The organism is Streptomyces sp. NPDC052496 (assembly GCF_040679095.1).
In the GTDB taxonomy this organism is placed as follows: Bacteria; Actinomycetota; Actinomycetes; order Streptomycetales; family Streptomycetaceae; genus Streptomyces.
Genome location: NZ_JBFAUH010000029.1, coordinates 1 through 56,789, shown reverse-complemented (window position 1 = coordinate 56,789; position 56,789 = coordinate 1). Strand labels below are relative to the sequence as shown.

The following is a 56,789-nucleotide window of genomic DNA, read 5'->3' as shown; positions in this document are numbered from 1 at the left end:
GAGATGTGGGGGGACGTGCTGGGCACCTGGCCAGAAGGTGATGGCGCGTGGTGATTATGTGGAGGGTGTGAAGAACTGGCCGGTGTTACTGGCGAGTTGAATGTAAGTCTGCCAGTAGCCGTTGGCAAGGTTGAGGACCGAAGGAACCACAGGAGACGCAAAAGAGACGTGCCGGCCCGGCCCGGCCGCGGGGCGTACCGCGGGCGGCTCGGCTCCGGGGCGCGTACGGCCTACACGTACCGCACCCGCAGCTCCTTCACCCCGTTGAGCCAGGCCGACCGCAGCCGGCGCGGGGTGCCCGCGAGGGCGATGTCCGGCAGCGTGTCGGCGATGGCCTGGAAGATCAGGTCGATCTCCAGGACGGCGAGCGACTTGCCGAGGCAGAAGTGCGGGCCGCCGCCGCCGAATCCCAGGTGGGGGTTGGGATCGCGGGTGATGTCGAACGTCCCGGGGTTCTCGAAGACCTCCGGGTCGTGGTTGGCGGAGGCGTAGAAGAGACCCACCCGCTGGCCCTTCTCGATCCGCGCGTCGCCCAGGGTGGTGTCCTGGGTGGCGGTGCGCTGGAAGGAGACGATGGGCGTGGCCCAGCGCACGATCTCCTCGGCGGCGGTGCCGGGCCGCTCCCGTTTGTACAGGTCCCACTGCTCGGGGTGGGTCAGGAACGCGTGCATCCCGTGGGTGATCGCGTTACGCGTCGTCTCGTTGCCCGCGACGGCCAGCAGGAGGACGAAGAACCCGAACTCGTCGGAGGCGAGGTTGCCCTCGTCCTCCGCCGCGACGAGCCGGCTGACGATGTCCTGCGCCGGGCACTCCTTGCGGGCCGCGGCCAGGCCCATCGCGTACGAGATCAGCTCGGCCGCCGCGGTGGCGCCGACCTCCTCGGTGATGGCCAGCTCGGGGTCGTCGTACGCGATCATCTTGTTCGACCAGTCGAAGATGCGGGCCCGGTCGTCCTGGGGGATGCCGATCAGTTCGGCGATGGCCTGGAGCGGGAGTTCGCAGGCGATGTCGGTGACGAAGTCGCCGTACTCCTGGTGCCGGGCGTCGGCGACGATGGCCCGCGCCCGGTCGCGCAGGGCGTCTTCGAGGGCGCGGACGGCGCGGGGGGTGAAGCCGCGCTGGACGATCTGGCGGACCCGGGTGTGCTCCGGCGGGTCCATGTTCAGCATGATCAGCTTCTGTACGTCGATCTTGTCGCGGGTCATGGCCGCGTTGAAGCGGATGATCGAGGTGTTCAGGCTCGCCGAGAAGACCTCCGGCCGGGTGGAGACCTCCTTGACGTCCTCGTGGCGGGTCACCGCCCAGTACCCGTCGTCGCCGAAGCCGGCGACGCCGTGCGGCTGGGCGTTCCACCAGACGGGCGCGGTGCGCCGCAGCTGGGCGAACTCGGGCAGCGGTACGCGGTCGTGGTAGACGTCGGGGTCGGTGAAGTCGAACCCGTCGGGCAGCGCGGGGCAGGGCATCTCGGCGACTCCAGCTCTGGTCCGGCCCGGTGCCGGTCGTAGGGGCCTGGCGGCTCGTCGTCGTGCGGTGCCGACCGGTCGTCCTGACGGGCCGTCAGCTCATGGCGGTGAAGGTAGTAACGAGTTCTATAAGTGGCAAGGGGGCGCGGGCCGTCGAACGCCGCCTCCGTAGGGCCGTTGAGGGCGGAAGGCCCGTGCAGCACCCTTGCGCCCCCGGGCGCGGCTCAAAGAGACTGGCCGAGGAACTAGAACGCGTACCAGTTCCGTCGTCGGGGGTGCCGGGACGTCCTGCGGGACGTGAGGAGAGGACGAGTCAGTCATGGCCGCGGAACCCGTCATCGTGGAAGCCGTACGCACCCCCATCGGCAAGCGCGGCGGCGCGCTCGCCAACCTCCACCCCGCCTACCTCCTCGGCGAGACCTACCGCGAACTGCTCGACCGTACCGGCATCCAGCCGGACTGTGTGGAACAGATCGTCGGCGGCACCGTCACCCACGCCGGCGAGCAGTCCATGAACCCGGCGCGCACCGCCTGGCTGACGATGGGCCTGCCGTACGAGACCGCTGCCACTACCGTGGACTGCCAGTGCGGCTCGTCCCAGCAGGCCAACCACATGGTCGCCAACATGGTCGCGGGCGGTGTCATCGACATCGGCATCGGATGCGGCGTGGAGGCGATGTCCCGGGTGCCGCTCGGCAGCGGCTCCAAGCACGGGCCCGGCAAACCCTGGCCGGACGAGTGGAACGTGGACCTGCCCAACCAGTTCGAGGCCGCCGAACGCATCGCCCGCAACCGGGGGCTGACCCGCGAGGACGTCGACGCGCTGGGGCTGCGCTCGCAGGAGCGGGCCGCGGCGGCCTGGGCCGAGGAGCGCTTCAAGCGCGAGACGTTCGCGGTGCAGGTGCCGACCACGGAGGAGGAACAGGCCGCCGGGCAGGGCATGTGGCGGCTCGTGGACCGCGACGAAGGATTACGCGACACGAGCATGGCGGCGCTCGCCGGGCTCAAACCGGTCATGCCGACCGCGGTGCACACGGCGGGCAACTGCTCGCAGATCTCCGACGGCGCGTGCGCGGTGATGTGGGCGTCCAAGCGGATGGCCCGCGCGCTGAAACTGCGGCCGCGCGCCCGGATCGTCGCGCAGGCGCTGGTCGGCGCCGACCCGCACTACCACCTCGACGGGCCCGTCGACGCGACGCGAGCCGTGCTGGGCAAGGCCGGGATGTCGCTCCAGGACATCGACCTGGTCGAGATCAACGAGGCGTTCGCGTCCGTCGTGCTGTCCTGGGCCCGCGTCTTCGACCAGGACCTGGACAAGGTCAACGTGAACGGCGGAGCCATCGCCCTGGGCCACCCGGTCGGCGCCACGGGCGCCCGCCTGATCACCACGGCGCTGCACGAACTGGAACGCACGGACAAGGAGTTCGCGCTGATCACGATGTGCGCGGGCGGTGGACTGGCGACGGGGACGATCATTCAGCGGCTGTGAGGGGCGGGCGCGCGGAAGCGGCCGGCACCGGGGGTGCCGACCGCTTCGGGGGAGGTGCTGCCGCTCAGTGGCTCAGTACCAGTTGTGGGACTGCCAGAACTTCCAGGCGTCGCAGGGGCTGCCGTACGTGGAGTTCATGTAGTCCAGGCCCCACTTGATCTGGGTCTCCGGGTTGGTCTTCCAGTCCGGGCCCGCCGAGGCCATCTTCGAGCCCGGCTGCGCCTGTACCAGGCCGTAGGCGCCGCTGGACGGGTTGGTGGCGGTCGGATCCCAGCCGCTCTCCCGCTCGACGATGTTGCTGAAGCACTGGTACTGCGCCTGGTCCGGGATCAGCTTGTGCGCCGCGGCCTTGGCGTCGCTCGCGCTCGCGGCGGACGGTGCCTGCGCGGGGGCGGCGGCCTGGGCCGGCGTGGCGCCGAAGGCGGCGGCCGAGGCACCCAGGGCGACGGCACCGGCGGCGACGACGGCCTTCTTGTGGGCGGCAAGACGGGTGATCGTGGACGGGGTGACGCTCACGGGAGGAGAAACCTTCCGACGGGTGCAAGGGGCGCCGCCGAGGCTGCGGCCAGGGGGGAAGAAGCACGCTGCGCTCGGCGACGACATCCACCCTGGGAAGTGGTCGGGGGGCTTGGCAATACCCGTACGTACTAGTGGATCTCGCACCCTGGGTGGAAGGTCCCGCCTGTTCCGGCCCGAGGGGGAGGGGATCGACGAGGGTGCGGGGTCTACGAAGGGCGGTCGTACCGGGGCGGAAGTCCTGTGGGTGGGGTCACAGGGACAGGGCAGTGAGTAAGGGTCACAGTGGAGGTTCAGGGATTACGGCCCGGGTCCGGTCCGAACGTCGCCGGGGCGTCGAAGGCCGCGCGGCGCGTGGCGCGGCGCAGGGCCTTGAGGAGGGTGCCGCCGAGGGTGAGTGTGAGGACGACCGTGACCAGGGCCCGGGGCAGGTCCCAGCCCAGTGAGGTGGCCAGGCAGTAGGCCACGAAGCGCGCCAGGTTGTCGGGCAGCGGATCGCCCGGCACGAAGGAGACGCCGGTGGCCATGCCGCCGATGTAGGGCCAGCCCTGGAGGTTCATGAGCAGGCCGTACAGGACGGCGGAGACCGCGCCGTACGCCGCGAGCACGGCCAGTTCGCGGCGGCCGCGCAGCCGGTCAGGACCCGGCAGCAGGCCCGCGCCCGTCGCCACCCACCCCATCGACAGCATCTGGAACGGCAGCCACGGCCCCACGCCGCCCGTGAGCAGCGCGGAGGCGAACATCGACACCGAGCCGAGCACGAACCCGAAGCCCGGCCCCAGCACCCGCCCGGCCAGCACCATCAGGAAGAACATCGGCTCGATGCCGGCGGTGCCCGCGCCCAGCGGACGCATCGCCGCGCCCGCGGCGGCCAGTACGCCGAGCATGGCGATGGCCTTCGCGTCCAGACCGGGCGCGCCGCCCGCCGCCGAGGGCGCCGAGGTGTCGGCGATCGTGGCCATGACGACGGCGAGCAGCAGCGGCAGCAGCCCCGCGAACAGCCACGGCGCGTCCTTGGAGTGCGCCAGGCCGGAGGCGGAGTCGGCCAGCAGCGGCCAGCCGAAGGCCATCACGCCGATGACGGTGATCAGGGCGAGCGCGGCGACGGCCCGCGGGCCCAGCCGTACGGCCCGCGCCTGCCGGTCCGGCGGCGCGGCGGGGGGCGAGGGCGGGGAGGACGGCGAGGGGAGCGTACGGGTCATGCCGTGGCCTCCAGGGCGTGTGCGACCTGCGGCACGGTGAGCCACGGCAGCGGCGCGAGCACCTTGGAGACCTGCGGCGCGAAGGCGGGCGAGGAGACGACCACCTCGGCGGTCGGACCGTCCGCGACGACCTCGCCGTCCGCGAGGATGACGACGCGGTGCGCCAGCTCCGCGGCCAGCTCCACGTCGTGGGTGGCCAGGACGATCGCATGGCCCTCGGCGGCCAGCCCGCGCAGCAGCGCCACGAGACGGCCCTTGGCCGCGTAGTCCAGGCCGCGGGTCGGCTCGTCGAGCAGCAGCAGCGGCGGGCGGGCGGTCAGGACGACGGCCAGCGCGAGGGCGAGCCGCTGCCCCTCGGAGAGGTCGCGCGGGTGGGTGCCGTCCTGCACGTCGGGGAGGAGCCGGGTGACCAGGTCACGGCAGGTGCCCGGGGCGGCGTCCGCGTCGTGGTCGGCGGCGGCGCACTCGGCGGCGACGGTGTCCGCGTACAGCAGGTCGCGCGGCTCCTGCGGTACGAGGCCGACGTGCCGCAGCAGCGTACGCGGCGCGGTGCGGTGCGGAACCGCGCCGCCGACGCGCACCGAGCCCGCCGCGGGCTCGTGCATGCCGACGAGGGTGGTGAGCAGGGTGGACTTGCCCGCGCCGTTGCGGCCCATGAGGGCGACCGTCTCACCGGCGCGTACGGTCAGGCCGACGCGGTGCAGGGCGTCGGTCCGGCCGCGCCGTACGGAGAGGCCCACGGCCTCGGCGGCGGGCTGGGCGCCGGAGGCGGCCGGAAGCGGTGTGGGCTCCGGCGCGGACGCCGCGCCCGTCCCCGTACCGGCACCACCGCCACGCGCGTCGCTCCCGGTACGGCTGTCGCGGCGGCGCCACCAGCCCGAACGCTTACGGGGAGCGGTCGCCGCTCCGGCATCCCCGGCACCACCGGCATCCACGGGTGCCACAGCACCCGAGGACCCCCCGGCACCCGAGGACCCCCCGGCACCCGTGCCCCCCGGCTCCACCCCCGCCAGCCGCTCCCGCAGCGATGTCGCCTTGCGGCGGGCGTCGCGTACGGACAGCGGCAGCGGTGACCAGTGGGCGAGCCGGCCCAGGGCCACCACCGGCGGGTGGACGGGGGAGACGGCCATGATGTCGGCGGGCGCGCCGACGACCGGGGGCGCGCCGGGCGCGGGCAGCAGGATGACCTGGTCCGCGTACTGCACGACGCGCTCCAGCCGGTGTTCCGCCAGCAGGACCGTCGTGCCGAGGTCGTGCACCAGGCGTTGCAGCACGGCGAGCACCTCTTCGGCGGCGGCCGGGTCGAGGGCGGACGTCGGCTCGTCCAGGACCAGCGCCTTGGGGTGGGTGGTGAGCACCGAGCCGATGGCGACGCGCTGCTGCTGGCCGCCGGAGAGCGTGGTGATGGCGCGGTCGCGCAGGTCGGCGAGGCCGAGGAGGTCCAGGGTCTCCTCGACGCGGCGCCGCATGACGTCCGGGGCCAGGCCCAGCGACTCCATGCCGTAGGCGAGTTCGTCCTCGACGGTGTCGGTGACGAAGTGGGCGAGCGGGTCCTGGCCGACGGTGCCGACCACGTCGGCCAGTTCGCGCGGCTTGTGGGTGCGGGTGTCGCGGCCGGCCACGGTGACGCGGCCGCGCAGGGTGCCGCCGGTGAAGTGCGGTACGAGGCCGCACACGGCGTTCAGGACGGTGGACTTGCCGACGCCGGACGGGCCGACGAGCAGGCACAGTTCGCCCTCCGGGACGGTCAGGTCGACGCCCTGGACGGCGGGTTCCGCCGCGTCCCCGTAGGTGACCGACACCTGGTCGAAGCGGATCACTGGTCGGACTCCTTCGGGTGCGGCGGCAGTGGCGCGACGAACGCCGGGAGCAGGCCCACCAGGACGCCGGCCGCGGGCCACAGCGGGAGGACGGGGGCGGTGAGCGGGACGGCGGGCGGGTGCAGGGCGGCCGGGTCGGCGGAGTTCGCCCAGATCATCAGGGCGGCCACCGCGATGCCGGAGCCCGACACGAGCCAGGCGCGCACGCCCCAGCGGTCGGGACGGTAGCGGCTGCGTACGGACCGGCGGCCGCCCAGCCACAGCCCGCCGAGGGCCGCGACGAGCCCGGCGGCCAGCACCGGCAGGCCGTACGCCGCCCCCGTGTCGGCCAGCAGCCCGTACGTACCGGCGCAGACGCCGAGCAGGCCGCCGAGGGTGAGCGCGGTGGTGGTGTGCCGTACGGCGGGCGGTACCTGCGCCGTACGGCCGTAGCCGCGCGCGTCCATCGCCGCCGCCAGCGACACCGAACGCTCCAGCGCGCCCTCCAGGACCGGCAGCCCGACCTGGAGCAGCGCCTTGACGCCGCGGTCCGGGCGGCCGCGCAGTCGGCGCGCGGCGCGCAGCCGCTGTACGTCGGCGACGAGGTTGGGGGCGAAGGTCATCGCGACCACGACCGCGACGCCCGCCTCGTACAGGGCGCCCGGCAGCGACTTCAGCAACCGCGCCGGGCTGGCCAGCGCGTTGGCGGCGCCGACGCAGATCAGCAGGGTGCCCAGCTTCAGCCCGTCGTAGAACGCGAACAGCATGCCTTCCGCGGTGACCCGGCCGCCGATACGCACCCCGCGCGCCCACTCGGGCAGCGGCACTTCCGGCAGCGTGACCAGGGTGTGCGTCCCCGGGATCGGCGAGCCGAGGAAGAACGCGAAGACCAGCCGGATGCCGATGACCAGCAGCCCGAGCTTGAGGAACGCGCCGTACGAGCGGGCCCACGGCGCGTCCGTGCGGCGCGCCGCGACGACGTACCCGGCGACACCGACCAGCAGACCCAGCAGCAGCGGATTGGTCGTCCGGGACGCCGCGGTGGCCAGGCCCAGCGCCCACAGCCACCAGGCGCCCGCGTGCAGCGCGGTGGAGCGGGTGGCGCGGGGGACGCGGGCGCTCACCGGCGGCGCCGGCGGGCCTGCCACCCGGCCGCCGCGCCCAGGACGGCCACGACGGCGAGGCCACCGATCAGTCCGGCGGAGGGGCCGCCCGCGTCGTCGTCCGCCTCCTCGCCCGAGGCGGAGGCGCCGTCGGAAGCCCCGGGCTCCGGTGAACCGGAGCCGCTCCCGGCCCCCGGCCCCGCCTTCTCCGCGCACCCCGCCTTCGGATATCCGGCGATGGCGCACAGCAGCGCGTTCGTGTCGTACCGCAGCGGCCCCGCGACGGCGGCCAGCGCGTCACCGACCGTCCCGTCCTCGGGCAGCCGCGCGCACTCCGTACGGACCGGCGGCGGATTCTCCCCGGCCGGTGCCTCCGCCTTCGTGCCGAAGTCGAGGACCAGGCCGACGCGCTTCCTGCCGTCCTGGGCGGGGGTCGTGCCGCAGATCGCGTCGAAGTCCGCGGCACGGCGCGGCTTGCCGGCCGCCTTCGAGTCGGCGCCGACGGTGAAGCGGAAGCCCGCCACGGCGCCGTCCCGGGGGCGGCTGGTGGCCGGGCCCTCGGTCGCGTACGACCAGCCGCCGTCCCCGGAGGCCGGGGCGCCGGCGGCGGGCCCGTCCCAGAACGACCAGTAGCGGTACTCCTGCGCCTGGGCGGGCGCCGCGCCCAGGCCGGTGACCGTACCGGCCAGGGCCAGGGCGCCGAGGAGGCGCGCGGAGCGGGAGCGGGGCAGCGGCGGGCGTCGCATCAGAGGCCGTTCTTCTTCCGGCGGCCGCTGATCAGGAACCCGATGCCCACGCACGCGACGAACACGACGCCGAAGACCCACCACGCGCCGGAGCCCTGCTCGTCCTGGTCCTTGGCGTCCTTCTCGGGCGCGGCGGACGGCGCGGAGCTGCCGGCCGGCTTGGGGCCGGTGGCGTTCAGCTGCGCGACCAGGTCGGCGCCGCCGAAGGCGCGCGGGTCGGCGCCCGCGGCGTGCGCGGCCAGCACCAGCTGCGCGTACGCGGCCGGTCCGGCCTCCTTGGCCCAGTTCGCGGAGTTCTTCTGAAGCCACTGCAACGGCTTTTGCGCGGCGGCACCGTGCCCGCCCGCGGCGAGTGCCACGACGGCATCGGCGGTGTTGCCGACGTCCGGCTGGTCCCCGGCGCCGGGCATCGCGGACTTCAGGTGCTGCCCGCCCGCGCCGAGCTGCGCGACCAGGTAGGCCGCGCCGCCTTCGGAGGCCTGCTGCGGGTTCCGCTTCGGGTCCTCGCCCCCGGCGCACTTCAGGGGCTCGACCGGCTCGTCGACGTCCTTGCCCGCCGGGTCCACCACGAAGCCCTTGCCCAGCCCGCCGAGCACGGCGGCGGCCGTGGCGTCCGCGTTCGGGGCCAGCTTGCCGTCCTTGGGCTGGAAGGCGAACGCGCCGCGCTCCCCCTCCTTCGCGTCACAGCCCAGCTGGAAGGAGACCAGCGCGTCGTACGGGGACTTGTCGCCCTTCTTGACGGACTCCGGCTTCTGACCCGCGGCCTGGAGCGCGCCGATCACCACGGAGGTGGAGTTGGCGTCGCTGGGCGAGCCGCTCATCGAGGGCCAGCCGCCGTCGTCGTTCTGTACCGACTTCAGCCACTTCACGGCCTTCTGTACGGCGTCGTCGTGCCCGCCGAGCGCGGCCAGCGCCTGGACCGCGGCACCCGTCTGGTTGGTGTCCCGCATCGTCTTGTCGTCGCAGGCCTTCGCCGGTTCGGCGCGGTACGCGCTGAAGGCGCCGTCCGCGCACTGCTGTCCGGCGAGCCAGTCGACGCCCGCCACCGACGGACGCACCCCGACGGTGCGCTGCGCGAGGAGGGCGAGCGACTGCCGCCACACGCCGTCGTACTGCGGGTCCTTGGTGCCGTACAGCCCGTCGGGCAGCTTCGACGCCTTGGCGGCGGGCGCGGGGGAGTCGGCGGCCGCCACCGGGGCACCGGCCGCGCACAGCACGGCGGCCCCGGCCAGCGCCGCGGCGGCGCGCCGCGCCAGGGCGGCGAGGGTGGGGGCCGTGGAAGCCCTGGGGGCCGGGGAAGCCTGGGAAGCCGTGGTGGCCATCGGGTCGGTGCCTCTCGGGTCAGTTCGCTGCGGTGGGTCCGCGGTGGGCCGGTGTGGGTGCTGCGGTGGGTGCGCAGCCGCACTCGGACGCCCCGCCGCCCGCCGGTCGGTGACCGGCCGCGGTGGCACCGGGCTCAGCTCCGCATACCTCGACGGTGCCGCGCACCGGCCGTCCGCGCGAGGAGGCGCGGCCTGCCGGTGGCGGGAGCCTTGGTCGTGCCCCAGCGGGTGCTCCGGCTCACCGGGCGTACGGGGCCCGGCGCGGACGGCCGGTGCGCGGGATCTTCTCACGGTCCCGGCGGCGGCCGGTGCGGCGGTGCCGTACGTCCCGGATCACGGTTGCGGGTCAGCGCCGGATTTCCACCGGCTTCCCCCGATCGGGCACAGGATGAAATTGTCTCGCACACCTTAACCGGCGGGCCGGGGGAGACCCGGGCACGGGCCCGCCACCCGGCGCTCCCCCCGCTCCGCCTGCCGCCCGCTCCTCACACCGCCCGGTACGTCACCGGCTCCGGCCCCGGCACCGCCTCCGCCAGCCCCAGCCGCACCAGCCGCCGCAGATGCGCCTCCGCCTCCGAGACGGCGATGTTCCGCGACCCGTACGGAATCCGCTCCCACGGCCGGTTCCACTCCATGGCCTCGGCGAGCTGCCACGGCGTGCGGGGCACGGCCAGCAGCGCGCGCAGGCCGGCCAGCCGCTCCTCGTGGTGGGCGAGGAGCTCGCGTACCCGGCCGGGCGCGTCGGCGAAGGCGTGCTGGTGGGCGGGGAGCACCTCGGCGGGCGCGAGCCGGGCGACGCGTTCCAGGGAGGCCAGGTAGTCACCGAGGGGGTCGGTGACCGCCGTGTCGCCCGGGTCCTCGTACAGCCCGATGTGCGGGCTGATGCCCGGCAGCAGGTGGTCGCCGGAGAAGAGCCGGCCGTGGCCGGGCCGCCGCGCCGGATGCTCCTCCTCCAGGTGCAGGCACACGTGGCCGGGCGTGTGGCCGGGTGTCCAGACGGCGCGCAGCCTGCGGCCGGGCAGGTCGAGGAGCGCGTCGGGGGTGATCTCCCGGTCGGGCAGCGCGGCGCGCAGCCCGGGGAGCTCGCGCACCTGTCCGCGGGCGCGGGCCAGGCGCAGCGGTGCCAGGTGACTGTCGGGTGCCCCGGCCGCGGTCAGCTTGGCGATCAGGTAGTCCAGCCACCGGCCGGGTTCGGCCTCGCGGGTGCGGCGTACGACGGCGGTGTCCGCGGCGTGCATGGCGAGCCACGCGCCGGACGCCTCCCGTACGCGGGCGGAGAGGCCGTGGTGGTCGGGGTGGTGGTGGGTGAGGAGGACGCCGTACAGGTCGGTGACCTCGAAGCCGCAGGCGGCGATCCCGGCGGTCAGGGTGTCCCAGGCGTCCGGGTCGTCCCACCCGGTGTCCACCAGGACCGGGCCGCGGCCGGTCTCCAGGAGGTGGACGAGGGTGTGGCCGAGCGGGTTGTCCGGTATGGGGACGGCGATCGACCACACGCCGCCCCGGTGGTCGGTCACCCGGGGTCCGCCCGCCGCCGTTCCGGTCCGGGCCGCTGCCGTCATCCGCCGCACCTCCGCCTCCGCGCGGACGCGCCGCGCCCCCGTACCGAGCATTGCCCAGCATAACTAGAACTGGTATCAGTCCTGATGCGGCGTCAGAAAATCTGCGTACCGCTCCAGGTGCGTGATCACCCACCGGTCGACCCGCAGGAGGCGGCAGCCATGAGCGCACTCGTCGAGTACGAACAGCTCTACATAGGCGGCGAGTTCGCCGACCCGGCCGGCGGCGGCACCATCGAGGTGGTCTCGCCGCACACCGAGCAGGTCGTCGGCCGGGTGCCGCACGCCTCGCGCACCGACGTGGACCGGGCCGTCTCCGCGGCCCGCGCCTCCTTCGACTCCGGGGTGTGGGCGGACGCGCCGCTCACCGAACGGATCGCGGTGGTCACGCGCATCAAGGACGCCTTCGCCGCGCGCAGCGAGGAGATCGCCAGGGTCATCAGCACCGAGAACGGCACCCCGTACACCTCGGGTGTGATGGTGCAGGCGCTGGCCTCCGTGCTGGCGTGGGACGCGGCGCTCACCGTCGCCCGGGACTTCCCGTTCGAGGAGCGCCGGGCCGGTGTGCTCGGGCCGCTGCTGGTGCGGCGCGAGCCGGCCGGTGTGGTGGCGGCCGTGGTGCCGTGGAACGTGCCGCAGTTCACCGCGGCGGCCAAGCTGGCGCCGGCGCTGCTGGCCGGGTGCTCGGTGGTGCTCAAGGTGTCGCCCGAGACACCGCTGGACGCCTATCTGCTCGCGGACATCGCGAGCGGGGCCGGGCTGCCCCCGGGGGTGCTGTCCATCCTCCCGGCGGACCGCGAGGTGAGCGAGTACCTGGTCGGGCACCCGGACGTGGACAAGGTGGCGTTCACCGGGTCGGTCGCGGCGGGCAAGCGCGTCATGGAGGTCGCGGCGTGCAACCTGACGCGGGTGACGCTGGAACTGGGCGGCAAGTCGGCCGCCGTCATCCTGCCGGACGCCGACCTGGACGCGGCGGTGGCGGGCATCGTGCCGTACGCGTACCTGGTCAACGGGCAGGCGTGCATCGCGCAGTCGCGCATCCTGGCGCCGCGCGAGCGCTACGACGAGGTCGCCGAACGCCTCGCCGCCGCCGCGTCCGCCCTGCGCGTGGGTGATCCGCTGGACCCGGCCACCGAGGTCGGTCCGCTGGTCACCCGGCGCCAGCAGCAGCGTTCGCTGGACTACGTCGCGCTCGGGCAGCGCGAGGGCGCCAAGATCCTGACCGGCGGCGGGCGGCCGGAGGGGCTGGAGACCGGCTGGTACGTCGAGCCGACCCTGTTCGGCGAGGTGTCCAGCGCCATGCGCATCGCCCGCGAGGAGATCTTCGGTCCGGTGATCTGCCTGCTGCCGTACGAGGGCGAGGAGGAGGCCGTCCGGATCGCCAACGACTCCGACTACGGGCTGTCCGGCTCGGTGTGGACCGCGGACACCGAGCACGGCATCGACGTGGCGCGGCGGGTGCGCACCGGCACGTACTCCGTGAACACCTTCAGCATCGACATGCTCGGCCCGTTCGGCGGCTACAAGAACTCCGGCATCGGGCGGGAGTTCGGGCCCGAGGGCTTCGGGGAGTACCTGGAGCACAAGATGATTCACCTGCCGGCGGAAGGGTGAGGGGAGGACCGCGTGAACGGCACGAGCGGCAAGGACGAGCGGGCCGGGGCGCCCGGCCGCTGGCACGTCGAGGTCGACCGGAGCGTGTGCATCGGCTCCGGCCTGTGCGTGGCCACCGCCCCCGACGGCTTCGAGCTGGACACGGCGCGCCAGTCGCACCCCGTACATCCCGAGTGCGACGCGTGCGACGACGTGCTGGCGGCGGCCGAGGGCTGCCCCGTCGAGGCGATCACCGTACGGCTCGCCGCCACGGGAGAGGTGGTCTTCCCGCCGGAGGAGTGAGCGGCTTCCGGCCACCGGGGGCGGCGCGCCCTCCCTCTGGGCGGTACGGGTGCGAGGCCCGCGCCCACCGGTACGTACCGTCAGTAACCCGTGAACTTCTCACGGTCACCTCGTGACATCTGGGACTGTTAACGGCCCGCGGCGGCGTGGAAATCTCGATGCCACGCCGCCGAGGGGGGAGACGATGGACAAGCGGTACGAGGTGTACTGTCTCGCCGACAGAATCTTCTACGAGACACCGGACCGTCTGTCCGCCGGGAACGGAACCGCGTCCGGCAGTGGCCCTCTCTACGAAGCGGCCCAGCGCGCAGTCCCCGAAGGGTGGCGGTGTTTCCTCTCCGGGGACTGGCTCCACGTGAACCCCGTCGACGCCGACGGACAGCCGCGGCCCGAACTGCCCGCGCAGGGCTGGAAGATCCACGTCTCCGCCTGTACGGAGAACGCCGAGAAGACCGCCTCCCAGGTGTGGGACTACTGCGTCGACCGGCTGATCCCGTTCAAGTTCGTGCCCGGGCCGCGCCCGATGCACATGCGCAACTCCAAGTACGCCGACCGCGGCGGGAGCGGCAAGTTCGCCACCATCTACCCGTCGGACGAGCGGCAGCTGCACACCGTGCTGCGCGAGCTGGGCGCGCTGCTGGACGGCCAGGCCGGCCCGTACATCCTCACCGACCTGCGGTGGCAGAACGGGCCGCTGTACGTACGCTACGGCGGCTTCGCGCGGCGCTTCTGCGTCGACGAGCACGGCAGCCTCGTCGGGGCGATCGAGAACCCCGAGGGCAAGCTGGTGCCCGACCGGCGCGAGCCGCGCTTCCAGCCGCCGGAGTGGGTGACGCTGCCGGACTTCCTGGCCCCGCAGCTCGCCGCCCGCAACTCCACCACCGTCACTGACCTGCCGTACCAGATCGAGTCGGCACTGCACTTCTCCAACGGCGGCGGCGTCTACCTGGGGCGCGACCGGCGCACCGGCGACAAGGTGGTGCTCAAGGAGGCGCGTCCGCACGCCGGCCTGGCCGCCGACGGCGCCGACGCGGTGACCCGCCTGGAGCGTGAACGGGCCGCCCTGGAGAAGCTGTCCGGGAGCGGCGTGGCGCCGGAGGTGCGGGACTGGTTCCTCCTGGACGACCACCGCTTCCTGGTCATGGACTTCCTGGAGGGGCGCACCCTCAACGCCTTCTTCGCCGAGCGGCACCCGCTGACGACGGCCTCCCCGAGCCCGCAGCGGCTCGCCGAGTACACCCGCTGGGCGCTGGACGTCCACGCGGCGGTCGAGGAAGCGGTCGCCGTCCTGCACCGCCACGGCGTCGTCTTCAACGACCTGCACATGTTCAACATCATGGTCGATTTCGACGAACGCGGCGTACGGCTGCTGGACTTCGAGGCGGCGGCGGTGGACGGCGCGAAGCTGCGCCAGACCCTGGCCCACCCGGGCTTCATGGCGCCGGCCGACCGGTCCGGCGCCGACGTGGACCGCTACGCGCTGGCCTGCCTGCGGATCGCCCTGTTCCTGCCGATGACCTCGCTGCTGGTGATCGACCGGGACAAGGCCGCGCACCTCGCCGAGGTCGTGGCGCACGAATTCCCGGACGTACCCGCGGAATTCCTGGCCGGGGCGGTCGAGGTGATCCAGGGGCCGCCGGACGCGACCACCGCGGACGACGGGACGAAGCCCGCGCCCCAGAAGCGGCGCACCGGACCCGCGCCCTACCTCCCGGCCGAGCCCGCCGACTGGCCGCACAGCCGCGACTCGATCGTCCGCGGCATCCTCGCCTCGGCCACCCCCGAACGCACCGACCGGCTCTTCCCCGGCGACATCGCCCAGTTCTCGGACGGCGGCGGCCTGGGGATCGCGCACGGCGCCGCCGGCGTGCTGCACGCGCTCGCCGAGACCGGCGCCGGGCGGTACGAGGAAGGCGAGGAGTGGCTGCTCCGGCAGACGGCCCCGCCCCCGCCCGGCTCCCCGCTGGGGTTCTACGACGGGCTGTCCGGCGTCGCCTGGGTGCTGGACCGGCTGGGCCACCAGGACCGCGCCACGGACCTGCTGGAACAGGTCCTCGCCGAGAAGTGGCACCGCCTCGCCCCCGACCTGAACGGCGGCCTGGCCGGCCTCGGCCTGGCACTCGACGACCTGGCCCGCACCCGCGGCGAACGGGAACTGCGCGAACGCGCCCTGGAGGCCGCCGGACACGCCGCCGACCGGCTCGACGCCTGCGGCAAGCGGGCCGGCCTGCTGCGCGGCGCCACCGGACCCGCGCTGCTGTTCCTGCGGCTGTACGAGTCCACCGGCGACCCCGGGCTGCTCGACCTCGCGGCCGAGGCGCTCCGTCGCGACCTGGCGCGCTGCGTACGGGACAAGGACGGCGCGCTGGTCGTGGACGAGGGCTGGCGGACCATGCCGTACCTCGGCGGCGGCAGCGTCGGCATCGCCACGGTCCTCGACGAGTACCTCAGGCACCGCGCGGACGAGGAGTTCGAGCAGGCGCGCACCGCCGTCCTGCCCGCCGCGATGTCCCGCTTCTACGTACAGCCCGGACTCTTCCGCGGCCGTGCCGGATGCGTTTTGCACCTCGCGCGGACCACCACGCCGGCTCCCGACCTCGACGGTGCGCTGGCCGCCCAGATCTCCTACCTGAGCTGGTACGCCATGCCCTACCAGAAGCACCTGGCCTTCCCCGGCGATCAGATGATGCGGCTGTCGATGGACCTGGCCACCGGGTCCGCGGGCTGCCTCCTGGGCCTGGGCGCGGCGCTGCACGACCGGCCCGTCCACCTGCCCTTCCTCCCGCCGCCGCCCTCCTCGGAGCACCGGCGGCCCTGAAGCCGGCTCCGGTCTGCGTGCCGGAGCCGAACACCGGGCGACGCGGGGCGACCCGCCCGTCCGGAACCGCAGCAACACCAAGCAACACCGAGCAATACAGCAACACCTGCACAACCACGTCCCCATAAGTGAAAGGAAAGTGTCATGGCACTTCTCGACCTGCAGGCGATGGACGCTCCCGAGCACGGCGGCGGTGGCGGCAGCACCATCAGCCTGACGCTCTGCGCGAGCCAGGCCAGCGTTCTCCTGTGTCTCTGACAGGACGACGCGCCTACCGGAATGCCTGAACCGGTAGACCTGATCCGGGAGTTGTGATCCGGACGTGCGTGCGGCCCCTGCGCGGGCCGCACGCACACCCCCGTGGGAGAGCCCGTGACCGTCACCCCCGCCGACCGGCTGCTGGGCGGCGCCCTGCGCCACAGCGCCCCGCGCGCCACCGCGCTGCTGCTGCTCACCGTCGCGTCCGCCGGCCTCGGCCTGGCCCTCCCCGGCGCCCTCGGCCACACCCTCGACCTGCTGCTCGACCACCGGCCCGCCGGCCGCTGGCTCGCCGCCTGCGCGGCGCTGACCGGCCTGATCGTCCTGCTGGACGCGCTCGACGGGCTGCTCACCGGCACCACCGACGCCCGCGGCACCGCCTGGATACGGCGCCGCCTGACCCGCCATCTCCTCGCCGCCGGGCCGCGCGCCACCGAGCGGTACGGCACCGGCGACCTGGTCACCCGCGTCGTCGGCAACGCCGCGCACGCCGGCACCGCGCCCTCCGCCCTGGCGGCCTCGCTCGCCGCCGTCGTCACCCCGGTCGGCGCGCTCGTCGCCCTCGCGTACGTGGACGTGTGGACCGCCGCCGTCTTCCTCCTCGGCATGCCCCTGCTGGCCCTGCTGCTGCGCACCTTCGCGCGGGCCACCGGCGACTGCGTCGTGCGCTACCAGGAGGACCAGGGCGAACTGGCGCGCCGGCTCGTCGAGGCGGTCGGCGGCGCCCGCACCATCGCCGCCGCCGGTACCCGGCGGCGCGAGACCGCCCGCATCCTCGCCCCGCTGCCCGGCCTCGCCCGGCACGGCCACCGCACGTGGCGCGTCCTGGGGCGGTCCACGGCCCAGGGCGCGATGCTCGTACCGCTGCTCCAGATCGCCGTGCTGTGCGTGGCCGGTGTGCGGCTGGCGCAGGGCGAGCTGAGCGTCGGCGGGCTGCTCGCCGCGTCCCGGTACGCGGCGCTGGCCACCGGGATCGGCCAGATCGTCGGGCAGCTGAACACCCTCGTGCACGCCCGCGCCGCCGCCGGGCGCATCGCGGAGGCCCTGGAGGTCCCGGCCCTGCGCTACGGCAGGCGGCAGCTGAGCGCGGGCGACGGCACGCTGAAGCTGCACGGCGTCACCGTGCGGCGCGGCGACCGCACCGTACTGCGCGGCCTGGACCTGACCGTGCCCGGCGGCACGTCGGTGGCCGTCGTCGGCCGCTCCGGCACCGGCAAGTCCGTCCTGGCCGCGGTCGCCGGACGGCTGGCCGACCCGGACTCCGGCATGATCACCCTCGACGACGTGCCGCTGCGCGACCTGACGCACGACGCCCTGCGCCGCGCGGTCGGGTACGCCTTCGAGCGTCCGGCGGTCCTCGGCGCGACCCTCCGCGACACGCTCGCGCTGGGCTCGTACACCCCCGGGCAGTCCGCACTGGAGTCCGCCGCCGAGGCCGCCTGCGCGGCCCCCTTCATCCACCGCCTGCCCGACGGCTACACGACCCGGTGCGCGGACGCGCCGCTGTCCGGCGGCGAGACCCAGCGCCTGGGCCTGGCCCGCGCCTTCGCGCACGCCGAGCGGCTGCTCGTCCTCGACGACGCCACCTCCAGCCTGGACACCGTCACCGAACTGCACGTCACCCGCGCCCTGCTGCGCGACGTGAAGGCCGCCACCCGCATCGTCGTCGCCCACCGCGCCGCCACCGCCGCCCGCGCCGACCTGGTGGCGTGGCTCGACGACGGGCGCATTCGCGCTCTTGCGCCGCACGCCGAGCTGTGGCAGCTGCCCGAGTACCAGGCACTGTTCGCCACGGCCCCGAAGGAGACCGCGCATGCCTGAAGCCGTTCCGGACGGGCGGCACGGGACCGTTCCCGGGGAGCCGCTGCGGCGTTCCGGGCCGCGCTTCCTCAAGCGGCGGCGCCGCGTGCTGGGCCGCCTCGCGGGCTGGTCGCTGGCCGAGTCCGCGCAGACCTTCCTGTTCGGTTTTGCGCTGGCCCGCGCGCTGGACGACGGGTTCCTGCACGGCGCCCCGGCCGTCGGCATCGGCTGGCTGGCCGCCGCCGCGGTCTGCGTGGGCGCCGGCGCGTACGGGACCGCGCGGGTCTACGAAGCCGTGGCCGACCTGGTGGAACCGCTGCGCGACAGCCTGGTGCGCAAGGTCGTGCGCCGCGCCCTGTACGCGCCCGACGGCGCCGCGGTCTCCCGGCTCACCCACCAGGTGGAGATCGCCCGCGACACCTTCGCCGGGCTGGTGCTGGTGTCCCGCTCGTTCGTCTTCGTCACCGCCGGCGCGCTGATCGGGCTGTGCTCGCTCGCCCCCGTACTCCTGCTGCTCGTCCTGCCGCCGCTGCTGCTCGGACTGGCGCTGTTCGCCTGGGCGCTGCGGCCGATGGCCCGCCGCCAGGAGACGTTCCTCGCGGCGGACGAGGCGATCGCCGAGGAGACGGGCGCGGCGGTCGGCGGGCTGCGCGACATCACCGCGGCCGGGGCGGAGCGGACCGTGGCGGGCACGGCGGACGAGCGCTTCGACGCCGAACTGCGGGCGTCGGTCTCGCTGGCCCGGTGGAGCACGACCCGGGAGCTCGCGCTGGGCATCAGCGGCCGGCTGCCGGTCGTCCTGCTGCTGGTCGGCGCGCCCTGGCTGCTCGGGCGCGGGGTGACGCCCGGCGCGCTGGTGGGCGCGCTCGCGTACCTCACGCAGTCGCTGCTGCCCGCGCTGCAGAGCCTGATGCACGGGCTCGGCACGTCCGGCACCCGCCTCGGTGTGGTGCTGCGCCGTCTCACCGCCGAACCGGTCACCGGACCGGACGGCGGCGGGCCGCACCGTACGCCCCGCAAGGGGACCGCCGTCGAACTCAGCGGGGTGACCTTCGCGTACGGCCCGCACGCCGACCCGGTCTTCCGTGACCTGGACCTGACCGTGCCGGACGGCGGGCACCTGGCCGTCGTCGGCCCCAGCGGCATCGGCAAGTCCACCCTGGCCGGGCTGGTCGCGGGCCTGCTGGAGCCCGGCAGCGGCGAGGTCCGGCGGCCCGCCGTCGCGGACCGGGTGCTGGTCCCGCAGGAGGCGTACGTCTTCTCCGGGACCGTACGGGAGAACGTGCGCTACCTGTGCCCGGACGGCGGGGGCGGACCGGACGACCACGATGGCCACGACGGCCCGGACGGCCACGACGGCCCGGACGCCGAGCTGCTGGCCGCCGCCGAGGCGATCGGCGCCGGCGTGCTGCTGGCGCGGCTGGGCGGGCCGGACGGCACGCTCGTACCGGCGCAGCTGTCCGCCGGGGAACGCCAGCTGGTCGCCCTGGTCCGCGCCTACCTGTCACCCGCGCCGCTGATCGTCCTCGACGAGGCGACCTGCCACCTCGACCCGGCGGCCGAGGCCCGGGCGGAACGCGCCTTCGCGGCCCGGCCCGGCACGCTGATCGTCGTCGCGCACCGCATCAGCTCGGCGCTGCGGGCCGACCGGGTGCTGGTGATGGACGGCACGCACGCCCGCACGGGCCGGCACGGTGAACTGCTGCTGCGGTCCGCGCTGTACCGCGAGCTGACGGGCGGATGGGCACACGAGGACGCGGGGAGCGCCGCCGCCCCGCCGCTACAGCCAGCCCTCCCCGCGCGAGATGCGGATGGCGTCGACGCGGTTGCGGGCCCCCGTCTTGCGGGTGATGGCGGACATGTAGTTGCGTACGGTCCCGGTCGACAGATGCAGGACGCCGGCGATCTCGGAGACCGAGGAGCCCTCGGCGGCCAGTGACAGCACGCTCAGCTCGCGGCGGGTCAGCGGGATGTCAGCGGCTTGCAGGAAGCCGAAACCGAGCGAGCCGTCGATGAACCGTTTCCCCGCGGCCACCTGCCGTATCCCGGTGGTCAGCTGCACCGGCGAGGCTTCCTTGTCGACGTATCCGAGGGCCTCCGCCTCGAAGGCCCGGCGCAGCGGGCCGGGCCGGTGTGCCGAGCCCAGCACCAGCAGAGCCGGTGATTTCCCCGGGCCTTTCCCTTTCGCGAGTCTGGATAACTTGCGCAATATGCCTTGCCCGGTGGGCTCCGGGCTCTCCGCGTCCACCACGCAGACGTCGGGGCGCAATGCGCGCACCCGTTCCGTCGCGTCCCTGGTGGTGGCGGCGGATACGTCGATGTCGTTCTCCCGGTCGAGCACTTCTGTCAATGCCCATCGGAACAGACAGATGTCGTGCACGAGTAGTACCCGGATCACTGCAGTCCCCCTCCAGACCCCCGTGTACCGGCACGGTTGCGAGTACCCGGAATTCATACCGGCAATGCCGCTGTCATGGACCCGAAGAATTGGCCAAGCGGGGGCGTGGGGGCGCGCGTTGGGGTGGTGTGCGCCCTGAATGCGCCGCGTTAGGGGTTACCCGTTCGTAGCCTTTACACCGGGCGCGGCGGTGGTGCGGCGCGGCCGATGACGTCAGGCGTGGCGCGGCGGCGCGGTGAGGTCGATGAGCCGGCAGACCGTCTCGATGTCGATCTTCACCTGGGCGATCGAGGCCCGCCCGGAGAGCCAGGTGATCAGCGCCGAGTGCCAGGTGTGCTCGATGACCCGGACGGCGGACAGCTGCTCCGGCGTCGGCGCGCCGTCCAGCCCCATCGCGTCCAGGATGATCGCCGTGGTGAGCCGGGAGACGGTGTCCACCTCCGGGCTCACCGACCGGTCGGCGAACGTCAGGGCGCGCACCATGGCGTCCGCCAGCTGTGGCTCGCGCTGGAGCGCCCGGAAGGCCCGCATCAGCGTCTGCGCCACCCGCGCGCCCGGCTCCCGCTCCGTCGGCGGGCGCTTGCGCAGCGTCTCGTGCATGTGCTGCAACTGGTCCTGCATGGTCGCCACGAGCAGGTGCACTTTGGACGGGAAGTAGCGGTAGAGCGTGCCGAGCGCGACGTCGGACGACTCGGCGACCTCGCGCATCTGCACGGCGTCGAACCCGCCCCGGCCGGCCAGCCGGGCGCTCGCGTGCAGGATGCGGCGCCGGCGGGCCTCCTGACGGGCGGTCAGGGGCGGACTGGCGGGGAGCGCCGCACCGGCCGCTGTGGAGTCCGTAGTCATATGTCCCATTCCGTGACAGTCCGTCCGCGGTGCGGCACGTACCGGTCAAGCGATCGGCACAGCATGGCAGGGGCGCGGGTGGTGGCGCGAATCACCTGGTGCGGCTCTTTCCGCCGGGTTTCCGGCCGGTAGATTCGAAGCTCCTTGAACTGATCAGTAGCCCGCCGGCCGCCCCGGCCCGCGGGAGCCGCGGAACCGGCCGCCGGCCGGCCGCGGCCGAACCGTACTGAAACTTGTTCTAGATTAGCGCCAGCGGTTACGCTCCGGCGAAAGTCCAGCGAGAAGGGGGCCGAGAGTGTCCGCCGAGGCCGTCCAGGCAGCCGCGCCGCACCCCGCCGAGGCCCCCGCCGCCTCCTCAGGGCCGGACGGTGACCGCCCCCTGCGCATCGCCCTGCTCACCTACAAGGGCAACCCCTTCTGCGGCGGCCAGGGCGTCTACGTCCGCCACCTCTCCCGCGAACTGGCCCGCCTCGGCCACACCGTCGAGGTGATCGGCGCCCAGCCGTACCCGGTCCTCGACGAGGTGGACACCTCCGGGACGGGAGCCGGGGGCAAGGTCACCCTCACCGAGCTGCCCAGCCTCGACCTCTACCGGCAGCCCGACCCGTTCCGCACGCCCCGGCGCGGCGAGTACCGGGACTGGATCGACGCCGTCGAGGTCGGCACGATGTGGACCGGCGGCTTCCCCGAGCCGCTGACCTTCTCGCTGCGCGCCCGCCGCCACCTCGCCGCCCGCCGCGGCGACTTCGACGTCGTGCACGACAACCAGACCCTCGGCTACGGCCTGCTCGGCGACCTCGGCGCACCCCTGGTCACCACCATCCACCACCCCATCACCGTCGACCGGCAGCTCGACCTGGACGCCGCGGAGGGCTGGAAGCGCCGCGCCTCGGTGCGCCGCTGGTACGGCTTCACCCGGATGCAGAAGCGCGTCGCCCGCCGCCTGCCGTCGGTGCTGACCGTCTCCGGCTCCTCCCGCCAGGAGATCGTGGACCACCTCGGCGTACGGGACGGCCGCATCCACGTCGTGCACATCGGCGCCGACACCGACCTCTTCTCGCCGGACCCGTCGGTCCCCGAGATCCCCGGCCGCATCGTCACCACCTCCAGCGCGGACGTGCCCCTCAAGGGCCTGGTCCACCTCGTCGAAGCCCTGGCCAAGGTCCGTACCGGCAACCCGCGGGCCCATCTGGTGGTCGTCGGCAAGCGCGCCGACGACGGCCCGGTGGCCGCCGCGATCGAGCGCCACGGTCTCGGCGGCGCCGTCGAGTTCGTCAAGGGCATCAGCGACGCCGAACTCGTCGACCTGGTCCGCGGCGCCCAGATCGCCTGCGTGCCCTCCCTCTACGAGGGCTTCTCGCTGCCCGCGGCCGAAGCCATGGCCACCGGTACGCCGCTGCTGGCCACCACCGGCGGCGCCATCCCCGAGGTCTCCGGGCCGGACGGCGAGACCTGCCTGTCCGTGCCGCCGGGCGACGCGGACGCGCTGGCCGCCGGACTGACCCGGCTGCTGGACGACGACGCCCTGCGCCGCCGCCTCGGCGCCGCCGGCCGCGAACGCGTCCTCGCCCGCTTCACCTGGCGCCAGGCCGCCATCGGCACCGCCGAACGCTACCGGGAGGCCATCGCCGTGCAGTCCCGGGGCGGGCGCACCGCCCGCGGGCCCGCGCCCGCCACCGCACCGTCCCCGGCCGGCCGCGCCTGATGCGCCCCGGCCGGGCACCGACCCGCACCACCGTGACCACCGCCATGACCCGCCGCCGTCGGCCGTAGCTGCCGCGGACCCCCAGGACGAAAGCAGAGAGCCCTTGCTGACCGTCGACTTTTCCCGATTCCCGCTGGCGCAGGGCGACCGCGTCCTGGACCTGGGCTGCGGCGCGGGCCGGCACGCCTTCGAGTGCTACCGGCGCGGCGCGCAGGTCGTGGCGCTCGACCAGAACGCCGAGGAGATCCGCGAGGTCGCCAAGTGGTTCGCCGCGATGAAGGAGGCCGGCGAGGCCCCGGCGGGCGCCACCGCCACCGCCATGGAGGGCGACGCGCTGGCCCTGCCCTTCCCCGACGAGAGCTTCGACGTCGTCATCATCTCCGAGGTCATGGAGCACATCCCCGACGACAAGGGGGTGCTCGCCGAGATGGTGCGGGTGCTGCGGCCCGGCGGGCGGATCGCGGTGACCGTGCCGCGCTACGGCCCGGAGAAGGTCTGCTGGGCGCTCAGCGACGCGTACCACGAGGTCGAGGGCGGCCACATCCGCATCTACAAGGCCGACGAACTCCTCGGCAAGATGCGTGAGGCGGGCCTGAAGCCGTACGGCACCCACCACGCGCACGGGCTGCACAGCCCCTACTGGTGGCTCAAGTGCGCCTTCGGCGTCGACAACGACCAGGCGCTGCCGGTCAAGGCGTACCACAAGCTGCTGGTCTGGGACATCATGAAGAAGCCGCTGGCCACGCGGATGGCCGAGCAGCTGCTCAACCCGGTCATCGGCAAGAGCTTCGTCGCGTACGCCACCAAGCCGCACCTGCCGGAGCGGGCCGCCGCCTCCGCCACCGGGACCGCCGCCGAGGCCGCCAAGTGACCACACCAGGACGTACCGAACGCCTGGTCCTGCCCGGAGTGCTGACGGCCGAACAGGCGGCCCGCACGGTCACCGGCATCCTGGCGACCCAGCGCGAGGACGGCGCGATCCCCTGGTTCCGCGGCCACCACCTCGACCCGTGGGACCACACCGAGGCCGCCATGGCCCTGGACGCGGCCGGCGAGCACGAGCGCGCCGAGGCCGCGTACGCCTGGCTGGCCCGGCACCAGAACCCGGACGGCTCCTGGTACGCGGCGTACGCCGACGGGGACGCCGCGGCGCCCACCGACCGCGGCCGGGAGACCAACTTCTGCGCGTACCTCGCCGTCGGCGTCTGGCACCACTACCTGTCCACCGGCGACGACACCTTCGTGGACCGCATGTGGCCCGCGGTCTACGCGGCCGTCGAATTCGTCCTCGACCTCCAGCAGCCCGGCGGCGAGATCGGCTGGAAGCGCGAGGACGACGGCACGCCCGTCACCGACGCCCTGCTGACCGGCTCCTCCTCCGTCTACCAGGCGCTGCGCTGCGCGCTCGCCATCGCCGAACAGCGTGAGGAGCCCCAGCCCGACTGGGAACTGGCCCTCGGGCGGCTCGGCCACGCCATCCAGCACCACCCCGAGCGCTTCCTGGACAAGGCGCGCTACTCGATGGACTGGTACTACCCGGTCCTCGGCGGTGCCCTGCGCGGCACCGCCGCCAAGGAGCGCATCGAATCCGCCTGGGAGGACTTCGTCGTCCCCGGCCTCGGTGTCCGCTGCGTCCTGCCCAACCCGTGGGTCACCGGCGGCGAGAGCGCCGAACTGGCCCTCGCCCTCTGGGCGATGGGCGAGTCCGACCGCGCCGTACAGATCCTCAAGTGGGTCCAGCACCTGCGCGCCGACAACGGCATGTACTGGACCGGTTACGTCTTCGACGACGACGCGGTCTGGCCCGAGGAGCAGACCTCCTGGACGGCGGGCTCCATGCTGCTCGCCGTGGCCGCGCTGGGAGGGGACGAGGCGACCACGGCGGTCTTCGGCGGCGAACGCCTGCCGACGGGGCTGGACCCGGACTGCTGCCGCTGACGGAACCCCGGGGCGCCGCCCCGGGGCCGCCGTTCCCTCACTGCTCGATACGCCGGATACGAGCCGCCAGCGCGTGCCCCACGACCAGGTACACGATCGCGGGCAGCCCGTAGTTCAGCAGCGTCCGCAGCCAGTCGGCGTCGAAGGTGAACAGGTCATACGACCAGCCCGCCAGCCACCGCGCCGCGCCCTGGACGAAGTGCACCAGGTCGTTGGCGCGGTTCGCGTCGAGCAGGTACATCGCGATCCACAGGCCGAGGATGACGGCCATGACGTCCGCGACGACGGTGACGGCCGTGGCCGCGTGACTGCTTCCGTACCGGTGTCTCCTGGACATGGGGTCCGGGTAGCCGCATGAGCCCGCCATAAACAACAGCCCCCTGCTCACGGCCCGTTCACGGGTAAACCCGGAGGCGGGCCGCTCGGGGCACCCATTACTGTGCCCCCTATGACGACCTTGAACGGCATATTCGACCACGACCGTTACTGCGCGGAAGTCCTCGCCGAGGGCGACCGGTTCCGGCAAGCCGTACGCGGCGCCGACCTCAAGACGCCCGTACCGACCTGTCCGGAATGGACCTTGGAAGACCTCGTACGCCACGTCGGCGGCGCGTACCGCTGGGCGGACCGGACCGTACGCACCCGGGCCACCGAGATGGTGCCCTTCGACGCGGTCCCGGACAGCCAGGGCCCGCCGGCCGACGACCCCGCGGCCCTGGACGCCTGGCTGGCCGAAGGCGCACGCCTGGCCGCCGAGGCGATGCGCGAAGCGGGCCCCGACGCCCCGATCTGGTCCTGGGCACCCGGACAGAACTCCGCCTTCTGGCCCCGGCGGATGGTCCACGAGACGGTCATCCACCGGGCGGACGCGGTCGCCGCCACGGGCGGCGACTTCCCCCTCGACCCCGAGCTCGCCGCCGACACCATCGAGGAGTGGACGCAGCTGATCTGCCTGATCAGCGCCATCCGCCCCGACCACGAGCTGCGCGGCTTCATGAACACCGGCCGCACCCTCCACCTGCACGCGACCGACACCCCGCCGCACGTCCCCGCCGACTGGCTCCTCGACTTCACCGCCGCCACCCCCACCTACCACCACACCCCCGACCACCCCACCGTCACCCTCCAGGCCCCCACCGCCGACCTCCTCCGCGTCTACTACCGCCGCCTTCCCCTCGACACACCGGGCGTCGAGGTCACCGGCGACCGCACGTTCCTGGAGGAGTGGCTGGCGGCGGCTACGTTCGCCTGAGTCGCGGGGAGGGGACCGCTGAGTTCGGGCCCGCCTCAGCCGTTCAGTTCCGCCAGTGCCCGCAGTGTCTGCACGTCGGGGGCCGTGACGAGGAGGTCGGTCACCGGGCCCCGGCGCCAGGCGGTGAGGCGGTCGGCGAGGCGGGGGCGGGGGCCGATGAGGGAGATGGCGTCGGCGAAAGTGTCGGGGACGGCGCGGACGGCTTCGTCGCGGCGGCCCTGGAGGAAGAGGTCCTGGACGCGGTGGGCCGCTTCCTCGTGGCCCATGCGGGCCATCAGGTCGGCGTGGAAGTTGCGGGAGGCGTGGCCCATGCCGCCGATGTAGAAGGCGAGCATGGCCTTGACGGGGAGCAGGCCCTCGGTGACGTCGTCGCAGAGCTGGGCGCGGGCCATGGGGGCGACGAGGAAGCCTTCGGGGGCGTCGGCGAGGGCTGACTCGTACGCGTCGGTGCGGTAGGGGGACCAGTAGAGCGGGAGCCAGCCGTCGGCGATGCGGGTGGTCTGCGCGATGTTCCTGGGGCCCTCGGCGCCGAGGAGGACGGGGAGGCCGGGGCGGCGGGGGTGGGTGATGGGCTTGAGGGGTTTGCCGAGGCCGGTGCTGTCGGGGCCGCGGTAGGGGAGCGGGTGGAAGCGGCCGTCGAGGGTCACCGGGGCTTCCCTGCGCAGCACCTGGCGCACGATGTCCACGTACTCGCGGGTGGCGGTGAGCGGGCTCGCCGGGAACGGGCGGCCGTACCAGCCCTCGACCACCTGCGGCCCCGACAGCCCGAGTCCGAGCAGCATCCGGCCGCCGGAGAGGTGGTCCAGGGTGAGGGCCTGCATCGCGGTGGCGGTGGGGGTGCGGGCGGCCATCTGGGCGATGGCGGTGCCCAGTTTGATCCGGGTGGTGTGGGCGGCGATCCAGGTGAGGGCGGTGAAAGCGTCGGAGCCCCAGGCTTCCGCGGTCCACACGGAGTCGTAGCCCAGCCGTTCGGCCTCCTGGGCGAGTTCGACGTGCCGGGGGTCGGGGCCGCGGCCCCAGTAGCCGAGTGCCAGGCCGAGTCGCATGAGGAGGGCCTCCGTCGGGGGCGGTCCGGGGGTTCGCCGTGGGTGGCTGAGGCTGATGCCGCGTCAGGTGAGGTGATGTCGTGTCAGGTGGGTTTGGGCAGCGTAGGAGGTGGGGGGAGGGAAGGGAAGGGCGGGAAGGGGGAGGGTGGGTACGGCGAGGGCCCCTCGCCCGGGGTGGGGAGGGGCCCTGCGGTGGAGGCGGCGGGCGGTGTCAGCCGCGCTGGATGCCGGTCGTGTCCTGGAGGACGCCGCGGCGCCCGTCCTGCGTCTGCGCGATGAGGGCCTGGCCGCGCTGGTCCACGGCCAGGTACCACGTACCGGGGGCCAGTTCGGCGATCGGCGTGGGCGTGCCGTCCTCGCCGTACAGCGGACGCGCCACCGGCACCGCGAACCAGAACGGCGCGAAGTCCGCGGCGGGCGCAGGCTGCTGCGCGGCGGCCGGCGACGGCTGCTGCCCGCCGTACGACTGCGGGCCGGGCTGACCGCCCTGCCCCGGCTGCGGCTGTCCCTGGCCGGGCTGCTGGGCGCCCGGGTAGCCGTACCCGCCCTGGCCGGGCTGCTGCTGGTGGGCGCCGGGGTAGCCGTACCCCTGGCCCGGGGCCGCACCGTACGGGGACGGGGTCTGCGGCCGCGGGGCCGGGACCAGGCCGGCCTTCAGGGCCGGTACCAGCGGCGTGGCCACGGCCGCGCCGGCCAGGATGAGCGCGGCGATCAGGCCGAGGATCAGGCCGGCGCCCGCGCTGCCGCTGTTGACGGTCGTCCAGAAGGCGAACCAGGCGACGAACACGGTCCACGCGACGCCGAACTGCCCGAGGTCCAGGCCCGCGACCTTCAGCGGCTGCGGCAGGGCGCGCGCCACGACGATCAGGGCGGCCGCGAGCACGCCGGCCAGGAACATGCCCATCAGCAGGGACAGCGAGTCCCAGGCGTTCGTGGACGTGATCTTCGGGCAGAAGCTGCCGGTGCAGTCCGATCCGTCGTACGAGCTGATGTCGAGGAACGAGGCGATGAACAGCAACACCGCTGCTCCGATCACCACGCCGTCGCCTCTAGTGAGGGAGCGGATGTTCACGTAAGGGTCCTTTGTCGGTTCCGGTGTTCTGGTCTTCGCTGTCGCTGCCGTATGCGCCGGCGGGCGCGTGGCGAGGCACGGGGTGGCCCCCCATCGTAAGGGGGAACCTACCGCCGGATCCTGTGGGCCGTCTTGTCGGTATCGGTCAGGTGTCGAGTCGGTATCGGCGCCGGCCGCTAGCGGGTCAGGAAGCCCGAAATGCCCTCGGCGATCCCGCGGGCCGCCTTTTCCCGCCATTGCGGATCGGTCAATTGCGCGGCGTCCTGCGGATCCCGCATATTGCCGCACTCCAGGAACACCTTGGGAATGGTGGAGAGGTTGAGGCCGCCGAGGTCGGTCCGTACGACCAGGCCGGTGCCGCCGCCGAGGTAATTGGCCGGCGCGCTTCCGGTGGCCGCCACGAAGCGGCCCGCCAGGTGCTCGCCGAGCGACCGCGAGGGGCCGACGATGCGGGAGGTGTCCGCCGCGCCGGCGGTGACGCGGCCGGGCAGGATCACGTGGAAGCCGCGGTTGCCCCGGCCCGCCCCGTCGGCGTGCACGGACACCGCCGCGTCGGCCTTCGCCGCGTTCCCTGCGCGGGCGCGCTCGTCCACGCACGGGCCGTACGGGCGGTCGCCGTCCTGCGTGAAGACGACCTCGGCGCCCTCGGCCTGGAGGAGGGTACGGGCGCGCCGCGCCACGTCGAGCGTGAAGGACGCCTCGGCGTAGCCGTCGTTCGTGGACGTGCCGGTGGTGTCGCACTCCTTGTGCGCGTTGCCGACGTCCACCTGGCGGGCGATCTCGCGGGTGTGGTCGCGGTTGCGGGGGTTGTGGCCGGGGTCGAGGAGGACGACCTTGCCCTTGAGGCGGGTTCCGGCGCGGCCGCCGCTCCCGCCGCCGGCCCCGGCCTCGTCTCCCTTGCCGTCCCGGCCCTCGTCCTTCCCGGGGTGTCCGTCGCCGTCGGCTCTGCCCGCGCCGTCCTTGCCGGGCGTGCTGCCGGGGGAGGCCGGGCTCGCCGCGGGCAGGGCCTTGGGCGGCTTGTCGCCGCCGTGCCCGCTCGCGGACCGCCAGATCAGCCAGCCCGCGGCGCAGGCGGCCAGCAGCGCGGCCAGGACGACGAGGGTGCCGCCGAAGCGGCGGCGCGGGGGGAAAGTACTGCCGTTCGACACATCGCGATCGTAGTGGGGGGATCAGTGCCCTTCACCGGTGCGACGCAGCACGTGCAGCGATCCGTGTACCGACATTTCGGTGAAGGCGCCGGATTCCAGGGCGCGCCGGTAGACGCGGTACGGGGCCTGTCCGCCGTCCGCCGGGTCGGCGAAGACGTCGTGGATCACGAGCAGCCCGCCGGGCGCGACGTGCGGCGCCCAGCCCTCGTAATCGGCGGTGGCGTGCTCGTCGGTGTGGCCGCCGTCGATGAAGACCAGGCCGACGGGGGTGTTCCAGAGCGCCGCGGCCTGCGGGGAGCGGCCCACCAGGGCGAGGACGTGGTCCTCCAGCCCGGCCGCGTGCAGCGTGCGGCGGAAGGTGGGCAGGGTGTCCATCAGGCCGACCTCGGGGTCGACCACGGACGGGTCGTGGTACTCCCAGCCGGGCTGCTGCTCCTCGCTGCCGCGGTGGTGGTCGACGGTGACGGCCGTCACGCCCGCCGCGCGCGCGGCGTCGGCGAGCAGGAGGGTGGAACGTCCGCAATAGGTGCCGACCTCGACCAGTGGCAGTCCCAGCGCCGCCGCTTCGCCGGCGGCCGCGTAAAGGGCCAGTCCTTCGTCGAGCGGCATGAAACCCTTTGCCGCCTCGAATGCGGCGAGTATCTCCGGCGCGGGGGAGTTCGCGGCGGCCATGGGGATTCCTCCTCGGTCGTACGGTCACCGGAGTGCGGCGGTGACTCATAACGCGGATCGTACGTGCCGGTAATGCGCGCGGGCGGGGCGGGCCGTATTACGGAACGGTGGGATTCGGGTGGAATGCGGGGGCTTCGGGAGCGGGGGCGGGGAATACGGTGGCGCGGTACGGGGGCGGGTATTCCGGCCGGGGCGTACGGGTGCCCGTTCCGCCCTGCCGCCCGGGCCGTCCGGCCGGAAGCGGGTACCCAACCTGACCTACCGTCAGTTTGAAACGTGTTCTAGTCTGCCCGGCATGGCTATGGGCATGGGCACGGGCATCGGAGTCACGCCGGAGCAAGGGGAGCTGGCCGAGGCGGTACGGGGGTGGGCGGCCCGGGCCGTGCCCCCGGAGGAGGTCCGCAAGCTGCTCGACGCCGGACCCGCCCGGCGCGGCCGTCCCGCCTACTGGGACGGGCTCGCCGCGATGGGGCTCCTCGGGCCGCACCTGCCGGCGGAGTGCGGCGGTGGCGACGGTGAACTCCTCGACCTGGCAGTCGTGTTGGAGGAGACCGGCCGCGCCGCGCTGCCCGGCCCGTACCTGCCCAGCGTGCTCGCCTCCGAAGTGCTGCGGCGCGGCGGCGCCACCGGCCTGGTACGTGCCCTGGCCGCCGGCGACCGCATCGGCGCCGTCGCGCTCGGCACGGGCACGCTCCGCGCGGCCCCGTCGGCGGACGGGTACGTACTGGACGGCACCGCACCGCCCGTCCTCGGCGGCGGCGACGCCGACCTGATCCTGCTGGCGGCGGACGTGGCAGCGGAAGGCGGCCCGGGGGAAGCGGTGAAAGCGGTGGATGTGGCGGGTGTGGCGGAAGCGGAAGGCGGCCCGGCGGAAGCACCGCCCCGCACCCTCTGGCTGGCCGTCGACGCCGACACCCTCTCCGTCCAGGTCCCCTCCGCCACCGACCCGACCCGGCCCGCCGCGCGCGTGACCGCCGAAGGCGTCACCGTCCCGTCCGCGCGGGTGCTGGACGTCGATTCCGCCCTCGTGCGGGACCTGGCCGCGACACTGTTCGCCGCCGAGGCGTGCGGCACGGCGGAGTGGGCGCTGCGTACCGCCGCCGCGCACGCCGCCGTACGCGAGCAGTTCGGGCGGCCGATCGGCCAGTTCCAGGCCGTCAAACACCTCTGCGCGGACATGCTGGTACGCGTCGAGCAGGCCCGCGCCCTGGCCTGGGACGCGGCCCGCGCGGCGGACGCGGACCCGGCCACCCGCGGCCTCGTCGCCGCGCTGGCCGCCGCCACCGCCCTGGACGCCGCCTTCACCTGCGCCAAGGACTGCATCCAGGTCCTCGGCGGCATCGGCTTCACCTGGGAGCATGACGCGCACCTGTACCTGCGGCGGGCGACCGTGGCCCGCCAGCTGCTGGGCAGCGGCGGCGGCCACCGGCTCCGCGCGGCCCGGTACGGCGCCGGCGGCGCCCGGCGTGAGCTGCGCATGGACCTGCCCGTGGAGCGGTCGCGGGAGGCGGCCCGGTACCGCGAGCAGGCCCGCGAGGTGATCGCGAAGGTGCGCGGCCTGGACCCCGGTGCCGTACGCCGGGAGCTGGCGCCCACCGGGTACGCGGCGCCGCACCTGCCCGCCCCGTACGGCCTGGCCGCCGGCCCCGTACAGCAGCTCGCCGTCCAGCAGGAGATGCGCGACGCGGGCGTGCGGATCAGCGACCTGGGAATCGCCACCTGGGTGGTGCCCTCCCTGATCACCTACGGGACGCCGGAGCAGCAGGAGCGTCACCTGCTGCCGACGCTCCGCGGCGACCGGTCCTGGTGCCAGCTGTTCTCCGAGCCGGAGGCCGGGTCCGACCTGGCGGCGCTGCGCACCCGGGCCGAGCGGGTGCCCGACGGCTGGCGGGTCGACGGCCAGAAGGTGTGGACCTCGGCGGCGCAGTGGGCGGGGTACGGCATCCTGCTCGCCCGTACGGATCCGGCGGCGCCCAAGCACCAGGGCCTGACCTTCTTCCTGGTCGACATGTCGACACCCGGCATCGAGGTGCGGCCCCTGCGGGAGATCACCGGTGACGCGCTCTTCAGCCAGGTCTACTTCGACGGCGTACTGCTGCCGCCGGACGCGGTGGTGGGCGAGGTGGGCGACGGCTGGCAGGTGGCCCGGCACACCCTCGGCAACGAGCGCGTCCACATGGCCGACCAGGTCACCTTCAGCACCGGCCTGGAGGCGCTGATCGAACGGTCCGCCGCGCTGGACGGCGCGGTACGCGAACGGGTGGGCGCCCTGGCCGCCGAGGCGCACGCGCTGGCCTGCATCCGGCTGCGCACCACCCTCCAGCAGGTGGCGGGCCGGGAACCGGGCGCCGGCGCGAGCATCCGCAAGCTGGTGCAGACCGCGCACCAGCAGAAGGTCGCCGAGCTGGCGCTCGAACTGCTCGGCCCGGAAGGCGCGACGGCGGAGGGCGAGGCGGAACGCGCCCTGCACGGCTTCCTGATGTCGCGCTGCCTGACGATCGCGGGCGGTACGACACAGGTGCAGCTGAACGTCGTCGCCGAGCGCCTGCTCGGCCTGCCCAGGGATCCGGAGCCGCGCCCGATGGTCTGACGGACCGGGCGCCCGACGAGAGGACGGACGATGGACCTGTCCGGCACGGCGTACATCATCGGCGTCGGCATGACGAAGTTCGAGAAGCCGGAGACGCGGGAGTGGCAGTACTGGGACATGGCCGGGGAGGCGGGCGGCAAGGCCCTCGCCGACGCGGGCATCCCGTACACCGCCGTGGAACAGGCCGCGGTCGGCTACTGCTACCAGCCCTCCACCGCCGGCCAGCGCGCCGTCTACGAGCTGGGCCTGACCGGCATCCCCGTCTACAACGTCAACAACAACTGCGCGACCGGCGCCACCGCGCTGATGATGGCCCGGCAGTTCGTCGCCTCCGGCATCAACGACTGCGTCCTGGCCCTCGGCTTCGAGAAGATGCAACGCGGCGCGCTCGGCGGCGGCGCGGACAGCGGCGACTTCGCGGCCTCACCCGTGGCCCGCCACTACGGCGTGATGGCCGCCGCGCACGGCTTCGAGATGACCCCGCCCACCGCCCAGATCTTCGGCAACGCCGCGCGCGAGCACATGGACCGCTACGGCACGACGGAGCGGCAGCTCGCCGCGGTCGGCGCGAAGAACCACCGGCACTCGGCGGACAACCCGAACGCCCAGTTCCAGGACGTCTACACGGTCGAGGAGATCCTCGCCGCCCGGACCGTCCACCGGCCGCTGACCAAGCTCCAGTGCTCACCGACCTCCGACGGCTCGGCCGCCGCCGTCGTGGCCTCCGCCCGCTTCGTCCGCGAGCACGGGCTCGCCGGCCGGGCCGTGGAGATCGCCGGACAGGCCATGGCGACGGACACACCGGACAGCTTCGCCACCGGGACCTGCATCGACGTGGTCGGCCGGCCGATGTCCCGGGCGGCCGCCCGGCAGGCGTACGAGGCGAGCGGGCTCGGCATCGAGGACGTGGACGTGATCGAGCTGCACGACTGTTTCTCGGTCAACGAACTCCTGACGTACGAAGCGCTGGGCATGTGCCCGGACGGCGCGTCCGGCAAGCTCGTCGAGGACGGCGCCACCACCCACGGCGGCCGGTGGGTGGTCAACCCCTCCGGCGGCCTCATCTCCAAGGGCCACCCGCTCGGCGCGACCGGCCTGGCGCAGGCCGCCGAGCTGGTGTGGCAGCTGCGCGGCACGGCGGGCGCCCGGCAGGTCCCGGGCGCGCGGACCGGGCTGGCGCACAACATCGGGCTGGGCGGGGCGGCGGTGGTGACGTTGCTGCGCAGGGAATGAGGCGAAGGAGGGGCGGCGGAGCGGCGGACCTTGGACCTAGGACCTGTGACCGGTCACGCCCGGGCCGATAATCCGATGCCGCGGACGCGTGCCGGGTGCAACGATGGAGACCATGCCCCCGACAGCCACTCCCGCCACCCTGCCCGAAAACGCCCGCCGTACCCCGCCCGTCTGGCTGGTGACGCTGCTGGTCTGCGCCGGGCAGTTCCTCGTCGTCCTCGACGTCTCGGTCGTCAACGTCGCGCTGCCGAGCATGCGCACCGGCCTCGGGCTGAGCGAGCTGGGGCTGCAGTGGGTGGTCAACGCGTACGTGATCACCTTCGCCGGGTTCATGCTGCTCGGCGGCCGGGTGGCCGACATCTTCGGGCGCAAACGTATCTTCGTGGTGGGGCTCGCCCTGTTCACCGTCGCCAGCCTGGCGGGCGGTCTGGCGCAGGAGCCGTGGCACCTGATCGCGGCCCGTACGGTCCAGGGCATCGGCGCGGCCGTCCTGTCCCCGGCCACCCTCACCATCCTCACCACCGCGTTCCCCGCGGGCCCGGCGCGCACCCGCGCCATCGCCACCTGGACCGCGGTCGGCGCGGGCGGCGGCGCCGTCGGCGGCCTGGTCGGCGGGGTGCTGACCGAGTACCTGTCCTGGCGCTGGGTGCTGCTGATCAACGTGCCCGTCGGCGCGCTGGTGCTGGGCGGGGCGCTGCTCTGGCTCACCGAGAGCCGGCGCGGCGCGGGGCGGCGGCTCGACATCCCGGGCGCCCTCCTGGTGACGGCGGGCCTCGCACTGGTGGCGTACGGCATCGTGCAGACCGAGTCGGACGGCTGGACCTCGGCGAGCGCGCTGCTGCCCCTGGCGGCCGGCCTGCTCGTACTCCTCGCCTTCGTGGCCGTCGAGGCCCGTACGAAGGCACCGCTGATGCCGCTGACCCTCTTCCGGCTGCGCTCGGTGTACGCGGCGAACAGCGCCATGGTGCTGGCGGGCGCCGCGATGTTCTCCATGTGGTACTTCCTCTCCCTCTACGTGCAGAACGTCCTCGGCTACACGCCCCTGGAAGCCGGCCTCTCCTTCATCCCGCACTCGCTGAGCATCGTGCTCGGTTCGAAGATCGGGCCGCGCCTGATGAGGCGGATGGGCGCCAAGACCCTGGCCGTCACCGGCGCGCTGGTCTCCGCGGCGGGCATGCTCTGGCAGGGGCAGATGGGCGCCGACGGCACCTACCTCGGCACGCTGCTCGGCCCCGGCATCCTGATGGCCTTCGGCGCGGGCCTGACCGCCACCCCGGTCGCCTCCATCGCGACCTCCGGCGCCGCCCCCTCCGACCAGGGCCTGGTCTCCGGCCTGATCAACACCTCGCGGCAGATGGGCGGCGCGCTCGGCCTGTCCGTCCTGTCCACGGTCGCCGCCACCCGGATCGAGTCCGGTCACGGCGGCCCGGCGGCGATGGCCGACGGGTACGGTCTCGCCTTCCAGGTCGGTACGGTCATCCTGCTGGCCAGTGTGCTGCTGATGGTCCTGGCCCTGCCCCGCCGCCCCGAGGACGCCCACCATGCCTGACACCACCCCCGGCACCACCCCCTTCCCCGGAACCACGCCCGACACCACCCCCGGCACCGACTCCTTCCCCGCCACCGGCCGCCGCGTCCTGGTCAGCGGGGCCTCGCGCGGCCTCGGCCGGGCCGTCGCCCACGCCTTCGCCGGGAACGGCGACCGGGTCGCGGTGCACTACGGCTCGCGGCGCGCGGACGCCGAGGAGACGCTCGCGGCCCTGCCCGGCAGCGGCCACGTCCTGCTCGGCGCCGACCTCGCCGACCCGTCCGGTGCCGCCGCCCTGACCGGCGCGGCCGTCGAAGCGCTCGGCGGCATCGACGTCCTGGTGAACAACGCCGCCGTCAACACCCCGCACCCGCCCGCGACCACCCCGTACGACGACTGGACCGCCGCCTGGCAGCAGCACGTGGCGGTCAACCTCCTCGGCACGGCGCACCTCAGCCACGGCGCGGCCCGGGCGATGATCGCGCAGGGCACCGGCGGCCGGATCGTCAACATCGGCTCCCGCGGTGCCTTCCGCGGCGAGCCCGACCACCCCGCCTACGGCGCCACCAAGGCCGCGGTGCACGCCCTCGGCCAGTCCCTGGCCGTCGCCCTCGCCCCGTACGGCATCGCCGTGGCCTCCGTCGCCCCCGGCTTCATCGACACCGACCGGGTGGCCCACCGTCTGACCGGCCCCGAAGGCGCGGCCATCCGCGCCCAGAGCCCGTTCGGCCGCGTCGCCACCCCGGACGAGGTCGCGGCGGCCGTACGGTGGCTGGCCTCCCCGGAGGCCCGGTGGAGCTCGGGCGCCGTACTGGACCTCAACGGGGCCTCCTACTTGCGCACCTGACCGCCCGCCGGAAGCCTTCCCTCCGCCCGGGCGGGGTGGCACCGTCCGCGGCATGGCGAACATCCCCGCGGATCTTTCGTACACCAAGGACCACGAATGGGTCCGGGTCAGGGACGATCAGGTCACCGTCGGCATCACCCACCACGCGCAGCGGCAGCTGGGTGACATCGTCTACGCCGAACTGCCCAAACAGGGCGAACGGTTCGAGGCGGGCGACGCGTTCGGCTCACTGGAGTCGGTGAAGGCCGTCACCGAGGTCTACGCCCCCCTGACCGGCACGGTGCTCGCGGTCAACGACACCGTCAACGACGCCCCCGAACAGATCAACGACGACCCGTACGGCGACGGCTGGCTGATCATCCTCCGCCTCTCCCGCCCCGCCGAACTCGACGCCCTGCTGGACGCGAAGACCTACGGGAGCTACCTCCAGGAGGAGTCGGCCTAGGCCGCGTGACACTCGTGATGCTCCGCCCCGCCGCCCGCTAGAGCCACCCGTTCTGGCGGGCGCTGCGGGCTGCCTCCATGCGGTTGCGGGTGCCGGTCTTGCCGATGGCGCTGGAGAGGTAGTTGCGGACGGTGGCCTGGGAGAGGTGCAGTTTGCCGGCGATGTCGGCGACGGTCGCGCCGTCCACGGCCGCGGTCAGGACGTCGCGTTCGCGCGGGGTGAGCGGGTTGGGGCCGGCGCTCAGGGCGGCGGCGGCCAGGCCCGGGTCGATGACCCGCTCCCCGGCCAGCACCCGCCGGATCGCCGCCGCCAGGTCCTCCACCGGCCCGTCCTTGACCAGGAAGCCGGCGGCACCCGCCTCCATGGCCCGGCGCAGGTACCCGGGCCGTCCGAAGGTCGTCACGATCAGCACCTTGCAGGACGGCAGCGCCTCCCGCAGCTCCGCGGCGGCGTCCAGCCCGCTGCGGCCCGGCAGCTCGATGTCCAGCAGCGCGACGTCCGGGCGCGCCTCCAGCGCCGTCCGTACGATCGCGTCGCCGGCCGACACCTGGGCGACGACCTCCATGTCGTCCTCCAGGTTGAGCAGCAGCGCGAGCGCGCCCCGCATCATTCCCTGATCCTCGGCGAGGAGGACCTTCACACACGCGTCGGCCTGCTCGCCGCCCTGGTCGGTCATGGGGGCAAGACTAGCCAGCCACCGAGACGACGGTCTCGCGCAGCCGGTCGATGTAGCGCCGCAGGCTGCCGTACGCGGCGTCGGTGTCCGGGTAGCGGCCGGCGAACTGCAGGCCCTCGTGGAGCCGGGTGATCCACGCGCACACCTGGTCGCCGTACGAGACCCGGATCAGCCCGTACGCCTTGAGGTGCTGCCAGCGTTCGGAGCCCGGGACGCCGCGGGCGTCGACGAAGGAGACGATCGAGTACAGGTCCGGGGAGGTGGGGCGGAAGTCCGAGCCGAGCAGCCGGAGCACGCGGGCCAGCGGGATGCGGGACAGGGACCGGTTCTCGCGTAAGGCGGCGCGGACCATCCGCATGGCGCTGTCGAAGTCCGGCGCCTGCCCCACGGGCACCTCGATCGGCGCGCCGCCCACGTACCAGCCCACGGAGTCCGACCACTGGGATCGCGCCCGGGTGTGGAACGGCACGACGGTGCGGTACACCTGGTGACCGCCGAGGTCGCGGACGATCAGGGCGGTGGCCGCCAGCACGCCGATGAAGCTGCCGCCGTACGGGCGGCAGTACGCCTCGAAGGCGGCCGCCGCGGCGTCGTCCACCAGCATCTCGTGCAGGAACTTCTGGGTGGGCAGCGGCCCTTCGGGGACGAGGCCGAGGTCGAGGGGGAAGTTCGGCAGCCTTCCGTCGCACTGGTCGATGAACTTCCGCCAGCGGGCGACGATCTCGTGCGCGTCGTCGACCTGGTCGGCGTCGGTGCGTTCGGTCGCGCAGAAGTCGACGTAGCTGGCGACGGGCGCGGTGTCCACGCTGCGGCGTTCGAGACCGGCCGCGTACAGCTCGTGGATCTCCGCGGTGATGCGCTGGATGGAGTACGCGTCGACGTTGCTGTGGTCGAACGCCATGTACACGCTGGTGCTGTCGTCCCGGACCACCGCGGCGAAGAGGAAGTTGGGCCAGCCGAGCGCGTCCGCCTCGGCGTCGAAGCGGTCCTGGAGGTGTTGCACCAGCGCCGTCGCGTCGGGGAAGTCGCCGGCCTCCCGGCGGTGCAGGACGACGGCGTCGGCGTCGAGCGTGAACCTCTGCATCTCGTCGTCGTGCCAGCGGAACCCGCTGCGCAGCGTCTCGTGCCGCAGCGTCCAGGCCCGCAGCGCTTCCTGGAGGACGTCGAGGTCGGCCTTGCCGGGGATGTCGAAGGCGGTGCCGAGCCAGGTCGGTACGAACAGGCCGTCCTGGCGCACCGAGCGAGCCGTGCGCACGTGGGACTCCTGGATGTACGCGGGCGGCCGGGCGTCCTTCGGCAGGTTCAGCGCGGTCTCGACGGCCGTCGGGTGCAGCGTCCACTCCACCAGCCGTCCGGGCCGGACCTCGCAACGCTGGATGTCGGTCATGCGCACAGCGTTCTCCGTTCGTAGGCGCGGGAACTCCGCTACAAGGTTGTCCCGGACGGGGCGGAAGTCATGTCCTGAGGTGAAAGGCGTGTCGCGGTGTGAACGGTGCCGTACGCGGCGGGAGGTGCCTCAGTGTTCCCTCGCCGGCTCCTCCCCGGCCACCGGCAGCTCCGCCACCAGCCGGAATCCGCGCCGCCCGTCCGGCCCCGTGTCCAGCGTGCCGCCGGCCGCCGCCAGGCGTTCGGTGAGGCCCTTGAGGCCGGTGCCGCCGGTGGCGGGCGGCGCGTCGGACGGTATGGGGCCGTGGCCGTCGTCGGTGACGGTGAGCCGGGCCCGGTCGCCCGCGGCGTCGGTGCGGACCTCGATCTCGCAGCGGGTCGCGCCGCTGTGCCGGACGGTGTTGGTGACGCCTTCGCGGACCACCCAGCCGAGCAGCGCGCTCGCCTGCGGCGGCAGCGGCGGGCCGGACTCGCGGACGACGGGCTCGATGCCGGCGGCCTGGAGGGCGGAGCGGGCGCGGTCCAGCTCGGTGCTCAGGCTGCCCTCGCGGTAGCCGGTGACCGCCTCGCGGATCTCGGTGAGCGCCTGGCGGCCGACCGCCTCGATGTCGGAGGTCTGGGCCAGCGCCGCGTCCAGGTCGCGCGGCGCCAGCCGCCGTACCGCCTCCGCCTTGACGACGATCACCGACAGGGTGTGGCCGAGCAGGTCGTGCAGGTCGCGTGAGAAGCGCAGGCGCTCCTTCTCCACGGCGGTGCGGGCCAGTTCCTGGCGGGTCGCGTCGAGCTTCCTGACGGTGTCGAAGAGGTTCAGGACGGTGGCGGCGACCATGCCGGAGAGGAAGGTGCCGTAGCCGATGGCGGTGGACATCCAGTGGTCGGCGAAGCGCACGCCGGTGATGGTGCCCGCCGATCCGCTGAGCACCATCAGTACGAGGAAGTGCTGTTTGCCGTGGAGCGCGCGGACCGCGCCGGAGGCCAGTGACAGGAGCGGGAAGAACAGCATCCAGGCGTGGCCGAAGGTGAGCGTGATGGCGTAGGTGACCGCGGCCAGGGCGGCGAAACCGTACAGCGGGATCCGGGAGTCGCGGTAGCGCGGGTTGAAGGCCGAGAAGACGACGAAGATGTAGATCGAGTTGAAGGCGAGCAGGCCGAGACCGGCCAGCCAGGTGTTCTGGTCCTTGCCGCTGATGATGTTGGACAGGGCGCCGATGCCCATCAGCAGCCAGGGCAGGAAGGTCTGGGGGCGGGGGCCCTTGCCCTTGAAGTAGGGGGTGGACGGGATGGTGCCGTGGCCGTCACCGCTCGCGGCCGTGCCGTCCCCGCGCGGCCCGCTCTCCCGGCCGGGCGGGCCGGACAGGCCGGACCGGCCCGGCGTGGCCCGTTTGCGGGTACGGGCCAGGAGCCCGCCCCGCTCGCACCGGCCGTTCTCTTCGGTCTGCCGTCTCCCGCGCACGTTCCGTACTGCCTCTTCCCTGTTCCGCGCCGCTGCCCGTACTGTGCTGCGCTCTGCCCGCGACGTTACCGACGCTGCCGGCGGCCTCGGCAGAGGTGAATGTACGCGGCCGGCACCGACAGATGTCACGGACGCGGGCCGGTGGGGGCGGCGCGCCCGCCTGACGGGGTGTCAGGGGGTTCCGGGCTTCCGCCGGATCGGCTATACATGAGAGCCGTCGGATAGAACGCGTTCTAGAAAGGGACGCCCGGGTGCGGTTGCCGGCCGTGGCGGGCCCGGATCGCCGACCGCAGACGACCCCGGCACGGCCGACGGTGCGGACGGCCGGGCCGGGGTCTTCCACCGTGGTGAAGGAGCAGCAGCCCCATGCCCATCGACGCCGCCAAGGCCACCTCCGCCGAGCCGCGGACCACCGAACTCGTCTGGGAGCCGAAGGACGTCCTGCTCTACCACCTCGGCATCGGCGCCGGCGTGCCCGCCACCGACCCCGCCGAGCTGCGCTACACCCTGGAGAGCGCGCTGCACGTGCTGCCCAGCTTCGCGACGGTGGCGGGCGGCGGCATGGCGCTGGCCGGCGGCCTGTCCGCCCCCGGCATCGACGTGGACCTCGCCGCCGTCCTGCACGGCGGCCAGACCGTGACCGTGCACCGCCCCCTGCCCGTACGGGGGCGCGCCGTCCAGACGTCGACGGTGCCCGCCGTGTACGACAAGGGGAAAGCGGCGGTCATCGTGCTGCGCTCCGAGACGGCCGACGACTACGGGCCGCTGTGGACGTGCGACACGCAGATCTTCGTCAAGGGGGAAGGCGGGTTCGGCGGGGAGCGCGGGCCGTCCGCCCGGCTCACGCTGCCCGAGCGCGCGCCGGACCGTACCGTCGAGCGGCGCGTACGGGAGGACCAGGCGCTGCTCTACCGGCTGTCCGGCGACTGGAACCCCCTGCACGCCGACCCCGAGTTCGCCGAGCTCGCCGGCTTCGACCGGCCGATCCTGCACGGGCTGTGCACCTACGGCATCACGCTGAAGGCGGTGGTGGACGAGGTGCTGGGCGGCGACGTGGCGCGCGTCGCCGCGTACACGACCCGGTTCGCGGGGGTGGTCTTCCCCGGCGAGACGCTGCGCGTGCGCATGTGGCAGGAGCCGGAGCGGGCGTCGGAGCAGGAGCCGGAGCGGGCGTCGGCGCCGCAGCGGGTGCTGGTGTCGGTGACGGCGGCCGACCGGGAGGACGCGCCGGTCCTGGCGGACACAGCAGTCAGCATCAGCCCGTCCGGCAGGTGAGAACAGTACGCGAGCACCTCGTCCCCGGCGCCAGGCCGCCCGGCCCGTCGCCCCGCGAAGGGAGCACACCATGCGCGCAGCGGTACTGCACCAGACAGGCCAGGAGAAGCTGGAGGTCCTCGACGGCGTCGAAGCGGTGGGGTTCGGGCCGGGAAAGGTACGGATCCGGATGCGGGCGACCGGGCTGTGCCACTCCGACCTGTCCGCGATGAGCGGCGTGCTGCCGCAGCCCGCGCCCTTCGTCCCCGGGCACGAGGGCGCGGGCGAGATCATGGACGTCGGCGACGGCGTCGCGGGCCTGAAGGCCGGGGACCGGGTGCTGATGTGCTGGCTGCCCGCCTGCGGCACGTGTCCGTCCTGCAAACGCGGCCAGACCCACCTGTGCCTGACCGGGTTCCTGAGCGCCGGCACCCCCAACTTCCGCCGGCCCGGTGCCGACCCGTCCGACATCTTCGGGTTCGCGGGCACCGGCACCTTCGCGGAGGAGGTCGTGGTCGACGCCCGCTGCGCCGTACCGATCCCGGACGACGTGCCGTACGAGATCGCGGCGCTGATCGGGTGCGGGGTGACGACGGGGCTGGGCGCCGCGATGAACACCGCGCGGGTGGAGCCCGGCGCGTCGGTCGCCGTCATCGGCTGCGGCGGCGTCGGCATCTCGGCCGTGCAGGGCGCGCGGGTGTGCGGCGCCGCGCAGATCGTCGCGGTGGACCCGGTGGCCGCGCGCCGCGAGGCGGCGCTGCGCTTCGGCGCCACCGAGGCGGTGCCCCCGGAGGAACTGGCCGACGCCAAGCAGCGGATCACCGCGGGGGAGGGCTTCGACCACGTCTTCGAGGTCGTCGGCCGGTCCGCCACGGCCCGGACCGCGTACGAGGCGACGCGGCGCGGCGGCACGCTGTGCGTCGTCGGCGCCGGGGCGATGGACGATCACTTCCAGGTCAGCATGTTCGAGCTGTTCTTCGACGAGAAGCGGATCCTGCCGTCGCTGTACGGCGGCCAGGACGCGCTGCGCTCCTACGAGCGGGCCATCGCCCTGTGGCGGGCTGGCCGTATCGACCTGGAGGGGCTGATCACCCACCGGGTCCGGCTGCCGGAGATCAACGAGGCGCTGGAGCAGATGCGTGGCGGTACGGCCCTGCGTACGTGCATCGAGATGTGAACCGGGCCGGGCCGGTCCGGTCCCGGCGCGCCGCGCCCCGCCCGTACGCCGGACGGCCCGTCACCGAGCACCGCGTACACCGAGCGCCGCGTACACCGAGCACCGCCTCCCGCCCGTACACCGAACGAGAGGAAGCCGAGAACGTGACCGCTCCCACCGAACGGCCGCTCGACGGACTGTCCGCGATCGTCACCGGCGCCGGCCGCGGCCTGGGCCGGGCGGAGGCGCTGGAGCTCGCCCGGCTCGGCGCGGCCGTCGTCGTCAACGACTTCGGGCAGCCCGGCCGGGACGGCTCCGGCGCGGCGTCGGCGGCCCCGGCCGAGGAGACCGCCGCCGAGATCCGCGCCGCGGGCGGCGAGGCCGTCGCGCACGCCGGTGACGTCGCCGACCACGAGACCGCCCGCGGCCTGGTCCGGCAGGCCGTCGAACGCTGGGGCAAGCTGGACATCCTGGTCAACAACGCGGGCATCCTGCGGGACCGGATGGTGTTCTCCATGACGGAGGACGAGTGGGACTCAGTGCTCCGCGTCCACCTCAAGGGCCACTTCAACACCGTCCACTTCGCCGCCGCCCACTGGCGCGAACGGTCCAAGGCCGCCGGCGCCGCCGTGTACGGGCGGATCGTCAACACCTCCTCCGAGGCGTTCCTCGCCGGCTCGGCGGGCCAGCCCAACTACGCGGCGGCCAAAGGCGGCATCGTCGGCCTCACCACCTCCACGGCGCTCGCCCTGGCCAAGTACGGGGTCACCGCCAACGCCATCTGCCCGCGCGCCCGTACCCGGATGACGGAGGACGTCTTCGCCGGGTTCGCGGTGCCGGAGGAGGGGGCTCTCGACCCGCTGGCCCCCGAGCACGTCGCCCCGCTGGTCGGCTACCTGGCCTCGCCCGCCGCCGCGCGGGTCAACGGGCAGCTGCTCGTCGTGCACGGCGGAATGGTCGCGGTGGTCGAACGCCCCAGGGTGGCGGCGCAGTTCGACACCGCGCAGGACGTCTTCACGTACGCGGAGCTGGACGGCCTGCTGACGCCGTACTACGCGGAGCGCCCGCCGGACGAGACCTTCGCGGCCAAGGAGGTGCTGGGCCTCAAGCGGAGGTGAGCCCTCCGGGACGGGCGGAGGCGAGCCCTCCGGTCCCGGCACGCACCCGACGGCCGTGCCCGCCGTACCCCTGACCGGGCGGTACGGAGGTCACGGCCGTCGGGCGGCACGCGGTCCGGGGCGGGGCCCGGAGGCTCGGAGAGGCTCGGACGCGGGCTCTCAGGCGTCCTGCGGCTGCTTGTTCCGGCGGTGCCTGCCGTTCGGGGACACGGCGGTGTCCTCCGAGGCGGCCGGGCCACGGTGTCTGCCGGCGCCTGCCGCCGCGGCGGCCCGGTCGGCGTCCTGCGGGCGCGCCTGGGTCGTATCGGTTCGGGCTTCGGACATGCGGGGAGTCACTCCGTCAGATCGCTTGCGGCGGTACGCGTCGGGACCTCGCCCAGTCATCACTGCCATCGCTGTCATCACTGGGAAGTGCCGCGGCGAGAAGCCGTCGGCGGCCGGTCGACCGCCGATACTAACGAAGCGAACGATCTTGCTCTACCGGGCCTCCCGGGCCACCGGGGACGGCTGTTGCAGGGGGGCCTGGTGCAGTCGTGCCTGCTGCAACGGCGCCTGCTGCAACGGCACCGGTCTGCACGGAGAGGGATGCGCGGAAGTGCCGTACGGTTCCCGGTCCATGGATTCCGCTGGTGTGGATGGTGTGGAGACGGTGAGCGGCGGCGGCTGCGTATGCACGTACATCGGTGGGGGAGCCGAGGGGACTCGTACCCATCGTGCCGTTCTGACCGGGAAGGCGGTGGGCGTCAGATCCCCGGAAGAACAGGGCGCGCCGGGCACGCCCACGTGCCGCCCGGCGTCGGCGGACAGCACGACGGGCGCGGCGTCCCGGGTCTGCGCCCCGGTGGCCGTGGCCGGCAGCCGCGCCACCCCGCACGGCACCGCCGGCGTCTCGAACGGCAGCCGCAGCTCGCCGTCCGGCGTCCACAGCCCCGTACCCGCCAGCCAGCCGCGCGGCGGCGGGAGCTGCCGCAGCCGGCGCTCCGCGGGCCGCCACACCCCCAGCCACGTGCCGCCGGCCGCGTCGATGCGGAACGCCACCGCACTGCTCTCCGGCGCCAGCGCCTGACCCGACTGCACGGCGAACGGCTGGAGCGCGGCATCCGGCAGCCGCAGGCACTCCGGGAAGCGCACCGGCAGCGCGCTGCCCAGGACGCCCCAGCCCAGCCGGTCGTGCCCCGCCGCGTCCGACCGCAGCACCAGCAGCCCGCTGTCTGGATCCGCCAGCAGCAGCCGGTCGTTGCTCTCCCCGGTGATCTGGAGCAGCGGACTGACCTCGCCGCCGCGCTCCAGGTCGACCACCACCGTCTTGGTGCGCCCGGCCACCTCCTGGTCCAGGGCGAGCAGCCGGCCCGTCCGGTCCAGCCAGACGCCGCCCGTGCAGCGGCCCTCGATCTCGGCGGCACAGTCGGGTACGGAGCGGGCCCGGCCGGGGACGGTGGACTGCCGGCCGTCGTGCACCAGCCACAGCACGGTGGAGTGCTCGCCGGGCGCCAGGGCGTACGCGCGCGAGCCGCAGGGCGCGGCCGGCAGCAGCGTCAGCTCCGCCGCCTCGACGGCGCCGAGCGGCAGCTCGCCGGTGCCCGGGCCGGTCGGGTACAGCAGGCTGAGCGCGAAGCGGCCCGCGGCCCGGCGGCGGATCAGTACCCGGCCGTCCGTGAGGGGCAGCAGCCCGGCGTCCGCCTCCTCGGGCTGCTGCCCGGGCAGGGGGACCGCGTACGGCTCGGGCCCCGCCAGCGTCCAGCGCTCGGGGAACCAGCTCCCGGTGCTCTCGTGCCGCGCGAGCCGGGCGGCGTAGGAGCCGTCGGCGGCGATCGTCAGCGCCGCGCTGTGCTGCCGGGTGTCCGGCATCGCGGCGTTCTCGGTGACACAGGCCGTCATCGAGTGCTCACCTCCAGTCAGTGCGGTCGAAGCTAGTTTTCGCACTCTCAAACGAGTAGCGAAGGTTGCGGCACTTCACGCAAAAGAGTGGCGGATGTCCGGTTCGCCTGAGACGGGGGAGGCGCTTGTGCTCCGGGGAGGGGGCGTGGCGGGAAGCAGCGGAGGCGGAGCGGGCGCGAGGGCGGAGCGAGCGCGGGGGCGCAGGGGGCGGCAGCGGCCGCCCGCGGCACGCCCCGCAGGCCGCCGCGCCCCCGCCCCGCCGGACCGTCGCCCGAAGCGGCCCGGCACACCGGTACGGCTGAGAGGTAACCTTCCCCCCGTGCCCGTACTGTCTGAAGTCCTCGCCGCGCTCGACGCCCTCTGGCCCCCCGAGCGGGCCGCATCGTGGGACGCCGTCGGGACGGTCTGCGGTGATCCGGACGCCGAGGTGCGCCGGGTCCTGTTCGCCGTCGACCCCGTGCAGGAGATCGCCGACGAGGCGGTCCGCATCGGTGCCGACCTGCTCGTCACGCACCACCCGCTCTACCTGCGCGGTACGACCACGGTCGCGGCCGGCACCTTCAAGGGCCGCGTCGTGCACACGCTGATCAAGAACGACATCGCGCTGCACGTGGCACACACCAACGCCGACACCGCCGACCCCGGCGTCTCCGACGCGCTGGCCGGCGCCCTGGACCTGCGGGTCCTGGGCCCGCTGGTGCCGGACGCCACGGACACCCACGGCCGCCGCGGCCTGGGCCGGATCTGCGAGCTGCCGCACCCGATGACGCTCGCGGAGTTCGGCCCGTACGCCGCCGCCCGGCTGCCCGCCACCGCGCAGGGCGTCCGGATCGCCGGCGACCCGGACCGTACGATCCGCACGGTCGCCGTCTCCGGCGGCTCCGGCGACAGCCTCTTCGACGACGTGCGGGCGGCCGGTGTGGACGCGTTCCTCACCGCCGACCTGCGCCACCACCCCGCCTCCGAGGCGACCCAGAAGACTCCGCTGGCGCTGCTGGACGCCGCCCACTGGGCCACCGAGTGGCCCTGGTGCGAACAGGCCGCGGCCCAGCTCGACCAGATTTCCGACCGGCACGGCTGGAACCTGCGCACCCACGTGTCGCGCACGGTCACCGACCCCTGGACCGCCCACGCGGCGTCCGACGCCCGCACGACCCCGACGAACACATCAGGAGCCCCCCGCTGAACGCCGCGCCCGCCGACCAGATCCGCCTCCTCGACGTCCAGGCCCTGGACGTGAGGCTCAGCCAGCTCGCGCACAAGCGCCGCACCCTCCCCGAGCTGGCCGAGATCCAGACCCTGGAGGGCGACCTCACCCAGCAGCGCGACCTGCTCGTCGCCGCGCAGACCGAGGAGAGCGACACCACCCGCGAGCAGACCAAGGCGGAGCAGGACGTGGACCAGGTGCGCCAGCGCGCCGCCCGCGACCAGCAGCGCCTGGACTCCGGCGCCGTCACCTCGCCCAAGGACCTGGAGAGCCTCCAGAAGGAGATCGCCTCCCTCGCCAAGCGCCAGGGCGACCTGGAGGACGTCGTCCTGGAGGTCATGGAGCGCCGCGAGTCCGCCCAGGAGCGCGTCGCCGAGCTGACCGAGCGCGTGGCGTCCGTACAGGCCAAGGTCAACGACGCGGTGGCCCGCCGGGACGCCGCCTACGCCGAGATCGACGGTGAGGCCGACACGGTCCGCAAGGAGCGCGAGCTGACCGTCGCCGACATCCCGGCCGACCTGCTCAAGCTGTACGACCGGCTGCGCGAGAAGCACGGCGGCCTCGGCGCCGCCCGCCTCTACCAGCGCCGCTGCGAGGGCTGCCGCCTGGAGCTGGACATCACCGAGCTGAACGACGTGCGCAGCGCGCCCGCCGACAAGGTCGTGCGCTGCGAGAACTGCAGCCGCATCCTGGTGCGCACGCCCGACTCGGGCCTGTAGGCCGTGGCCCGTACGTTCGTCGTCGAGGCCGACGGCGGCTCCCGGGGCAACCCGGGGCCCGCGGGGTACGGCGCGGTCGTCCTCGACCCGGAGACGGGCGGGACGCTCGCCGAGGCCGCCGAGTACATCGGCACGGCGACCAACAACGTCGCCGAGTACCGGGGCCTGCTGGCCGGGCTGCGCGCCGCGCACGCGCTGGACCCGGACGCGGACGTCCGGGTGCGGATGGACTCCAAGCTCGTCGTCGAGCAGATGTCCGGGCGCTGGAAGATCAAGCACCCGGACATGCGGCCGCTGGCGGCGGAGGCGCGCAGCGTCTTCCCGCCCGGCCGGGTCACGTACGAGTGGATCCCGCGCGAGCGCAACAAGCACGCCGACCGGCTCGCCAACGAGGCGATGGACGCGGGCCGGGCGGGGCGCCAGTGGGAGGCGCGGGACTCCCGGGCCGAGCTGGACGCGGGCGGCCCGGCGCGCAGCGCCGCGGCCCGCGCGGCCGACGCGGCGGCGGAGGCCGCGGAAGCCGGACCGGACACCGGAACGAAGGCGCCGCCGGCCGGCTGGGCGCCCGCCGACCTCGGGACGCCGACCACCCTCGTCCTGCTGCGGCACGGCGAGACCGCGCTGACCCCGCAGAAGCGGTTCTCCGGCAGCGGCGGCTCGGACCCCGAGCTGTCCGACGCCGGGCACCGGCAGGCCGAAGCGGTCGCCGCCGCGCTCGCCGCGCGCGGCACGGTCCAGGCCGTCGTCAGCTCGCCCCTCAAGCGCTGCCGGCAGACGGCCGAGACCGTCGCGGCCCGCCTCGGCCTGGACGTACGGATCGACGAGGGCCTGCGCGAGACCGACTTCGGCGCCTGGGAGGGCCTGACCTTCGCCGAGGTCCAGGAGCACTACCCCGAGGACCTCGCCGCCTGGCTCGGCTCCGCCAAGGCGGCGCCCACCGGCGGCGAGTCCTTCGCCGCCGTCGCCCGCCGCGTCGCCCTCTCCCGCGACAAGCTGCTGGCCCGGTACGCGGGCCGCACGGTGCTGCTCGTCACGCACGTCACCCCGGTCAAGACCCTGGTACGGCTGGCCCTCGGCGCCCCGCCGGAGGCCCTGTTCCGCATGGAACTGTCCGCCGCGTCGCTGTCGGCCGTCGCGTACTACGCCGACGGGAACGCTTCGGTACGGCTGGTCAATGAGACGGCGCATCTGCGCTGAGGGGGTGCCGGGGGCCGCCCCACCCGCTACGGGAAAGGTCTGCCTGTTGGTGCGCGGGTCTTTTCGCGTCCGCCTGTAGCGGGTGGGGTTTTCCGCGTCCGGCTGCTTGCGCGGGTCTTTCCCGTGCCCGGCCGGCACGGTGCGGCCGGGTCTTTCCCGTGCCCGGCCGGCACGGTGCGGCCGGGCCTTTCCCGTACCCGTCTGTCGCGGTGCGGCCGGGCCTTTCCCGTACCCGCCGGTCACTGTGCGGCCCCTTTCCGTGCCCGCGGTGCGCCGTTTTCCCGTCGCTCTCCCGACGGTCTCCGGCGCGCCGTCCGGCCGCTTTTCGGTCCCTCTCCATCTGGCGTGAACCCTGCGCTTTTCGCCGGGGCCGGACCGGGACCGGCCGCTGGCTTGATTGGTTCCTTGTAGTGCGCTGCCCGCTTTCCTAGCGTCGCTGGCACACAGGGGCGCCACCGGCGCCGCTCCCTCACCGTACGCGCGAATTCCGCATGCTCTTACGGAGGTTGGTATGCCGAACGAGTACACCGGACCCGTCGAGATTTCCGCGTCCGTCGCGGAAGCCAACCGGAAGGCCGCGGAGCGCCTCAGTAAGGGCGGCTCCCAGGACTTCGAGGACGCGCAACGGGGGCTGCTGGCGGTGCCGGACGTACCGGTGATCTCTTCCCGGTCCGACAGCGACAAGGTGGTGTGGGACTTCGCCGCGTACGCGTTCCTCACCGACGGCGACGCGCAGGCACCGCCGACCGTCAGCCCGGGCCTGTGGCGCCAGGGCCTGCTCACCGCGACGGCCGGACTGTTCCAGGTCGTCTCCGACCCGCGGCGGTCCGTCTACCAGGTGCGCGGCTACGACCTGTCCAACATGACGATCATCGAGGGGGACCACGGGATCATCGTCATCGACCCGCTGGCCTGCTACGAGACCGCACAGGCCGCCCTCAAGCTGTACCGCGACACCACCGGGAACCGGGCTCCGGTCCGCGCGCTGATCTACACCCACAGCCACGTCGACCACTTCGGCGGCGCCCGCGGCCTGTTCGCCGAGCAGAACGACGAAGTGCCCGCCGGCCTCCCGGTGATCGCGCCCGACGGGTTCCTGGAGCACGCCGTCAGCGAGAACGTCTACGCGGGCCCGGCGATGCAGCGCCGGGCCGGATACATGTACGCGGCGCAGCTGGACAAGGGCCCGTACGCGCAGGCCGGTTCGGGCCTGGGGCTGACGGTCTCCACCGGCGAGGTCACCCTGCTGCCGCCGACCGACTGCATCGGCAGCGATCCGGCCGTCACCCGGGAGGACTGGTCGCCCGCCGACGTCATCCCGTGGCGGGCGGGCCTGTACCGGCGGGTGATCGACGGCGTACGGCTGCTCTTCCAGCTGACGCCCGGCACCGAGGCGCCCGCGGAGATGAACATCTACCTCCCCGAACTGCGGACCCTGTGCATGGCGGAGAACGCCACCCACAATCTGCACAACATCCTCAGCCTGCGCGGCGCCCAGGTCCGGGACGCGCACGCCTGGGCGAAATACCTCACGGACGCGATCCAGACCTTCGGCGAGCACACCGAAGTGGAATTCGCCTCCCACCACTGGCCGCGCTGGGGCAAGGAAAGCATCCTTGAATTCCTGAGCAATCAGCGGGACATGTACGCGTACCTCAACGATCAGACGCTGCGGCTCATCAACCGCGGATACACGGGCATCGAGATCGCCGAGGAACTCCGGCACCTCCCCGCCGGACTCGCCGAGCACTGGTACAACCAGGGCTGTTACGGCTCACTCAGCCACAACCTCAAGGCCGTGTACCAGCGTTACCTGGGCTGGTTCGACGGAAATCCCGCCCATCTGTGGAACCTGCCGCCGACGGAGGCCGGAACGCGGTACCTGGCGGCGATGGGCGGCGCCGAAGCCGTCGTACGGAAGGCGCAGGAGGCGTACGACGGCCACGAGGGCGACCCGGACGCGTACCGCTGGGTCGTGGAACTGCTCAACCACGTCCTCTTCGCCGACCCCGCCACCGTCTCCGAAAAGGCCGTCCAGGACGCCAAGGCCCTCCAGATCAAGACCTTCACCCAGCTCGGCTACGGCGCCGAGAACGGTCCGTGGCGCAACTTCTTCCTGACCGGCGCGGAGGAACTGCGTACCGGACCACAGCGGCCCACCAGCAAGGGCGCGCCGGACCTGGTCCACAGCATGACCCTGGAGCAGGTCTTCGCGGCGATGGCGCGCAGTGTGGACGGGCCGAAGGCGGCACAGGAACAGCGGGCCGCGATCGTCCTCCAGTGGCAGTTCACGGACACCGGGCAGGAGTGCACCACGACACTGCGCAACGGCGTTCTGGTGTACGTGGACGGCAAGGACCTGTACGCGGGCAAGCCGCAGGCCACCATCATCCTGACCAGGCCGGCCTTCGACTCGCTCATCCTCGAAGGCCCGTGGTTCCAGCGGAACTTCGACGCGGCGGTGAAGGCGGGCAGCATCCGTGTCGACGACCAGCCGGCGGCGGACACCGTCTTCGGCTACCTGACGGTGCCGGACCCGGCGTTCGCGATCGTCACTCCGTAGCACCGGCCCCGGCCCGTCCGGCCGCCTCGTCGGCTCAGCGCCTCGGCGCCCCGGCGCGGGGCTGCGCAACGGCGCGGTCAGCACAACGCCGCGGGTCAGCGCAACGACGCGGCCTCGCGGGCCAGCCGCTCCACCCGGCCCCAGTCCTTGGCGCGCAGCGCGTCCGCCGGCAGCATCCACGTACCGCCCACGCAGCCGACGTTCGGCAGCGCCAGGTAGCCGGGGGCCGAGCCCAGGCCGATGCCGCCGGTCGGACAGAACCGGGCCCGGGGGAGCGGCGAGGCGAGCGACTTCAGGTACGCCGTGCCGCCGGCGGCCTCGGCGGGGAAGAACTTCATCTCGGTCACGCCCTCGTCCAGCAGCGTCACCACCTCCGACGCCGTCGAGACCCCCGGCAGGAACGGCAGGCCGCAGGACTTCATCGCGGCCAGCAGCCGTGGCGACCACCCCGGACTCACCAGGAAGCGGGAGCCCGCCGCGACCGCCGTGTCCACGTGTTCGGGGGTCAGGACCGTGCCCGCGCCGACCACCGCCTCCGGGACCGCGTCGGCGATGGCCCGGATCGCCTGCGGCGCGGCGGCCGTACGCAGCGTCACCTCGATGGCGGGCAGGCCGCCCGCCACGAGCGCGCGGGCGAGCGGCACCGCGTCGGCCGCGTCGTCGAGGACCACGACCGGGATGACGGGCGCGAGCCCCAGCACGGAGGACGGGGCGGCGGGGGAGGAGGCGGCAGCGGCAGCACTAGTCACGGGCCCATAGTGCGCCGACGCGTCAGCATCCGCAATGATCGTTGCAGATGCTGCAACGTGAGCCTTCCCGCGCTCCGGCCCGGGTCCGGCTCGCGTCCGCCCTGCGTCCGCCCCGCGACCGTTCGACGACCGGCTCGCGTCCGTCCCGGACCGCCCCGGACCGCCTCTAAAGCTCCTTCACCACCACATCGACCGCCCACGCCTTCCCCGTCTTCGCCGCCTTCCCCGCCTTCGCCGGGGCCGCGGCCTCCACCACGTACCCGAGATCGCTCAGCGCCTCGACCAGCTCCGCGGGGCCGTCCGGCGTCCGCCCCGCCGTCAGCAGGTCGCGGACCAGCCGCCCCTTCGTCGCCTTGTTGAAGTGGCTCACCACCGACCGCTTCTCCACCCCGTCCACGATCTTCGACTGGAGCACCCGCACCGTCGCCGTCCGGCCCGCGACCTCGCCCTTCGGCTTCCAGGCCGTCGCGTACGCCGCCGACCGCAGGTCCAGGACCAGCCCGTCCCCGGCGGCCGCGGGCAGCACCTCGGCCATCGGCGTACGCCAGTACGCGCCCAGCGCACCCAGCCCCGGCAGCTTGACGCCCATCGAGCAGCGGTACGACGGGATCCGGTCGCCGACCCGCACCGCGCCCCACAGCCCCGAGAACACCAGCAGCGACGACTCCGCCAGCTCCCGCGCCCGCGCGTCGAGCGTGGCGAGCCCCAGCGCGTCGTACAGCACGCCGGTGTAGATCTCCCCGGCCGGCCGCGTCCCGGCCGTGCGCAGTCCGGCGTTCTTGGCGATCTCGCCCTTGAGGCCGTCGCTCAGCCCGAGGACCTCCTGCGCCTTCGTCTCGTCCGCCGCGCACAGCCCGACCAGCTCTTCGAGCACCGCTTCCCGCGCCGGTCCCAGCCCGGGCAGCGACAGCGCCCCCAGGTCCAACGGCTCCCCGCCCTCGGACGTGGCCTTCCCTTCGGACGGCGGCAACAACACGAGCACGCGCTTCTCCTCAACCTTCTGTGCACTGGCTCCGCCACTTTACGGTTCGGGGGAGAAGGGACGGAGCGGCCACCGGCGGACGCCCTCCTCAAAGGCAAGCCCGCCCGTCAAGGAGCCGGCCTGCCGTGTCCCCACCAAGGGGCGGGCGCGCCGTGCGCCCCCTACGCTCAAAAACATGCCCCGCCGCCACCTCCGCGTGACCGCCGCAGCCGAGGCCCCCGTGCGTGCCGCGCTGCGGGAGCTGCGGGCGCGGCTGGACGTCCCGCACACCTTTCCGCTCTCCGCGCAGGCCGAGGCGGACAGTGCCGCGCGCTGGCCGCACCCGCCCGCCGACACGGCGGCCACCGACGCGACCGGCATCCCGCTGTTCACCGTCGACCCGCCCGGCTCGATGGACCTCGACCAGGCCATGCACCTGTCCCGGCGCCCCGGCGGCGGCTACCGCGTCCACTACGCCATCGCCGACGTGGCCTCCTTCGTCACCCCCGGTGGCGCCCTCGACGCCGAGGCGCACCGCCGCGTGACGACCCTCTACTTCCCCGACGAACACCTGCCGCTGCATCCGCCCGTCCTCGGCGAGGGCGCCGCCAGCCTGCTGCCCGACGAAGTCCGGCCCGCCGTCCTGTGGCAGCTCGATCTCGACCCGGACGGCGCGCTGCGCTCGACGGACGTACGCCGCGCCCTCGTCCGCTCCCGGGCCCGGCTGGACTACGAGGGCGTCCAGCGCGCCATCGACACCGGCACCGCCGAGGAACCGCTCGTCCTCCTCCGCACGGTCGGCCGCCTCCGCGAGGACCTGGAGGTGGCCCGCGGCGGCATCTCCCTCAACGTCCCCGAGCAGGAGATCATCGAGCGCCCGGAGGGCTACGCCCTCGCCTACCGCGCGCCCCGCCCCGCCGACGCCTGGAACGCCCAGATCTCCCTGCTCACCGGTATGGCCGCGGCCGGTCTGATGCTCGCCTCCGGCACCGGCGTGCTGCGTACGCTGCCCGCCGCCCCGGACGGCGCGGTCGCCCGCCTGCGCCGTACCGCCCGCGCCCTCGGCGTCGACTGGCCGCCCCACACCTCGTACGCCGCCCTCGTCCGCACCCTCGACCCCTCCCGCACCACGCACGCCGCCTTCCTCCAGGACTGCACGGCCCTGCTGCGCGGCGCGGGCTACACCGTCTTCGACGGCGATCCGCCCGCCCCGGAGCACGCCCGGCACGCCGCCGTCGCCGCCCCGTACGCGCACGTCACCGCACCGCTGCGCCGCCTCGCCGACCGGTACGGCGCCGAGCTGTGCCTGGCCGCTGCGGCCGGCCGGGAACCGCCGGACTGGGTCCGTACGGCGCTGCCCGCCCTCCCCGGCGAGATGGCGGAGGGCGGCCGCCGGGCCGGTCAGGTCGAGCGGGAGTGCGTCGACATCGTGGAGGCGGCCCTGATGCAGGACCGCCTCGGTGAGGTCTTCGACGGGTACGTGGTCGACGTCCAGGACGGGCGGCCGGACCGGGGCACGGTGCACCTGGACGACCCGGCGGTGATCGGCCGCGTCGACGGCGGCGAGCAGGTCCCGGAGCTGCCGCTGGGCCGGCCCCTGCGGGTGCGCCTCACCGAAGCCGACCCCGGCCACGCCCCGGTCTGCTTCACGCCGGCGTGACCACGCCCCCGGCCTCGTCCTTCTTCTCCCGCTGCCGGTCCAGGGCCTCCCGTACGGCGGCGACCGCGGCCCGCCCCTCATCCGCGTGGAACCGCACGGTACGGACCTCCACCCGCTGCCCCAGCAGCTTCACGGCGGTGACCGGCTCGGTCAGCTCGACCGTGACGCAGGTCTGCGCCCCCACCGGCAGCTCCAGCACACCGTCCCGCTCCTGGGACTCCCGCCCGGCCGTCTCCGTCTTCGGGAAGCGCAGGTCGTAACGGACGGACGCGATCCGCTCCAGCGGTATCCGCACATCCATCCGCGCACCGGCGCGGATCCGCAGCCCGCGGGGCCCGACGACGTGCGGCCGGGTCACGGCGGCGGCCTGGAAACCCGCCACCATCAGCACCGTGTAGACGTCCAGCACCAGCATGATCCAGTGCACGACCGGATTCTTCGCGAGCAGGACCGAGACGCCGACCGCCTCCACGACGCACACGAACATGAACCCGTACAGCATCGGCGCCTGCGCCCGCGCGTACCCGAGCTCCCGCTCCCCGGCCCCCACACCGTCCCGCCGCCGCGCCACCCACAGCCCCAGACTGGCCATCCACCGCCCTTCATGAGCCAGCAGCAGCCGCCCGGTCCCCGCACCGGCCCCGCTCCCGACGCCCTCCGCACCGGGCCTTTCCTCTACGGTCCTCACACCGGCCCCCCTTCCGACAATCCCCTCACCCATGCCCCCGCTCCCTTCCGCCTTCTCCAGCCCCACCCTGCGCCCTCTGCGCCCTCTCGTTTCGTTCCAACGCCAGACGGATCGCCCGCCGTACGGCCTCCTCCTGCGCCGGTGCGAAGTCCGCGAAGTCCGCGAAGTACGAATCCAGAAACTTGGCCGACGCCCGCGACCCGCGCCCCGCCGGTTCCGCCCGCTCCAGGCCCTCCAGCCCGCGCACATCCGCCAACAGCCCGTCCGGAATGCTCGCGGCGAGGGCGCGGGCCGCCTCCTCCACCCGTGGATCACCGGGTGCCGCCGCGGCCAGCCCGTCCAGCAGCGCATAGACCTCGTAAGCCCGTTCCATGGCCCCCGGCGACGTGAGCGCCTCGCTCATCACCGACATCACCCGCTGCCCGCCCTCCTCCCCGGAAGCCGTCTCCAGCAGCGAGAGGAACTCCCGCTCCTTGACCGCCATGGCGGGCTCCGGCCCCGGCAACGTGGCGGAGACCCGCTTCATCTCGCCGGCCAGCGCCGCCAACTGCTCCGAGTACGGCCCCTCGTACGGCAGCTCCCCGCTCTCCCGGATCTCCCGCAGCAGCGCCCCGAGCCGCTCCCGCCGGCCGCGGATCTCCTCCTCCTGCCGCGCCAGGTCCGCGTCCAGCTCGGCGAGCACCTCCTCCAGATCCCGGCCGGCGTCGTCCGCGAGCACGTCGCGCACCTCGCCCAGCCCGATCCCCAGCTCCGTCAGCCGCCGCACCCGCGCCAGCATCACCGCGTCGCGCAGCCCGTACTCCCGGTACCCGTTCGCCCGCCGTTCGGGCTCCGGGAGCAGTCCGAGGTGGTGGTAGTGCCGTACGGTCCGCGTGGTGACGCCGACCAGCGCCGCGAGCTCTCCGATCCTCATACGGCAAGTAGAAACGTTGCCGTTACGACAAGGTCAAGCCTCAGCCGGCCGGGAGGTACCATGGTCCGCACGGCGGACGAGCCGGCCGGACGGCCGCGTGGGGATGTACTGCATCCCCCCGAGGAACGTCCGGGCTCCACAGGGCAGGGTGGTGGGTAACGCCCACCCGGGGTGACCCGCGGGACAGTGCCACAGAAAGCAAACCGCCGGGGATTCTGGTCCTCGGTAAGGGTGAAACGGTGGTGTAAGAGACCACCAGCCTCCGAGGTGACTCGGAGGGCTAGGTAAACCCCACCCGGAGCAAGGTCAAGAGGGGCCGTCGGCTGACGGCCCTGCGCGGACGTTCGAGGGCTGCCCGCCCGAGTCCGCGGGTAGACCGCACGAGGCTGCCGGCAACGGCAGCCCTAGATGGATGGCCGTCTCCCGACGGGCCGCAAGGCCCGCTGGCGACAGAACCCGGCGTACAGGCCGACTCGTCCGCCGGTCAGCCGACGCAAGGCCCCTGACCTGGGGTTTCCAGGTC

At 73.9% G+C, this 56,789-nt stretch carries 47 protein-coding genes, 1 other RNA gene, 1 pseudogene and 1 riboswitch; of the genes and pseudogenes, 25 read left to right on the top strand and 24 right to left on the bottom strand.

The annotated features are described in order from the left end of the window. Nucleotides 1–230: 230 nt before the first annotated feature. On the bottom strand, nt 231–1,463 hold the full coding sequence (locus AB0L45_RS31915; protein ID WP_365846155.1) for a cytochrome P450: 1,233 nt from the start codon (nt 1,461–1,463) through the stop codon (nt 231–233). A 319-nt stretch (nt 1,464–1,782) separates the two neighbouring features. Between AB0L45_RS31915 and AB0L45_RS31910 the strand changes: the two genes are divergently transcribed. Continuing rightward, nucleotides 1,783–2,952, top strand: coding sequence for a steroid 3-ketoacyl-CoA thiolase (locus AB0L45_RS31910; RefSeq protein WP_365846153.1), 1,170 nt, complete (start codon nt 1,783–1,785; stop codon nt 2,950–2,952). 72 nt (nt 2,953–3,024) lie between these two features. Here the strand turns inward: AB0L45_RS31910 and AB0L45_RS31905 are convergent, their stop codons facing one another. The 7 genes from AB0L45_RS31905 to AB0L45_RS31875 all read right to left on the bottom strand — a co-directional run bounded on the left by AB0L45_RS31905 (nt 3,025) and on the right by AB0L45_RS31875 (nt 11,199). After that, nucleotides 3,025–3,468 carry a transglycosylase SLT domain-containing protein gene (locus AB0L45_RS31905; protein WP_365846151.1) on the bottom strand — a complete coding sequence of 148 codons (444 nt, stop codon included), beginning with the start codon at nt 3,466–3,468 and terminating at the stop codon, nt 3,025–3,027. 293 nt (nt 3,469–3,761) lie between these two features. Then, nucleotides 3,762–4,670 carry an ECF transporter S component gene (locus tag AB0L45_RS31900; protein ID WP_365846149.1) on the bottom strand — a complete coding sequence of 303 codons (909 nt, stop codon included), beginning with the start codon at nt 4,668–4,670 and terminating at the stop codon, nt 3,762–3,764. Next, a complete protein-coding gene (locus AB0L45_RS31895) occupies nt 4,667–6,490 on the bottom strand; it encodes an ATP-binding cassette domain-containing protein (protein WP_365846147.1) in 1,824 nt (607 codons plus the stop codon). The genes AB0L45_RS31900 and AB0L45_RS31895 overlap by 4 nt, the downstream gene beginning before the upstream one ends. Continuing rightward, nucleotides 6,487–7,617 (bottom strand): CbiQ family ECF transporter T component, encoded by a 1,131-nt coding sequence (locus tag AB0L45_RS31890; RefSeq protein WP_365846145.1) that lies wholly within the window; start codon nt 7,615–7,617, stop codon nt 6,487–6,489. The genes AB0L45_RS31895 and AB0L45_RS31890 overlap by 4 nt, the downstream gene beginning before the upstream one ends. Further along, on the bottom strand, nt 7,590–8,318 hold the full coding sequence (locus AB0L45_RS31885; RefSeq protein ID WP_365846143.1) for an SCO2322 family protein: 729 nt from the start codon (nt 8,316–8,318) through the stop codon (nt 7,590–7,592). The genes AB0L45_RS31890 and AB0L45_RS31885 overlap by 28 nt, the downstream gene beginning before the upstream one ends. Continuing rightward, nucleotides 8,318–9,640 carry a prenyltransferase/squalene oxidase repeat-containing protein gene (locus tag AB0L45_RS31880; protein WP_365846141.1) on the bottom strand — a complete coding sequence of 441 codons (1,323 nt, stop codon included), beginning with the start codon at nt 9,638–9,640 and terminating at the stop codon, nt 8,318–8,320. The genes AB0L45_RS31885 and AB0L45_RS31880 overlap by 1 nt, the downstream gene beginning before the upstream one ends. A 205-nt stretch (nt 9,641–9,845) precedes the next feature. Next, nucleotides 9,846–10,044: riboswitch (cobalamin riboswitch) on the bottom strand. Nucleotides 10,045–10,125: 81 nt separating this feature from the next. After that, a complete protein-coding gene (locus AB0L45_RS31875; protein WP_365846139.1) occupies nt 10,126–11,199 on the bottom strand; it encodes an MBL fold metallo-hydrolase in 1,074 nt (357 codons plus the stop codon). A gap of 159 nt (nt 11,200–11,358) precedes the next feature. Here AB0L45_RS31875 and AB0L45_RS31870 point away from each other — a divergent pair, with 159 nt between their 5' ends. The 6 genes from AB0L45_RS31870 (at nt 11,359) to AB0L45_RS31845 (ending at nt 19,907) form a co-directional block, all read left to right on the top strand. After that, nucleotides 11,359–12,810 carry an aldehyde dehydrogenase gene (locus tag AB0L45_RS31870; protein WP_365846137.1) on the top strand — a complete coding sequence of 484 codons (1,452 nt, stop codon included), beginning with the start codon at nt 11,359–11,361 and terminating at the stop codon, nt 12,808–12,810. 12 nt (nt 12,811–12,822) lie between these two features. Beyond that, nucleotides 12,823–13,092 carry a ferredoxin gene (locus AB0L45_RS31865; protein ID WP_365846135.1) on the top strand — a complete coding sequence of 90 codons (270 nt, stop codon included), beginning with the start codon at nt 12,823–12,825 and terminating at the stop codon, nt 13,090–13,092. A gap of 184 nt (nt 13,093–13,276) precedes the next feature. Further along, a complete protein-coding gene (gene lanKC / locus AB0L45_RS31860; RefSeq protein WP_365846133.1) occupies nt 13,277–15,910 on the top strand; it encodes a class III lanthionine synthetase LanKC in 2,634 nt (877 codons plus the stop codon). A gap of 144 nt (nt 15,911–16,054) precedes the next feature. Continuing rightward, nucleotides 16,055–16,168 carry a SapB/AmfS family lanthipeptide gene (locus AB0L45_RS31855; protein ID WP_003982959.1) on the top strand — a complete coding sequence of 38 codons (114 nt, stop codon included), beginning with the start codon at nt 16,055–16,057 and terminating at the stop codon, nt 16,166–16,168. A gap of 114 nt (nt 16,169–16,282) precedes the next feature. Further along, nucleotides 16,283–17,989 (top strand): ABC transporter ATP-binding protein, encoded by a 1,707-nt coding sequence (locus AB0L45_RS31850; protein WP_365846131.1) that lies wholly within the window; start codon nt 16,283–16,285, stop codon nt 17,987–17,989. Then, nucleotides 17,982–19,907, top strand: coding sequence for an ABC transporter ATP-binding protein (locus AB0L45_RS31845; protein ID WP_365846129.1), 1,926 nt, complete (start codon nt 17,982–17,984; stop codon nt 19,905–19,907). The genes AB0L45_RS31850 and AB0L45_RS31845 overlap by 8 nt, the downstream gene beginning before the upstream one ends. Here the strand turns inward: AB0L45_RS31845 and AB0L45_RS31840 are convergent. After that, a pseudogene (locus AB0L45_RS31840) lies at nt 19,833–20,423 on the bottom strand (response regulator transcription factor); the annotation flags it as partial. The gene AB0L45_RS31845 and the pseudogene AB0L45_RS31840 overlap by 75 nt on opposite strands. A 156-nt stretch (nt 20,424–20,579) precedes the next feature. Further along, nucleotides 20,580–21,212, bottom strand: coding sequence for a TetR family transcriptional regulator (locus AB0L45_RS31835; RefSeq protein ID WP_365846127.1), 633 nt, complete (start codon nt 21,210–21,212; stop codon nt 20,580–20,582). Nucleotides 21,213–21,507: 295 nt separating this feature from the next. Between AB0L45_RS31835 and AB0L45_RS31830 the strand changes: the two genes are divergently transcribed. The 3 genes from AB0L45_RS31830 (at nt 21,508) to AB0L45_RS31820 (ending at nt 24,855) form a co-directional block, all read left to right on the top strand. Further along, nucleotides 21,508–22,917, top strand: a complete 1,410-nt coding sequence (locus tag AB0L45_RS31830) for a glycosyltransferase family 4 protein (protein ID WP_365846125.1) — start codon at nt 21,508–21,510, stop codon at nt 22,915–22,917. 103 nt (nt 22,918–23,020) lie between these two features. Next, the gene (locus tag AB0L45_RS31825) at nt 23,021–23,788 is read left to right on the top strand and encodes a class I SAM-dependent methyltransferase (RefSeq protein WP_365846123.1); all 768 of its coding nucleotides are present in this window, start codon (nt 23,021–23,023) and stop codon (nt 23,786–23,788) included. Next, on the top strand, nt 23,785–24,855 hold the full coding sequence (locus AB0L45_RS31820) for a prenyltransferase (RefSeq protein ID WP_365846121.1): 1,071 nt from the start codon (nt 23,785–23,787) through the stop codon (nt 24,853–24,855). The genes AB0L45_RS31825 and AB0L45_RS31820 overlap by 4 nt, the downstream gene beginning before the upstream one ends. Before the next feature lie 37 nt (nt 24,856–24,892). Here the strand turns inward: AB0L45_RS31820 and AB0L45_RS31815 are convergent, their stop codons facing one another. After that, nucleotides 24,893–25,192: a hypothetical protein gene (locus tag AB0L45_RS31815; RefSeq protein WP_365846119.1), complete on the bottom strand. Its 300-nt coding sequence runs from the start codon at nt 25,190–25,192 to the stop codon at nt 24,893–24,895. 111 nt (nt 25,193–25,303) lie between these two features. Between AB0L45_RS31815 and AB0L45_RS31810 the strand changes: the two genes are divergently transcribed. Further along, a complete protein-coding gene (locus AB0L45_RS31810; RefSeq protein ID WP_365846117.1) occupies nt 25,304–26,107 on the top strand; it encodes a maleylpyruvate isomerase N-terminal domain-containing protein in 804 nt (267 codons plus the stop codon). Nucleotides 26,108–26,142: 35 nt separating this feature from the next. Here AB0L45_RS31810 and AB0L45_RS31805 read toward each other — a convergent pair whose 3' ends face one another. The 4 genes from AB0L45_RS31805 to AB0L45_RS31790 all read right to left on the bottom strand — a co-directional run bounded on the left by AB0L45_RS31805 (nt 26,143) and on the right by AB0L45_RS31790 (nt 30,045). Then, on the bottom strand, nt 26,143–27,153 hold the full coding sequence (locus AB0L45_RS31805; protein ID WP_365846115.1) for an LLM class F420-dependent oxidoreductase: 1,011 nt from the start codon (nt 27,151–27,153) through the stop codon (nt 26,143–26,145). Nucleotides 27,154–27,364: 211 nt separating this feature from the next. Then, entirely contained in the window at nt 27,365–28,225 is an 861-nt protein-coding gene (locus AB0L45_RS31800) for a DUF5336 domain-containing protein (protein ID WP_365846113.1), read from the bottom strand. Nucleotides 28,226–28,401: 176 nt separating this feature from the next. Continuing rightward, nucleotides 28,402–29,373 (bottom strand): N-acetylmuramoyl-L-alanine amidase, encoded by a 972-nt coding sequence (locus AB0L45_RS31795; RefSeq protein WP_365846111.1) that lies wholly within the window; start codon nt 29,371–29,373, stop codon nt 28,402–28,404. Nucleotides 29,374–29,394: 21 nt separating this feature from the next. After that, the gene (locus AB0L45_RS31790) at nt 29,395–30,045 is read right to left on the bottom strand and encodes a class I SAM-dependent methyltransferase (RefSeq protein WP_365846109.1); all 651 of its coding nucleotides are present in this window, start codon (nt 30,043–30,045) and stop codon (nt 29,395–29,397) included. 295 nt (nt 30,046–30,340) lie between these two features. Here AB0L45_RS31790 and AB0L45_RS31785 point away from each other — a divergent pair, with 295 nt between their 5' ends. The 5 genes from AB0L45_RS31785 to gcvH all read left to right on the top strand — a co-directional run bounded on the left by AB0L45_RS31785 (nt 30,341) and on the right by gcvH (nt 36,688). Beyond that, a complete protein-coding gene (locus tag AB0L45_RS31785; protein ID WP_365846106.1) occupies nt 30,341–32,635 on the top strand; it encodes an acyl-CoA dehydrogenase in 2,295 nt (764 codons plus the stop codon). 30 nt (nt 32,636–32,665) lie between these two features. After that, a complete protein-coding gene (locus AB0L45_RS31780) occupies nt 32,666–33,868 on the top strand; it encodes a lipid-transfer protein (RefSeq protein WP_365846104.1) in 1,203 nt (400 codons plus the stop codon). 112 nt (nt 33,869–33,980) lie between these two features. Beyond that, a complete protein-coding gene (locus AB0L45_RS31775; RefSeq protein ID WP_365846102.1) occupies nt 33,981–35,417 on the top strand; it encodes an MFS transporter in 1,437 nt (478 codons plus the stop codon). Continuing rightward, the gene (locus AB0L45_RS31770) at nt 35,410–36,243 is read left to right on the top strand and encodes an SDR family oxidoreductase (RefSeq protein WP_365846100.1); all 834 of its coding nucleotides are present in this window, start codon (nt 35,410–35,412) and stop codon (nt 36,241–36,243) included. The genes AB0L45_RS31775 and AB0L45_RS31770 overlap by 8 nt, the downstream gene beginning before the upstream one ends. A gap of 52 nt (nt 36,244–36,295) precedes the next feature. Continuing rightward, entirely contained in the window at nt 36,296–36,688 is a 393-nt protein-coding gene (gcvH, locus tag AB0L45_RS31765) for a glycine cleavage system protein GcvH (protein ID WP_365846098.1), read from the top strand. A 37-nt stretch (nt 36,689–36,725) separates the two neighbouring features. Here the strand turns inward: gcvH and AB0L45_RS31760 are convergent, their stop codons facing one another. From AB0L45_RS31760 to AB0L45_RS31750, 3 genes are all read right to left on the bottom strand, one after another. After that, nucleotides 36,726–37,364 carry a response regulator transcription factor gene (locus AB0L45_RS31760; protein WP_365846096.1) on the bottom strand — a complete coding sequence of 213 codons (639 nt, stop codon included), beginning with the start codon at nt 37,362–37,364 and terminating at the stop codon, nt 36,726–36,728. A gap of 10 nt (nt 37,365–37,374) precedes the next feature. After that, nucleotides 37,375–38,751, bottom strand: coding sequence for a condensation domain-containing protein (locus AB0L45_RS31755; protein WP_365846094.1), 1,377 nt, complete (start codon nt 38,749–38,751; stop codon nt 37,375–37,377). Between the two features lie 129 nt (nt 38,752–38,880). Next, complete coding sequence (locus tag AB0L45_RS31750) at nt 38,881–40,032, bottom strand: sensor histidine kinase (protein ID WP_365846286.1); 1,152 nt, start codon at nt 40,030–40,032, stop codon at nt 38,881–38,883. Between the two features lie 537 nt (nt 40,033–40,569). Here AB0L45_RS31750 and AB0L45_RS31745 point away from each other — a divergent pair. From AB0L45_RS31745 to AB0L45_RS31735, 3 genes are all read left to right on the top strand, one after another. Continuing rightward, entirely contained in the window at nt 40,570–41,478 is a 909-nt protein-coding gene (locus AB0L45_RS31745; RefSeq protein ID WP_365846092.1) for a MaoC/PaaZ C-terminal domain-containing protein, read from the top strand. A gap of 70 nt (nt 41,479–41,548) precedes the next feature. Beyond that, entirely contained in the window at nt 41,549–42,634 is a 1,086-nt protein-coding gene (locus tag AB0L45_RS31740) for a Zn-dependent alcohol dehydrogenase (protein ID WP_365846090.1), read from the top strand. A gap of 143 nt (nt 42,635–42,777) precedes the next feature. Then, nucleotides 42,778–43,731 carry a 3-oxoacyl-ACP reductase gene (locus AB0L45_RS31735; protein ID WP_365846088.1) on the top strand — a complete coding sequence of 318 codons (954 nt, stop codon included), beginning with the start codon at nt 42,778–42,780 and terminating at the stop codon, nt 43,729–43,731. 159 nt (nt 43,732–43,890) lie between these two features. Here AB0L45_RS31735 and AB0L45_RS31730 read toward each other — a convergent pair whose 3' ends face one another. Together AB0L45_RS31730 and AB0L45_RS31725 are read right to left on the bottom strand one after the other, a co-directional pair. Continuing rightward, nucleotides 43,891–44,055, bottom strand: coding sequence for a hypothetical protein (locus AB0L45_RS31730; RefSeq protein ID WP_365846086.1), 165 nt, complete (start codon nt 44,053–44,055; stop codon nt 43,891–43,893). 153 nt (nt 44,056–44,208) lie between these two features. Next, entirely contained in the window at nt 44,209–45,609 is a 1,401-nt protein-coding gene (locus AB0L45_RS31725; protein ID WP_365846084.1) for a hypothetical protein, read from the bottom strand. Nucleotides 45,610–45,928: 319 nt separating this feature from the next. Here AB0L45_RS31725 and AB0L45_RS31720 point away from each other — a divergent pair, with 319 nt between their 5' ends. From AB0L45_RS31720 to AB0L45_RS31705, 4 genes are all read left to right on the top strand, one after another. Then, the gene (locus tag AB0L45_RS31720) at nt 45,929–46,795 is read left to right on the top strand and encodes a Nif3-like dinuclear metal center hexameric protein (protein ID WP_365846082.1); all 867 of its coding nucleotides are present in this window, start codon (nt 45,929–45,931) and stop codon (nt 46,793–46,795) included. Beyond that, nucleotides 46,792–47,535, top strand: coding sequence for a C4-type zinc ribbon domain-containing protein (locus AB0L45_RS31715; RefSeq protein WP_365846284.1), 744 nt, complete (start codon nt 46,792–46,794; stop codon nt 47,533–47,535). The genes AB0L45_RS31720 and AB0L45_RS31715 overlap by 4 nt, the downstream gene beginning before the upstream one ends. 3 nt (nt 47,536–47,538) lie before the next feature. Further along, on the top strand, nt 47,539–48,732 hold the full coding sequence (locus tag AB0L45_RS31710; protein WP_365846080.1) for a bifunctional RNase H/acid phosphatase: 1,194 nt from the start codon (nt 47,539–47,541) through the stop codon (nt 48,730–48,732). A gap of 511 nt (nt 48,733–49,243) precedes the next feature. After that, nucleotides 49,244–51,295 (top strand): alkyl sulfatase dimerization domain-containing protein, encoded by a 2,052-nt coding sequence (locus AB0L45_RS31705; protein ID WP_365846078.1) that lies wholly within the window; start codon nt 49,244–49,246, stop codon nt 51,293–51,295. 95 nt (nt 51,296–51,390) lie between these two features. Here the strand turns inward: AB0L45_RS31705 and eda are convergent, their stop codons facing one another. Together eda and yaaA are read right to left on the bottom strand one after the other, a co-directional pair. After that, nucleotides 51,391–52,044 carry a bifunctional 4-hydroxy-2-oxoglutarate aldolase/2-dehydro-3-deoxy-phosphogluconate aldolase gene (eda, locus tag AB0L45_RS31700; RefSeq protein WP_365846076.1) on the bottom strand — a complete coding sequence of 218 codons (654 nt, stop codon included), beginning with the start codon at nt 52,042–52,044 and terminating at the stop codon, nt 51,391–51,393. A gap of 166 nt (nt 52,045–52,210) precedes the next feature. Then, nucleotides 52,211–53,026, bottom strand: a complete 816-nt coding sequence (gene yaaA, locus AB0L45_RS31695) for a peroxide stress protein YaaA (protein WP_365846074.1) — start codon at nt 53,024–53,026, stop codon at nt 52,211–52,213. Between the two features lie 175 nt (nt 53,027–53,201). Between yaaA and AB0L45_RS31690 the strand changes: the two genes are divergently transcribed. Then, the gene (locus AB0L45_RS31690) at nt 53,202–54,665 is read left to right on the top strand and encodes an RNB domain-containing ribonuclease (protein WP_365846072.1); all 1,464 of its coding nucleotides are present in this window, start codon (nt 53,202–53,204) and stop codon (nt 54,663–54,665) included. Here AB0L45_RS31690 and AB0L45_RS31685 read toward each other — a convergent pair. Next, nucleotides 54,652–55,257 (bottom strand): hypothetical protein, encoded by a 606-nt coding sequence (locus AB0L45_RS31685; RefSeq protein ID WP_365846070.1) that lies wholly within the window; start codon nt 55,255–55,257, stop codon nt 54,652–54,654. The genes AB0L45_RS31690 and AB0L45_RS31685 overlap by 14 nt on opposite strands. Before the next feature lie 121 nt (nt 55,258–55,378). Then, the gene (locus tag AB0L45_RS31680; RefSeq protein ID WP_365846068.1) at nt 55,379–56,266 is read right to left on the bottom strand and encodes a MerR family transcriptional regulator; all 888 of its coding nucleotides are present in this window, start codon (nt 56,264–56,266) and stop codon (nt 55,379–55,381) included. Between the two features lie 77 nt (nt 56,267–56,343). Here AB0L45_RS31680 and rnpB point away from each other — a divergent pair. Continuing rightward, nucleotides 56,344–56,746, top strand: an RNA gene (gene rnpB, locus AB0L45_RS31675) — RNase P RNA component class A. The last annotated feature ends 43 nt before the right edge of the window (nt 56,747–56,789 follow it).

Excerpts from the sequence above, each read along its gene's own strand:
- AB0L45_RS31915 (WP_365846155.1), bottom strand. The coding sequence starts at position 1,463 with ATGCCCTGCCCCGCGCTGCCCGACGGGTTCGACTTCACCGACCCCGAC.
- AB0L45_RS31910 (WP_365846153.1), top strand. The coding sequence starts at position 1,783 with ATGGCCGCGGAACCCGTCATCGTGGAAGCCGTACGCACCCCCATCGGC.
- AB0L45_RS31900 (WP_365846149.1), bottom strand. The coding sequence starts at position 4,670 with ATGACCCGTACGCTCCCCTCGCCGTCCTCCCCGCCCTCGCCCCCCGCC.
- AB0L45_RS31885 (WP_365846143.1), bottom strand. The coding sequence starts at position 8,318 with ATGCGACGCCCGCCGCTGCCCCGCTCCCGCTCCGCGCGCCTCCTCGGC.
- AB0L45_RS31880 (WP_365846141.1), bottom strand. The coding sequence starts at position 9,640 with ATGGCCACCACGGCTTCCCAGGCTTCCCCGGCCCCCAGGGCTTCCACG.
- AB0L45_RS31875 (WP_365846139.1), bottom strand. The coding sequence starts at position 11,199 with ATGACGGCAGCGGCCCGGACCGGAACGGCGGCGGGCGGACCCCGGGTG.
- AB0L45_RS31870 (WP_365846137.1), top strand. The coding sequence starts at position 11,359 with ATGAGCGCACTCGTCGAGTACGAACAGCTCTACATAGGCGGCGAGTTC.
- lanKC (WP_365846133.1), top strand. The coding sequence starts at position 13,277 with ATGGACAAGCGGTACGAGGTGTACTGTCTCGCCGACAGAATCTTCTAC.
- AB0L45_RS31855 (WP_003982959.1), top strand. The coding sequence starts at position 16,055 with ATGGCACTTCTCGACCTGCAGGCGATGGACGCTCCCGAGCACGGCGGC.
- AB0L45_RS31845 (WP_365846129.1), top strand. The coding sequence starts at position 17,982 with ATGCCTGAAGCCGTTCCGGACGGGCGGCACGGGACCGTTCCCGGGGAG.
- AB0L45_RS31835 (WP_365846127.1), bottom strand. The coding sequence starts at position 21,212 with ATGACTACGGACTCCACAGCGGCCGGTGCGGCGCTCCCCGCCAGTCCG.
- AB0L45_RS31815 (WP_365846119.1), bottom strand. The coding sequence starts at position 25,192 with ATGTCCAGGAGACACCGGTACGGAAGCAGTCACGCGGCCACGGCCGTC.
- AB0L45_RS31810 (WP_365846117.1), top strand. The coding sequence starts at position 25,304 with ATGACGACCTTGAACGGCATATTCGACCACGACCGTTACTGCGCGGAA.
- AB0L45_RS31805 (WP_365846115.1), bottom strand. The coding sequence starts at position 27,153 with ATGCGACTCGGCCTGGCACTCGGCTACTGGGGCCGCGGCCCCGACCCC.
- AB0L45_RS31790 (WP_365846109.1), bottom strand. The coding sequence starts at position 30,045 with ATGGCCGCCGCGAACTCCCCCGCGCCGGAGATACTCGCCGCATTCGAG.
- AB0L45_RS31785 (WP_365846106.1), top strand. The coding sequence starts at position 30,341 with ATGGCTATGGGCATGGGCACGGGCATCGGAGTCACGCCGGAGCAAGGG.
- AB0L45_RS31780 (WP_365846104.1), top strand. The coding sequence starts at position 32,666 with ATGGACCTGTCCGGCACGGCGTACATCATCGGCGTCGGCATGACGAAG.
- AB0L45_RS31775 (WP_365846102.1), top strand. The coding sequence starts at position 33,981 with ATGCCCCCGACAGCCACTCCCGCCACCCTGCCCGAAAACGCCCGCCGT.
- AB0L45_RS31770 (WP_365846100.1), top strand. The coding sequence starts at position 35,410 with ATGCCTGACACCACCCCCGGCACCACCCCCTTCCCCGGAACCACGCCC.
- gcvH (WP_365846098.1), top strand. The coding sequence starts at position 36,296 with ATGGCGAACATCCCCGCGGATCTTTCGTACACCAAGGACCACGAATGG.
- AB0L45_RS31760 (WP_365846096.1), bottom strand. The coding sequence starts at position 37,364 with ATGACCGACCAGGGCGGCGAGCAGGCCGACGCGTGTGTGAAGGTCCTC.
- AB0L45_RS31755 (WP_365846094.1), bottom strand. The coding sequence starts at position 38,751 with ATGACCGACATCCAGCGTTGCGAGGTCCGGCCCGGACGGCTGGTGGAG.
- AB0L45_RS31745 (WP_365846092.1), top strand. The coding sequence starts at position 40,570 with ATGCCCATCGACGCCGCCAAGGCCACCTCCGCCGAGCCGCGGACCACC.
- AB0L45_RS31740 (WP_365846090.1), top strand. The coding sequence starts at position 41,549 with ATGCGCGCAGCGGTACTGCACCAGACAGGCCAGGAGAAGCTGGAGGTC.
- AB0L45_RS31730 (WP_365846086.1), bottom strand. The coding sequence starts at position 44,055 with ATGTCCGAAGCCCGAACCGATACGACCCAGGCGCGCCCGCAGGACGCC.
- AB0L45_RS31725 (WP_365846084.1), bottom strand. The coding sequence starts at position 45,609 with ATGACGGCCTGTGTCACCGAGAACGCCGCGATGCCGGACACCCGGCAG.
- AB0L45_RS31705 (WP_365846078.1), top strand. The coding sequence starts at position 49,244 with ATGCCGAACGAGTACACCGGACCCGTCGAGATTTCCGCGTCCGTCGCG.
- AB0L45_RS31690 (WP_365846072.1), top strand. The coding sequence starts at position 53,202 with ATGCCCCGCCGCCACCTCCGCGTGACCGCCGCAGCCGAGGCCCCCGTG.
- AB0L45_RS31685 (WP_365846070.1), bottom strand. The coding sequence starts at position 55,257 with ATGGCCAGTCTGGGGCTGTGGGTGGCGCGGCGGCGGGACGGTGTGGGG.
- AB0L45_RS31680 (WP_365846068.1), bottom strand. The coding sequence starts at position 56,266 with ATGAGGATCGGAGAGCTCGCGGCGCTGGTCGGCGTCACCACGCGGACC.